42 protein-coding genes (1 of these 42 running past the window's edge) are annotated in these 57,671 nt (G+C 29.3%); 32 read left to right on the forward strand and 10 right to left on the reverse strand.

Features of this window, described 5'->3' with window-relative positions; all coding sequences use genetic code 11:
• Nucleotides 1-131: 131 nt before the first annotated feature.
• Nucleotides 132-1,073 carry an FkbM family methyltransferase gene (locus tag J2Z76_RS05615; protein ID WP_209511043.1) on the reverse strand — a complete coding sequence of 314 codons (942 nt, stop codon included), beginning with the start codon at nt 1,071-1,073 and terminating at the stop codon, nt 132-134.
• A 244-nt stretch (nt 1,074-1,317) separates the two neighbouring features.
• On the opposite strand from J2Z76_RS05615, the gene J2Z76_RS05620 reads away from it, so the two are divergent.
• From J2Z76_RS05620 to J2Z76_RS05770, 31 genes are all read left to right on the forward strand, one after another.
• On the forward strand, nt 1,318-1,782 hold the full coding sequence (locus tag J2Z76_RS05620) for a ribosome maturation factor RimP (RefSeq protein ID WP_209511044.1): 465 nt from the start codon (nt 1,318-1,320) through the stop codon (nt 1,780-1,782).
• A 13-nt stretch (nt 1,783-1,795) separates the two neighbouring features.
• Nucleotides 1,796-2,854, forward strand: a complete 1,059-nt coding sequence (gene nusA / locus J2Z76_RS05625) for a transcription termination factor NusA (protein WP_209511045.1) — start codon at nt 1,796-1,798, stop codon at nt 2,852-2,854.
• Nucleotides 2,854-3,123: an RNase P modulator RnpM gene (gene rnpM / locus J2Z76_RS05630; RefSeq protein ID WP_209511046.1), complete on the forward strand. Its 270-nt coding sequence runs from the start codon at nt 2,854-2,856 to the stop codon at nt 3,121-3,123. The genes nusA and rnpM overlap by 1 nt, the downstream gene beginning before the upstream one ends.
• Nucleotides 3,116-3,409, forward strand: coding sequence for a L7Ae/L30e/S12e/Gadd45 family ribosomal protein (locus J2Z76_RS05635; RefSeq protein WP_209511047.1), 294 nt, complete (start codon nt 3,116-3,118; stop codon nt 3,407-3,409). Before rnpM ends, J2Z76_RS05635 begins: the two co-directional genes overlap by 8 nt.
• Before the next feature lie 15 nt (nt 3,410-3,424).
• Nucleotides 3,425-5,704 (forward strand): translation initiation factor IF-2, encoded by a 2,280-nt coding sequence (gene infB, locus J2Z76_RS05640; protein WP_209511048.1) that lies wholly within the window; start codon nt 3,425-3,427, stop codon nt 5,702-5,704.
• Nucleotides 5,705-5,732: 28 nt separating this feature from the next.
• A complete protein-coding gene (gene rbfA, locus J2Z76_RS05645; RefSeq protein WP_209511049.1) occupies nt 5,733-6,110 on the forward strand; it encodes a 30S ribosome-binding factor RbfA in 378 nt (125 codons plus the stop codon).
• Nucleotides 6,091-7,068, forward strand: a complete 978-nt coding sequence (locus J2Z76_RS05650; protein ID WP_209511050.1) for a DHH family phosphoesterase — start codon at nt 6,091-6,093, stop codon at nt 7,066-7,068. The genes rbfA and J2Z76_RS05650 overlap by 20 nt, the downstream gene beginning before the upstream one ends.
• Entirely contained in the window at nt 7,068-7,976 is a 909-nt protein-coding gene (gene truB, locus J2Z76_RS05655; RefSeq protein ID WP_245210353.1) for a tRNA pseudouridine(55) synthase TruB, read from the forward strand. Before J2Z76_RS05650 ends, truB begins: the two co-directional genes overlap by 1 nt.
• Before the next feature lie 14 nt (nt 7,977-7,990).
• Nucleotides 7,991-8,740 carry an FAD synthetase family protein gene (locus J2Z76_RS05660; protein WP_209511051.1) on the forward strand — a complete coding sequence of 250 codons (750 nt, stop codon included), beginning with the start codon at nt 7,991-7,993 and terminating at the stop codon, nt 8,738-8,740.
• A gap of 157 nt (nt 8,741-8,897) precedes the next feature.
• Nucleotides 8,898-9,167: a 30S ribosomal protein S15 gene (gene rpsO, locus J2Z76_RS05665; protein ID WP_209511052.1), complete on the forward strand. Its 270-nt coding sequence runs from the start codon at nt 8,898-8,900 to the stop codon at nt 9,165-9,167.
• 60 nt (nt 9,168-9,227) lie between these two features.
• A complete protein-coding gene (locus J2Z76_RS05670) occupies nt 9,228-11,321 on the forward strand; it encodes a polyribonucleotide nucleotidyltransferase (protein ID WP_209511053.1) in 2,094 nt (697 codons plus the stop codon).
• Nucleotides 11,322-11,496: 175 nt separating this feature from the next.
• Nucleotides 11,497-12,231 carry a polysaccharide deacetylase family protein gene (locus J2Z76_RS05675; protein ID WP_209511054.1) on the forward strand — a complete coding sequence of 245 codons (735 nt, stop codon included), beginning with the start codon at nt 11,497-11,499 and terminating at the stop codon, nt 12,229-12,231.
• 40 nt (nt 12,232-12,271) lie between these two features.
• Nucleotides 12,272-13,552: a M16 family metallopeptidase gene (locus J2Z76_RS05680; RefSeq protein ID WP_209511055.1), complete on the forward strand. Its 1,281-nt coding sequence runs from the start codon at nt 12,272-12,274 to the stop codon at nt 13,550-13,552.
• Nucleotides 13,542-13,973 (forward strand): dUTP diphosphatase, encoded by a 432-nt coding sequence (dut, locus tag J2Z76_RS05685; protein WP_209511056.1) that lies wholly within the window; start codon nt 13,542-13,544, stop codon nt 13,971-13,973. The genes J2Z76_RS05680 and dut overlap by 11 nt, the downstream gene beginning before the upstream one ends.
• Before the next feature lie 19 nt (nt 13,974-13,992).
• On the forward strand, nt 13,993-14,226 hold the full coding sequence (locus J2Z76_RS05690) for a YlmC/YmxH family sporulation protein (protein WP_209511057.1): 234 nt from the start codon (nt 13,993-13,995) through the stop codon (nt 14,224-14,226).
• Nucleotides 14,227-14,355: 129 nt separating this feature from the next.
• Nucleotides 14,356-15,213, forward strand: a complete 858-nt coding sequence (locus tag J2Z76_RS05695; RefSeq protein WP_425347558.1) for a ClpP family protease — start codon at nt 14,356-14,358, stop codon at nt 15,211-15,213.
• Nucleotides 15,214-15,333: 120 nt separating this feature from the next.
• A complete protein-coding gene (locus J2Z76_RS05700; protein WP_209511058.1) occupies nt 15,334-17,805 on the forward strand; it encodes an FtsK/SpoIIIE family DNA translocase in 2,472 nt (823 codons plus the stop codon).
• Nucleotides 17,805-19,133: a 30S ribosomal protein S12 methylthiotransferase RimO gene (gene rimO / locus J2Z76_RS05705; RefSeq protein WP_209511059.1), complete on the forward strand. Its 1,329-nt coding sequence runs from the start codon at nt 17,805-17,807 to the stop codon at nt 19,131-19,133. Before J2Z76_RS05700 ends, rimO begins: the two co-directional genes overlap by 1 nt.
• The gene (gene pgsA / locus J2Z76_RS05710; RefSeq protein ID WP_245210354.1) at nt 19,130-19,681 is read left to right on the forward strand and encodes a CDP-diacylglycerol--glycerol-3-phosphate 3-phosphatidyltransferase; all 552 of its coding nucleotides are present in this window, start codon (nt 19,130-19,132) and stop codon (nt 19,679-19,681) included. The genes rimO and pgsA overlap by 4 nt, the downstream gene beginning before the upstream one ends.
• A gap of 88 nt (nt 19,682-19,769) precedes the next feature.
• Nucleotides 19,770-20,837 (forward strand): recombinase RecA, encoded by a 1,068-nt coding sequence (gene recA / locus J2Z76_RS05715; protein ID WP_209511060.1) that lies wholly within the window; start codon nt 19,770-19,772, stop codon nt 20,835-20,837.
• A gap of 424 nt (nt 20,838-21,261) precedes the next feature.
• Nucleotides 21,262-22,797 (forward strand): ribonuclease Y, encoded by a 1,536-nt coding sequence (gene rny / locus J2Z76_RS05720; protein WP_209511061.1) that lies wholly within the window; start codon nt 21,262-21,264, stop codon nt 22,795-22,797.
• A gap of 214 nt (nt 22,798-23,011) precedes the next feature.
• Entirely contained in the window at nt 23,012-24,445 is a 1,434-nt protein-coding gene (purB, locus tag J2Z76_RS05725) for an adenylosuccinate lyase (protein ID WP_209511062.1), read from the forward strand.
• A gap of 168 nt (nt 24,446-24,613) precedes the next feature.
• The gene (locus J2Z76_RS05730) at nt 24,614-26,053 is read left to right on the forward strand and encodes a hypothetical protein (RefSeq protein ID WP_209511063.1); all 1,440 of its coding nucleotides are present in this window, start codon (nt 24,614-24,616) and stop codon (nt 26,051-26,053) included.
• A gap of 102 nt (nt 26,054-26,155) precedes the next feature.
• Complete coding sequence (locus tag J2Z76_RS05735) at nt 26,156-27,859, forward strand: S-layer homology domain-containing protein (protein WP_209511064.1); 1,704 nt, start codon at nt 26,156-26,158, stop codon at nt 27,857-27,859.
• Between the two features lie 43 nt (nt 27,860-27,902).
• A complete protein-coding gene (locus tag J2Z76_RS05740) occupies nt 27,903-29,960 on the forward strand; it encodes a type 2 periplasmic-binding domain-containing protein (protein ID WP_209511065.1) in 2,058 nt (685 codons plus the stop codon).
• A complete protein-coding gene (locus tag J2Z76_RS05745) occupies nt 29,921-30,538 on the forward strand; it encodes an EAL domain-containing protein (RefSeq protein ID WP_209511066.1) in 618 nt (205 codons plus the stop codon). The genes J2Z76_RS05740 and J2Z76_RS05745 overlap by 40 nt, the downstream gene beginning before the upstream one ends.
• Nucleotides 30,519-31,187, forward strand: coding sequence for a response regulator transcription factor (locus J2Z76_RS05750; protein ID WP_209511067.1), 669 nt, complete (start codon nt 30,519-30,521; stop codon nt 31,185-31,187). Before J2Z76_RS05745 ends, J2Z76_RS05750 begins: the two co-directional genes overlap by 20 nt.
• Nucleotides 31,184-32,770 carry a sensor histidine kinase gene (locus J2Z76_RS16960; protein WP_209511068.1) on the forward strand — a complete coding sequence of 529 codons (1,587 nt, stop codon included), beginning with the start codon at nt 31,184-31,186 and terminating at the stop codon, nt 32,768-32,770. Before J2Z76_RS05750 ends, J2Z76_RS16960 begins: the two co-directional genes overlap by 4 nt.
• Before the next feature lie 443 nt (nt 32,771-33,213).
• Nucleotides 33,214-33,771 carry a GNAT family N-acetyltransferase gene (locus J2Z76_RS05760; protein ID WP_209511069.1) on the forward strand — a complete coding sequence of 186 codons (558 nt, stop codon included), beginning with the start codon at nt 33,214-33,216 and terminating at the stop codon, nt 33,769-33,771.
• Nucleotides 33,761-34,315: a GNAT family N-acetyltransferase gene (locus J2Z76_RS05765; RefSeq protein WP_209511070.1), complete on the forward strand. Its 555-nt coding sequence runs from the start codon at nt 33,761-33,763 to the stop codon at nt 34,313-34,315. The genes J2Z76_RS05760 and J2Z76_RS05765 overlap by 11 nt, the downstream gene beginning before the upstream one ends.
• 1,110 nt (nt 34,316-35,425) lie before the next feature.
• Entirely contained in the window at nt 35,426-36,403 is a 978-nt protein-coding gene (locus tag J2Z76_RS05770; protein ID WP_209511071.1) for a tyrosine recombinase XerC, read from the forward strand.
• A gap of 45 nt (nt 36,404-36,448) precedes the next feature.
• On the opposite strand, the gene J2Z76_RS05775 is transcribed toward J2Z76_RS05770, so the two are convergent.
• Together J2Z76_RS05775 and yneA are read right to left on the reverse strand one after the other, a co-directional pair.
• Entirely contained in the window at nt 36,449-38,347 is a 1,899-nt protein-coding gene (locus tag J2Z76_RS05775; RefSeq protein WP_209511072.1) for an endonuclease MutS2, read from the reverse strand.
• 391 nt (nt 38,348-38,738) lie between these two features.
• Nucleotides 38,739-39,053 (reverse strand): cell division suppressor protein YneA, encoded by a 315-nt coding sequence (yneA, locus tag J2Z76_RS05780; RefSeq protein WP_209511073.1) that lies wholly within the window; start codon nt 39,051-39,053, stop codon nt 38,739-38,741.
• A gap of 141 nt (nt 39,054-39,194) precedes the next feature.
• Here yneA and lexA point away from each other — a divergent pair, with 141 nt between their 5' ends.
• Nucleotides 39,195-39,818, forward strand: a complete 624-nt coding sequence (lexA, locus tag J2Z76_RS05785) for a transcriptional repressor LexA (RefSeq protein ID WP_209511074.1) — start codon at nt 39,195-39,197, stop codon at nt 39,816-39,818.
• An 89-nt stretch (nt 39,819-39,907) separates the two neighbouring features.
• Here lexA and J2Z76_RS05790 read toward each other — a convergent pair whose 3' ends face one another.
• From J2Z76_RS05790 to mutL, 7 genes are all read right to left on the reverse strand, one after another.
• Nucleotides 39,908-46,138, reverse strand: coding sequence for an S-layer homology domain-containing protein (locus J2Z76_RS05790; RefSeq protein ID WP_209511075.1), 6,231 nt, complete (start codon nt 46,136-46,138; stop codon nt 39,908-39,910).
• A gap of 68 nt (nt 46,139-46,206) precedes the next feature.
• Nucleotides 46,207-52,230 (reverse strand): DUF5011 domain-containing protein, encoded by a 6,024-nt coding sequence (locus J2Z76_RS05795; RefSeq protein WP_209511076.1) that lies wholly within the window; start codon nt 52,228-52,230, stop codon nt 46,207-46,209.
• 30 nt (nt 52,231-52,260) lie between these two features.
• Complete coding sequence (locus tag J2Z76_RS17060; RefSeq protein WP_209511077.1) at nt 52,261-52,509, reverse strand: DUF2442 domain-containing protein; 249 nt, start codon at nt 52,507-52,509, stop codon at nt 52,261-52,263.
• Nucleotides 52,510-52,589: 80 nt separating this feature from the next.
• On the reverse strand, nt 52,590-55,046 hold the full coding sequence (locus J2Z76_RS05805; RefSeq protein ID WP_209511078.1) for a LuxR C-terminal-related transcriptional regulator: 2,457 nt from the start codon (nt 55,044-55,046) through the stop codon (nt 52,590-52,592).
• 156 nt (nt 55,047-55,202) lie between these two features.
• On the reverse strand, nt 55,203-56,498 hold the full coding sequence (locus tag J2Z76_RS05810) for a methionine gamma-lyase family protein (protein ID WP_209511079.1): 1,296 nt from the start codon (nt 56,496-56,498) through the stop codon (nt 55,203-55,205).
• 70 nt (nt 56,499-56,568) lie between these two features.
• Nucleotides 56,569-57,501 carry a tRNA (adenosine(37)-N6)-dimethylallyltransferase MiaA gene (miaA, locus tag J2Z76_RS05815; RefSeq protein ID WP_209511080.1) on the reverse strand — a complete coding sequence of 311 codons (933 nt, stop codon included), beginning with the start codon at nt 57,499-57,501 and terminating at the stop codon, nt 56,569-56,571.
• A 20-nt stretch (nt 57,502-57,521) separates the two neighbouring features.
• A protein-coding gene (gene mutL, locus J2Z76_RS05820) for a DNA mismatch repair endonuclease MutL (protein ID WP_209511081.1) crosses the window boundary here: on the reverse strand, nt 57,522-57,671 show its end. Its footprint extends 1,872 nt past the window's final position; the window shows 150 of its 2,022 coding nt (coding positions 1,873-2,022); its start codon lies beyond the right edge, outside the window; its stop codon occupies nt 57,522-57,524.

Below are 57,671 nucleotides of genomic sequence, written 5' to 3' on the forward strand. Positions count from 1 at the left end.
CAAAAAGAACCGTCCCCTGAGTTAACAAAAAGAACCGTCCCCTGAGTTAACAAAAAGAACCGTCCCCTGAGTTAACAAAAAGAACCGTCCCCTGAGTTAACAAAAAGAACCGTCCCCTGAACTGCGTATATTTAGACTCCGTAAAGCAGATACTCAGTTGGAAGTAATTCATTACCGTAATATCGTAGATAGAATTTGTAAGTTGGGTCTATTTCATCAATTATACGTGCTAGTTTCCATATATCCTCATGATTGTGATAGACGCTGAGAGCAAGCTTTGGGTGATTTTTTAGAATTTTTTTTCTTAATCCAATCAGTGCCTGCTCTTCTGCACCTTCGATATCCATTTTAATAAAAGTAACTTTTTCACTTATATCATCATCAATTGCCACAGTTTGAATTTTAATTTTTCCGCTTTCTGAGAGCTTGCCAGTTGAGGAAAATGTATCGTCTGTTAAAAATAGAGAACTGCTTTTATTGCTTGCGCCCTTTGATTTTACGATTACATTTTTTAAGTTTAATAATTCAATGTTTTTTTCAATGTAATCAATGTTTGAAGGCATAATCTCATAGCAATAGATTCTTTTATAGCATTCCTTGCCGAAAGTATTTATATAACTAACTAATGTATCTCCAATATAAGCCCCGATATCTAAAAAAACCTCATTTTTGTCACATTTAATTATATCCAGATCAAAATATTGATGGAATAAATTATCTTGTATTTGTTTTATTTTGTTGAAATCTGATAAAAGCCAGTAATAGAGGATATTAACCAGTATTTTTTTAGAGCGGTAGTCACATAGATGGCTATAAAGCCATTCAAAGTCTTGTATATGCTCTACAAGTGCACGAGCTCGATTGTCTGAAAGTTCAAAGATTCCTTTTTCAGGGTAAAAAGAACCCCATAGCTTATATTTGTTGTAGTAGTTTATTGTAGCAGTGTAATTAGGATAGTCCTTATTTCTAAAATATAGAAGGTTTGTTTTAATATCGTCATTGATTTGTGAAACATTTCTTTCTTTTATAAAATCTATTAAGCGTTTAAATTCTATATCAACTTCATTCATCATTGCTTTATTCACCTCAATAATTATTTTATTATATTATACAAGCAATGTTTTTGTTCTTATTTAATGTAAATAAAAATAAATTAATTTTAGTGTTTGATTTTAATAAGAATATGTGATATAATACCACAAAGAAGTTTTTTGACAGAAAGAGTGGGGTTTTTTCCCACTCTTTCTGATTGTAGACAATTGTAATAAAATATGGTTGTTCATCAACTTGCTTGATAATTAAAAAAAAGGAGATAATATGAGTAAAAATTCTATTGAATCATCTGTTTATAAAATTATGCAAGATATTATAGTATCTACAGCGTATGAAATAGTAGATGTAGAATATGTAAAAGAGGGGCCATTTAAATACTTAAAGGTATATATAGACAAACCAGAGGGTATAACAGTTGATGATTGTTCGGAAATAAGTCACATTTTAAGCAAAAAACTTGATGAGTTAGATTTTATAAGTGAACAGTACTTTTTAGAAGTTTCTTCACCTGGACTTGAGAGACCTTTCAAAACAGAGTCCGATTATATGGAAAACATCAATGAAAAGGTTGAAGTAAAGTTGTATAAACCTTTAGATGGTAAAAAAGTTATCACAGGTATATTGTTAGAAAAACAAGAAAATAATATAATGATTGATTCGGAAAATCAAATTATTACTATAGAATTAAAAGATATATCTAAAATAAATAGAACTATTGAGGACTTTTAGTGGAGGTTGAGAAATGAATAAGGATATATTAAGTGCATTAAGTGAACTTGAAAAAGAAAAGGGAATTCATCAGGACGTTGTATTAGAGGCAATTAGAGCTGCTTTAGAATCAGGATATAAAAAAAACTTTAGCAAATCAAATAATTTTTCTATTGATATAGATGAAAAAAATGGAGAATATAAATTATTTGCGGATAAAATAGTAGTTGAAAATGTTGAGAACAAAAATCAAGAAATAACTTTGCCGGAAGCTAGAGATATTAATCCTAATTATGAACTGGGTGACATAGTAAAAATTGAAATTAAACCAAAAAAAGATTTTGGCAGAATAGCAGCACAAACTGCTAGGCAGGTAATACTTCAAAAAATTCGTGAAGCTGAAAGAGAATCTATATATAGTGAATATTATGGAAGAGAATCAGATATATTGACTGGAGTTATACAAAGAGTTAACAAAGGAAATGTATATGTTGATCTTGGAAAAATTGAGGGTGTTTTAACACAAACAGAACAAATACCTAACGAGATTTATAATCAGGGTGATAGAATAAAAACAGTTATTGTAGAAGTTAAAAACACTGGAAAAGGTGCTAGTATAGTGCTTTCTAGGAGTCATCCAAATCTTGTAAAGAGATTATTTGAACTTGAAGTGCCTGAAATTCATGATGGCACAATTGAGATACATGCTATATCTAGAGAGGCTGGCTCAAGAACTAAAATTGCTGTATCAACAAATGATTCAAATGTGGATCCAGTTGGATCGTGTGTAGGTAATAAAGGATCTAGGGTAAAAAATATTATAGATGAAATATGTCAAGAAAAAATTGATATAATAATATTTGATAAAGATCCTGCTAAATTTATAGCAAATAGTCTCGGACCTGCTAAAATTTTAAAGGTTACGGTAAGTGAAAAAGAAAAAAGTGCTGTTGCAGTTGTACCTGACAATCAACTATCTCTTGCAATAGGTAAAGAAGGTCAAAATGCGAGACTTGCAGCAAAATTGACAGGTTGGAAAATTGACATTATAAGTGAGTTGCAGGAAGTACAGAGAAATTCAGAGGTGGAATAATGAAAACAAAAAAAATACCTATGAGAAAATGCATCGGTTGCATGGAAAGTTTCCCTAAGAAAGAATTGTGCAGGATTGTAAAAAATAAGGAAAATGAAGTAAAATTAGATTTAACAGGAAAAGTAAACGGTAGAGGAATTTATATCTGCAAAAATGCAGATTGCTTTGAGAAAGCAATAAAAACTAAGCGTTTAGCAAAATCCTTGGAAATGGAAATTCCTGAAAATATATATGAAGAGATTAAACAGGAGATATCAAAATATGAATAAAATATATTCAATGATTGGAATTGCTAGAAAAGGTGGCAAAATTTCAATAGGTTTTGATGTAACTTGTTTAGAAGTTCAAAAAAATAAAAGTAAATTAGTTATGATTGCAGTTGATGCATCAGAGAAAACTAAAAAAAATATTCAATTTGTTTGCGATAAGTATAATTGTGAATATATTGAATATGGAGAAAAGGAACTCCTTGGACAATGTCTGGGGAAAAAAATGGTGAGCGTATTGTCAATAAATGATGAAAACATAGTATCGTACGTATTATCAAACATATAATCCGGAGGTGGCTACATGAGAATATATGAACTAGCAAAAGAATTAAAAATGAATAGTAAAGATTTAGTAGTTGTGGCAGAAAAAGAGTTAGGGGTTAAAATTAAAAACCATATGAGCTCTATTTCTGATTTGGAGACTTTAAGAGTTAAAAAAGCTTTAAATGCAATTAACAATGGAAAAAGAACAAAGGTGGATAAATTAAGTAAAAATACTATTATAGATGAGGACCAATTGGTAGACGAAAAAATAGATATAAACGATGCTAAAATTAAAAAAATTGACAAAAAATTAATTACTCCTATGAGTAAACCTGCCCAATCAAAAACAGTTACATCAAAACCTGGCCAAAACAAGCAATCAGGCGGAAATAGTAACAATAACAATAACAATAATAATAACAATAAAAGCAAAAATAACAACAATACTAATAATAAAAACAATAATTATAAAGGTAAGAATAAAAATAAAAATTATAATAATAACAATTCTAACAAACCTGTTGAAGAAACAGAAAAAAAAGTTCAGCAAATTAAGGTTAAAAATATAGAAATTGAAGAACCTATAGTTGTAAGAGACTTAGCTGATAAAATAGGCGTTCCAGCAAACACATTAATATCAAAGCTTATATTGTTAGGTGTTATGGTAAACATGAATCAAGAAATTGATTTTGATACAGCATTACTAATATGTGAAGAACTTCATGTAAACTTAACTAAAAAAGAAGTTGTTGACGAATTACAAGTTATTGAAGCTTCAATTGAGCAGGATGATATTGATGACGAAAAAGATTTAGTTCCTAGATCACCTATAGTAACTGTTATGGGACACGTTGACCACGGTAAAACTTCACTCCTTGATGCAATGAGGAATACTGCTGTAACAAGTCAAGAGGCAGGCGGAATCACTCAACATATAGGAGCATCACAAATAGAAATAAATGGTAAGAAAATCACTTTTTTAGATACACCAGGGCATGAGGCTTTCACTTCAATGAGAGCAAGAGGAGCTAAAGTTACAGATATGGCAATTCTTGTAGTTGCTGCTGATGATGGTGTTATGCCACAGACAGTAGAAGCTATAAACCATGCAAAAGCGGCAGGAGTTCCAATTATAGTTGCTGTTAATAAAATTGACAAAGAAGCTGCAAATATTGATAGAGTTAAACAAGAACTTTCAGAACATGGAGTAATTTCTGAGGATTGGGGTGGAGACACAATATTTGTTCCTGTTTCAGCAAAAAATCGTATAGGAATTGAAGATTTATTGGAAATGATTTTACTTGTTGCAGAAGTTCAAGAATTAAAAGCTAATCCAAATAGAAGTGCAAAAGGTACAATAATCGAAGCTAAGCTTGATAAAAGAAGAGGTTCAGTAGCGACTGTTTTGATACAGAAAGGAACATTGAAAAAAGGTGATTTTGTTCTTGTTGGAAGTGCTTATGGTAAAGTTAGAGCAATGTTTAACAGTAAAGGAAAAAGAATTATTCAGGCAGGACCATCAGTTCCAGTAGAAATACTTGGACTTTCACAAACACCTTTGGCAGGGGACTCTTTAATAGTAATGAAATCTGAAAAGGATGCTAAAAATATAGCTGAAAAGCGTAAAGATAGAAGGCATATCGAAAATATGAATACTACTTCTAAGGTATCATTAGAAGATTTATATGATAGAATTCAAAAAGGTGAAGTTAAAGACCTTAATATAATAATTAAGGCAGATGTTAGTGGTTCAATAGAGGCTGTAAAACAGTCACTTCAAAAACAAAGTTTAGATGAAGTTAAGGTTAATCCAATACATGGTGGTGTTGGTGGAATCAATGAAAATGATGTTATGTTAGCATCTGCTTCAAATGCTATAATAATTGGATTTAATGTAAGACCATCTGTATCAGCTATGGAAGTTGCAAAAAGAGAAAATGTAGATATTCGTACCTACAATATAATCTATAATGCTATAGAGGATATTAAGTCTGCTGTTAAAGGTATGCTTGCACCTATATATAAAGAAGTTATAATGGGGAGAGCAGAAGTTAGAGCTACGTTTAAGGTGCCAAATGTAGGTATAGTAGCAGGAGTATATGTAACAAGCGGTAAGGTTACTAGAAAATCTAAAATAAGATTATTGAGAAACGATATAGTTATACATGATGGAGTGATCACATCACTTAAGAGATTTAAAGATGACGCTTCAGAGCTTAACACTAGCTTTGAGGGTGGAATAGGCTTAGAGAAGTATAATGATATCAAAGAAGGCGACGTAATGGAAGCCTATGTTATGGAAGAAATAAAAAGATAAATAATATATGGCAGAAAGAAGGTATGACATGTCAAAAAATAGAAATAATAGACTATCAGGGGAAATGAAGCGAGTAATAGCTGATATAATAAGAAAAGAAGTAAAGGATCCCCGCATATCTGATTTAATGAGTGTAACAGATGTAAATGTTACAGAAGATTTAAAATTTGCAAAAGTATATATTTCTGTATACGGTGATAGTGAGCCTACTTTAGAAGCATTGCAGAGTGCAAAAGGATTCATAAGAAGAGAAGTAGGAAGAAATATAAAAATGAGAATAACTCCTGAATTAATATTTGTTAAGGATGATTCCATTGAAAAAGGTATATATATGAGCAGTTTAATTGATAAAGTAATAAATAAAGAAGCGGGTAAAAGGGATGACAATGAAACTGAATCAGAATGATGTCAAAGAAATTTTTGAAATCATAGATAAATCAAATGATATCTGCATAGCGGGGCACAAAGGTCCTGACGGTGACTGTATAGGGTCTGTAATGGCCCTATATGAGCTTCTTAAGCCTACGAAAAAAAAAATTACTGTTTGTTTTGATGGTTCAATTCCATACAATTATAAATCGTTTGTAGATGAAGACATTTTAGCAAAAGAATATGATGGTTCGAAATATGACGTTGTAATAGTTCTTGATTGTAGCGATGTGGAAAGACTTGGAAAATATAAAGATATTTTAATTAATACTAAAAAGACTATATGTATAGACCATCATAAAACAAATATGAAATTTGCAGATATAAATATTATAAATGCTGATATTAGTTCAACGGGTGAATTGCTTTATAATATAATATTGTCAGCCGGTAAAGATAAAGATATAACAAAGAAAATAGCTGAATTTATTTACATAGCTATTTTAACAGATACTGGTAAATTTAGTTATTCTAGCACAAGTTCAAACACACATAAAGTGGCTTCGAATTTAATGGAAAAGGGTATAAATGTATCTGAAATAGATAATATAATTTTTAATTCTAAACCTTCTAATGTTGTGAAAGCATATATAGATTGTATATCGGGAATTAATTTATTTTTTGAGAGTAAGCTTGGCATTGCTTCTATAACTCAAAAAACAATAATTGAAAATAGTGTTGAAATGGGAGATGTAGCCGGTGTCGTTGAATTTATAAGAGAAATAAAAGAAGTTGAAGTATCTTGTGTGTTAAAAGAACACAAAAATTCTACGAAAGTTAGCCTTCGCTCAAAAAATAATATAGATGTTTCTGAAGTGTCTCTTAAGTATTCAGGTGGTGGTCATGCTAAGGCAGCAGGCTTTGAAATAAGTAAGGATGTTGAAACTACTAAGGAAATAATAATAAATGAATTTAGAAAATATTTTGGTGAGTAATGAATAATTTAAACAATGCTAGAAATGTAAATAATATAAATGGTATATTAAATATATTGAAACCAACAGGAATGACATCACATGATGTAGTGAGTCAGGTTAGAAAAATTTTAAATACAAAACATGTTGGACATGCAGGAACTCTAGATCCAAATGTGTCTGGAGTACTGGTTATTTGTGTTGGCAAAGGAACTAAATTTAGTGAAATACTGATGAATGGTGACAAAGAATACATATGTGAATTAATCTTGGGTAAAAAGACAGATACCCAAGATAGCTATGGTAAAATAGTTGAAGAACATAGTATACCTAGTTTCAATGAACAGTATATTTGTGATGTACTTAAATCATTTGAAGGAGAACAACTTCAAATTCCTCCTGCATACTCGGCAGTAAAGCTTAACGGAAAAAAATTGTATGAATATGCTAGAGAAAATATAGAGGTAAAAAAACCGGGCAAACCTGTAAATATAAAAGAGATTAAGCTTATAAAATTTAACCAGGATAGAGTACTTATGAAAGTAAAATGTACTAAAGGCACATATATGAGAACTCTTTGTAATGACATAGGTGAACATCTTGGAACCTTAGGGTATATGGGTGTTTTGGTTAGGACGGATGCAAAGGGTTTGAAAATAGAGGATTCAGTGTCTCTTGATGAACTTAAATTTCTATATAATAATAATAGGCTTAGTGAATGTCTTATACCGATTGATGAAATTTTTAAAATGGATAAAATATTTGTGGAAGATGAATATTATGATAAGCTTATTAATGGAAATGAAATAAAGTTTGATACAACTATATTAGATAGTAATGAATTTTTCATATATTGTAAGGATATGCTTATTGGTTTAGGGCATAAAACTAAAAATAATGAAGTTAAAATAAACAAAATGTTAATGTAAATTAGGTGGATAAGATGGTTGAGAAGTTTGATGCAGCATGTGTAGCCATAGGTAATTTTGATGGCATACATATAGGACATGACAAATTAATAACAAGAATGATAGAGCTAAGCAGGGAAAAAAAACAAAATAGTATTATTATTACTTTTAAATATATTAAAAAAGATTTGAAAAAATCAACAAAAAACTTAAAATATATAAATAGTTTTAATACTAAAATATTGTTGTTAAAGTCATATGATGTAACTGACATAGTTGAAATTGAACTAGATGAGCACATATCTAAATATTCACCAGAACAATTTATTAAAACTATTCTAATTGACAGATTTAATGCCAAAAATATTGTTGTGGGCTACAATTTTACTTTTGGATACAAAGCTATGGGAAATATAAATACTCTTAAGCAATTTGAGTGTGTTTATGACTATAAAGTTGAAGAAATTCCCCCTGTAAAGTTTAATGGTATTGCAGTTAGTAGTACGCTTGTTCGAAATTTGATTCAAGAGGGTAAAATACATGATGCTAATAAACTTTTAATTAATAATTACACAATTTTTTCAAAAGATATTGACATAAATTATAATAAAAATATCGGTTTTGTAGATAATAATAGCAGCATAATAATACCATCTGATGGTAGGTATAAAGTAAATATAGGGCAAGATATTGTATTTTTAACTATATGCACAAATAAGGAAGGTAGTGTTTTTACTTTCAATAAAGAAATTGAAAAAAATAAAGATATTATATTTTTATGTTAGAAAAATGTATTTTTTATTGAAATATTCCTAAAATTGTATTTACAAAAATATAAAAATGTGTTAGAATTTATTGTATTTCCTTAATCTATGTTTTATGATTCCTCAACGTAATACTTGGGTTAAGGTGAAAAAAATAATAATATGGAGGTACATAACAATGGTTATGACAAAGGAAGAAAAACAACAAATAATTGAGCAGTACAGATTAAATGAAAAGGACACAGGATCTCCTGAGGTACAAATAGCTGTATTGACTTATAGAATCAATAATTTAACTGAGCATTTAAAGTCAAATAAAAAAGATCACCACTCAAGAAGAGGTCTTTTACAAATGGTTGGTCAAAGAAGAGGTTTTCTTAACTATTTAAAAAATACTGAGATTGAAAGATATAGAAGTATTATTGCAAGATTAGGATTAAGAAGATAGTAAAAACTGGAGCGGGGGATTATTCCCGCTCCGTTGTTTATAAAAAATAAGGAGGTACTAATGGAGAAAATATTTAAATACATGCTTGCTGGAAAAGAATTGAAAGTAACTACTGGTAAAATAGCAGAACTTACAAATGGTTCATGTATAGTTCAGTATGGTGATACAGTTATAATGGCAAATACGGCTGCATCTAAGGAGCCAAGACAAGGTATAGATTTCTTTCCTTTGAGTGTTGACTATGAGGAAAAACTTTACTCTGTAGGCAAGATTCCAGGAGGTTTTATTAAAAGGGAAGGAAGACCAAGTGAAAAGGCAATACTTACATCACGCCTTATAGACAGACCACTTCGTCCTTTATTTCCAAAAGGATATAGAAATGATGTAACAGTTATAGTAACAGTATTATCTGTTGATCAAGATTGCTCACCTGAAATTGCTGGTATGATAGGATCATCTATAGCTTTAACTATATCTGATATACCGTTTGATGGCCCTACAGGAGCTGTAAATGTTGGATTACTTAATGGTGAATTAATTTTAAATCCAAATAGCAAACAAAGAGAAACAACAGATTTAGACTTAACAGTAGCAGGAACAAAAGATGCAGTAATGATGGTTGAAGCAGGAGCTAATGAAATTTCAGAAGCTAAAATGCTTGAAGCTATATTATATGCACACGATGAAATCAAAAAAATATGTGATTTCATTGAAGAAATCAAAGCTGAAGTTGGAAAAGAAAAAGGTACTTATGTTGCATATGTATGTGACGAAAATATTGAAAAAGAAATCAGAGAATATGCTTCTCCTTTAATCAATGAAGCTATAATTGTTGAAGATAAACTTGAAAGACAAACAAAAATTGATGCTTTTAAAGCAGATGCTAAAGTAATATTTTTAGAAAAATATCCTGAAAATAGTGTTGACATCGATGATGCTTTATACAAAATAGTAAAAGAAAAAGTTAGAGAAAATATTCTTGTTAGAGGTATACGACCAGATAACAGAACAATAGATGAAATTAGAAAAATATCATGTGAAGTTGGTTTGCTTCCTAGAACTCATGGTTCAGGACTTTTCACTAGAGGACAGACACAGGTATTAACTGTTGCAACACTTGGTGTTTCAAGTGATGAACAAACTATAGATGGTATTTCTGAAGAAACTTCAAAAAGATATATGCATCATTATAATTTCCCATCATATTCAGTTGGTGAAACTAGACCATCACGTGGTCCTGGAAGAAGAGAAATCGGTCATGGAGCATTGGCAGAAAGAGCATTAGTCCCTGTTATACCAAGCATTGATGATTTCCCATACACGATAAGATTAGTATCAGAAGTATTAAGCTCAAATGGTTCAACATCACAAGCAAGCGTATGTGGAAGTACTTTATCACTTATGGATGCAGGTGTGCCTATTAAAGCTCCAGTAGCAGGTGTTGCTATGGGTCTTGTAAAAGAAGGCGACAATGTTGTAGTCCTTACTGACATTCAAGGTATGGAAGATTTCTTAGGTGATATGGACTTTAAAGTTGCAGGAACTGCCGAAGGTATAACTGCGATACAAATGGATATGAAAGTACATGGTATAGATAAACAAGTATTAACAAATGCTTTAGATAAAGCACATGTTGGAAGAATGTTTATTCTTGGAAAAATGCTTGCATGTATTGATAAACCAAGAGAAGAAGTTTGCCAGTATGCACCTAAAATAATCAAAATGTCTATTAAACCTGATAAAATTAGAGATGTTATCGGTGCTGGTGGCAAGGTAATTAATAAAATTATCGAAGAGACTGGAGTTAAAATCGATATTGAAGATGATGGTTCAGTTTTAATAGCTGCTGAAAATGTTGAAAGCGCTTATAAAGCTAAAAAAATTATTGAAGATATTATAAAAGAAATTGAAGTAGGCGAAATAATATTAGGTAAAGTAGTAAGAATAACTACATTTGGTGCATTTGTTGCCCTTACTGATAATAAAGATGGATTGCTTCATATATCACAAATTTCTGATAAGAGAATAAATAAAGTTGAAGATGTATTGAACATTGGAGATGAAATTCTAGTAAAGGTAACTGAAATTGATCAGCAAGGAAAGATTAAACTTTCTAGAAAAGATGCTCTTAAAGAAAAAGAAGAAAATAAATAGTCTAAATAATTATTAAACATAAGATAACAAATATCATTTAATGTATATGAAATTTGTTATTTTTTATTGTAATTTATGTAAAAATTTGCTATTATAAAATAACTATGTTATAAAAAATATTATATATCATAAATAAACTCTATTAATAATACATATAATTAAAAGGGGGATTTTTATGAGATTTTTTTGTAATGGTATAGTATTTATAAGAAGGATTATTATAATAGTTTTTATAATCATAATTATTATTTTGCTTATAATTGGAAGAATAAACTCAAAGAAAATGAGGGTATTCAACGAAGATGTAAATGATGGATTTGTTATTCAAAGAGGAACTAGTGATGATAAAATAGTATCATTTGCATGCAATGTTGATTGGGGCAATGAGTATATAGATTCAATACTTAACATGCTTGATAAATATGATGTTAAAATTACATTTTTTATTACTGGAAGGTGGGCTTATGAATATCCAGGTATAGCTCAAAAAATTGCTTCCCGTGGTCATGAAATAGGTAATAATGGATATTATAATAAATCATACGGGAACTTATCATATGATGATGCACTTTTAGATATAAAAAAATCAGATGAATTACTTAGGGAATTGACAGAATATGATATTAAGCTTTTTTCACCGCCGTCTAGTTCTTATAATGATAATGTAATAAAAGCAGCTATTAATTTAGGATACCCAGGAATAGTAATAGCATCTATTGATACAATGGATTGGAAAAAAAATATTACAGCAGATGATGTTTATAAAAATATTCTAAATAAAATTAATGGTGGAGATATAATTTTGATACATCCTACTAAAAGTACTTCAGATTCTCTAAGTAATATAATTGGAGAATTACTAATACAACATTATAAAATTTTACCTATAAGCGAAATGTTAAAAAAATAATAATAAGATTAATACACTAGAATTTACATACGGAGGAAATATGATAAACAAATATACACTAGATAATGGATTGAGAATAGTTGCAGAAAAAATAGATTATGTAAAATCAGCTTCTATTGGAATATGGGTTAAGGTTGGTTCTAATAATGAGGATAATGATACGAATGGATTATCTCATTTTATCGAGCATATGCTTTTTAAAGGAACAGAAAATAGGAAAGCTAATAAAATAGCAGAAGATATAGATAATATAGGTGGTCAAATAAATGCATTTACTAGCAAAGAATACACTTGCTTTTATGTTAAAGTATTAGATGAAAATATAAATGATGCGGTTGATGTATTATCTGATATGTTTTTTAACTCTTTATTTCAACAAGAAGAAATAGAAAAAGAAATTTCAGTTGTAATAGAAGAAATAAAGATGTATGAAGATTCACCAGAGGATGTGGTTCATGATAAAATAACTGAAATTGTTTTTGATAAAAGTCCAATGGCATATAGTATCCTTGGTACAGAAAAGAACTTAAGAACATTTAATACAAAAAAAGTTATAGATTTTATGAGAAAGAATTATTCTCCATACAATACAGTAATGGCAATTGCAGGGAATTTTGATGAAGAAAACTTTATAGAATTAATAAAAGATAAATTTGAGCATTGGCAGAATGAAAATGCTTCTTTAATTTATATGGACGGTGAATATGAAAGAAAAATTATAGGGGTTAATAAAGAATTAGAACAGCTTCATATGTGTATAGGAAATAAAACTATTGGAAGACATGATCCTTATTACTATCCATTATTAGTTTTAAACAATATATTTGGCGGTACTATGAGTTCGCGAATTTTTCAAGAAGTTAGAGAAAAAAAGGGACTTGTTTATTCAATTTATTCTTTTGTTTCTAATTATACAAATAGTGGGATTTTTAGTATCTATGCAGGAATGTCCTATGACCAAGTAGAAGATGCTTTAAGAACAATTTTTAAAGAAATGACAAGCATGAAAAATGGAAATATTACTTTAGAGGAATTTAATCGTGCTAAACAACAGATAAAAGGAAATTATATCTTAGGTCTTGAAAGTACATCGAGTAGGATGTCTTCTATTGGTAGAAGAGAACTTATATACGATGAGGTTGTATATCCTGAAGATATAATAAAAAGTATTAATGATGTAAAGTATGAAGATGTATTAAAAATAACTAATGATTTGTTTGATATTAATAAATTGAGTATTACTTACACTGGAAATTTAAATAAACATAAAGATTTAGATGATAAAATTAATAAAATACTAGGAGAAGATTATGAAAGTTAAGATTGTAAAGAAAAACCAGTTTAAACTGCCAGAGTATGAAACAAAGGGTTCAGCAGGAGTTGACCTACAAGCAAATGTTGATTGTGCTGTAATATTAAAACCTATGGAAAGAAAGTTGATACCAACAGGATTGTTTGCTGAGATACCAGAAGGTTATGAAGCTCAAGTAAGGGCAAGAAGTGGTCTTGCAATAAAACATGGAATAAGCTTAGTAAATGGTATTGGTACTATAGATTCTGACTATAGGGGTGAAATAAAAGTTATTTTAATAAATCTTGGAAATGAAGATTTTACTATTAATAGTGGTGATAGAATAGCACAGATGGTTTTTATAAAGCATGAACAGGCAGATTTTGAATTAGTAGAAGAACTGAATGACACTGAAAGAGGTTCAGGAGGATTTGGACATACAGGAGTATAAAAATATTAGGGGGATTTTTATGAAGCTGAGTGAATTGTATAATAAGGAAATAATAAATATTGATACCGGAGAAAACTTGGGAATATTTGGTGATTGCGATTTGATTATTGACGAAAAGACTGGAGAAATAATAAATTTTGTTTCAGGACAATCAACTGGATTTGGATTTTTTAAGGAACAAAAGAGAAAAGAAGTAATGTGGAAAAGCATAAAAAAAATAGGTAGTGATATGATAATAATTGAAAATGAATAAAATATTAATTAATTAGAGAAATAATATATATTTAGCTTAATATATATTATTTTTATTATGTATAAAATAAATAAAATTCCAAAGAATAATCATGAAGGAATAACCTGATTATTTAATTTGGAGGATATAATGGCAAACAATAATATTGAGCAATCTATATACAACAAAATTAGTAAAGAATTAAATAGTACAAATCAACAAATGTTCAATAATCAAATGCAAAATACTAGCAAACAGCCAAAATTTAATGCTAGACAGGAAAGTTTAAATAATAATCAAATTTTTAATAAGCAAAAAGGAGATAATAACAATAATGATTCTGATGAATCAATTGAAAATGTTAAACAATTAGGAAGTGTAACTGATGTAAATCCAGTTAAAGATATTTGTTTTATAAGTATTATAGGTGAAATAGAGGGACACACTTCTTTACCACCACAAAGCAAAACTACAAAGTATGAGCATATTATACCAATGATAATAGGTGCAGAGATGGACCCTGAAATTAAAGGAATTCTACTTTTGATAAATACAGTAGGTGGTGATGTGGAAGCCGGTCTAGCTATTTCAGAGTTAGTTTCAAGCATATCAAAACCAACTGTGTCATTAGTGTTAGGTGGTGGACACAGCATTGGAACAGCCCTTGCTGTATCAGCGAAATACTCTATGATTGTACCAACAGGAACTATGACAATACATCCAATTAGAACAAATGGATTTGTAATTGGAGTACCTCAAACATTTAGATACTTCCAAAAGATGCAAGAACGTATAACTAACTTTATTGTAAATAATTCGAATGTAAATAGAGATGCCTTATTGCAATATATGTATGATACTGATGAAATCGCAAATGATGTTGGAACAGTTTTAAATGGAGATGAAGTAGTTGATATTGGTCTTATTAATGAAATAGGTGGATTTAGTGCTGCAATGAGTGTATTGCGTAATTTAATAGACAATAATGAACAACAACAAAATAATTAAATAGTAGAATATATATAACTGAATACTATTAAATAATAATTGCGAATTAGCAATATTGTATGATATAATCATAATATAAAAGAAATATTTAGGGGGACAATATTTTTAAAGGTGGATGAAATGGCTAAAGCACAAAACAATGAAACAAAACAAAAAAGTGCTGTTAAAAAAACAGCACAAAAAAGAAGTACAAGCACGACTAAAAAAACTAGTGATGCAAAGCTTCAACTTTTAAAAAAAGAAATTTCAGGTATATTTATTATTGCGTTTGCAGTGTTTTTAATTTTTATTACACATAAGGAATCTCAAACAGGAATAATAGGAAAAACAATTAATGTATTTATAATATCTTTATTAGGAAAAGGAGCAAATGTACTTCCATATGCAATATTATTAATAGGAGTTATGAGACTTTTAAATATTGTTATATTGGATGATAAAAATCAAATTATAGCAGTATTTGGTTTTTTTGTTTGTTATATAATGTATACTGCATTAATGGATACCAGAATATATACAATGCTTGTTGGAGTTGTTAATTTTAAAGAAATGATCACTAGTTCAATTTTCTTTGGAAAAAGTAATTTAGGTGGGGGAATTCTTGGTAATATACTTACATACATATGTGTTAAGCTTCTTGGAAAAAATGGAACCATAATAATATTAGGGACCATGATATTTACATTTACCATACTCATTACAAATCAAAGTATTATTGGTGGGGCAACAAAAATAATAAATTGTATAAAGAAAATATTAAAAACTATATATAACTTTATATTTATTGAATTTGATTATGATGATAGTGATGAAAAATTAAATAAAAAAGTTAAAAAGTATAAAAATAGTAATAAAATTATAGAAAATAACGTTGATTCTGATGAAAATATTCGAGTTTTTGACTATTCAAATAATCAAAAATTAAATAGCGAAATTACTCAATTAAAAATAGATGGATTGAAAAAAGCAGATATAATTAAAGATTCTTTTGGTGTTAATGATGAAAATAAAGTTGATTGTCCAATCGAACAATCTGAAAGTGAAATTAAAAAAGAAATCCCATCTAAAGATGGATCAAAAAAAACTGTTAAGGATAATAAGTTTGTTGAAAAAGAAATTACAGATGATATTATTAATATCGCTGGCAATCCATCAGAAAATTTAATAAAATACAAGCTTCCATCACCAACATTATTAGACCCTACTCCAGGACATGTGAAGGGAGATAAAGAGGATCTTCGAAAAGAGGCTGAAAAGCTTATTGAAACATTATCTAACTTCAATATACAATGCAATATATTACAAATAAACAAAGGACCTACTATAACAAGATATGAACTTCAACCTGCACCTGGAATTAAAGTTAGTAGAATAACTAGTCTAACAAATGATTTAGCTTTAAGCTTAGCTACATCAGAAATAAGAATTGAAGCACCAATACCAGGTAAATCAGCTATAGGTATTGAAGTTCCGAATAAAGTTAAAACAAGTGTATTCTTGAGAAATCTTATTGAATCTAAAGATTATAAATCAGTAAATACTAATATACCATTTGCACTTGGAAAAGACATAGCAGGCAAAAATATAATAGCAAGTATAGAAAAAATGCCACATCTTCTCATTGCAGGTGCTACGGGTTCAGGAAAAAGTGTGTGTATAAATTCATTAATAATGAGTATTCTTTATCGTGCTAAACCAGATGAAGTTAAACTTATATTAATTGATCCAAAGGTTGTTGAACTTAGCATTTATAATGGAATACCACATTTGTTAATACCAGTTGTTACAGACCCACGAAAAGCTTCAAATGCTTTAAATTGGGCGGTTTCAGAGATGACAAATAGATATAAGTTGTTTGCACAAAATAGCGTGAGAGATATTTTATCATATAATGATAAAATGGTTAAAGACGGATTTGATAAAATGCCTCAAATTGTTATTGTTATAGATGAACTTGCGGATTTAATGGCAGTTGCTTCTTCAGAAGTTGAGGAATGTATAACAAGAATCGCTCAGCTTGCTAGAGCATGCGGTATACATTTGGTTATAGCCACTCAGAGGCCTTCTGTGGATGTTATAACAGGTGTTATCAAAGCAAATATACCATCAAGAATTGCTTTTGCTGTGTCTTCATATATTGATTCTAGGACCATTCTAGATACAAGTGGAGCAGAAAAACTCCTTGGTAAAGGTGATATGCTATATCATCCAATGGGAATGGCAAAACCAATTAGAATACAAGGTACTTTTATATCGGATGATGAAATAAAGCGTGTCGTAGATAATATAAGAGAACAACAAATAGAAATTAAAACACAAAAATCTAATGAAATAATTGAAGAAATAGAAAAGACACCAACTCCAAAAGAAAAAGTTGATGAGTTTTTAGAACAAGCAGTTGAAATGGTAGTAAACGAAGGTCAAGCATCTGCATCTTATATTCAAAGAAAATTTAAAGTTGGATATTCAAGAGCTGCTAGGATTATAGACCAGTTAGAAGAAAGAGGTATCGTAGGTGGACATGAAGGAAGTAAACCTAGGAAAGTATTAATTACAAAAGAGGAATTAGAAGAAATGAAAGGAAACCAATAATGAAAAAAATATATGTTGAGTCACTTGGTTGTTCAAAAAATCTTGTGGATTCAGAAAATATAATAGGGATTTTGTCAAATAAGGGGTATGAAGTTACCGAATACGCTGATAAAGCAGACTATATAATAATAAATACTTGTTCGTTTATAAACGATGCAAAAGAAGAGTCAATTAATTCCATAATAAGTGCAGTGCAAATAAAAAGCGAAGAAAAGAAAAAAATATCAATAATAGTTACAGGCTGCTTATCTCAGCGCTACGGTGAAGATCTAAAAAAAGAGATTCCTGAAATAGATATTATTATAGGAACAACTGGATTCCAGAACATTGACGAGTTCATTGAAAAATATGAAAAAGAAAAAAATATAATATGTGATGTAACTATTGATTATGAAATAAAAGAAGATTTGCCAAGAAATATGTTAACACCAAATTATTACGCATATCTTAAAATATCTGAGGGATGCGATAATCATTGCACGTATTGTGTTATCCCTAAATTAAGGGGTAAATATAGAAGTAGAAAAATTGAAAATATTGTAAATGAAGCAAAAATACTCGCAGAACAAGGTGTAAAAGAAATAATTCTTATAGCACAGGATACAAGTAAATATGGTGTTGATTTATATAAAGAGAAAAAACTACATGAATTAATTAAGCAATTATCCGATATAAAAGGTATAGAGTGGATTAGAATTCATTATTTATATCCTGAAGATATTTATGATGAATTGATAAACGAATTTAAAAATAATGATAAACTTCTTAACTATTTTGATATACCACTTCAACATGTGAATGATGATATTTTAAAGAGAATGAATAGAAAAACAAATAAACAGCAGATAGTTGACCTTATTACGAAAATAAAAAAAGAAGTGGATGGTGCAGTAATTAGAACTTCTCTTATAACTGGATTTCCAGGTGAAACAGAAGAGAATCATGAGGAATTAAAAACATTTTTAGAAGAGTATAAATTAGATAGGGTAGGTATATTTAAATATTCAAGAGAAGAAAATACACCAGCTTATAAGTTTCCAAATCAAATAAGTGAAGAAACGATGGAAATAAGACATGGTGAATTAATGGAACTGCAACAAAGTATTTCATATGAAAAGAACTTTAATAAAGTAGGGAATGTTTACGATGTTTTAATTGAGGAACATGATATTGAAAAAATATATATAGGTAGAACATATATGGATTCAGTTGATATTGATGGTTGTGTATATGTAACATCAGATAAAAAGTTAACTATAGGCAACATGTATAAAGTTAAAATAAATGATGCCTTAGAATATGATTTAATAGGAGATGTGATTCTATGAACTATTTAAAAACAATGAATTTACCTAACAAGCTGACATTATTAAGAATACTGCTCATTCCTTTGTTCCTTTTTTTCCTTTTTATTAGTGGAGGTGTATTTAGATTTTTGCCACTTTTGATTTTTATAGGTGCAGCGGTTACAGATGCTATAGATGGACATATTGCAAGAAGGGACAATTTAATAACTGATTTTGGTAAATTCATGGATCCGTTAGCAGATAAATTGCTCACTGCTTCTGCTTTCATAGCATTTGTTGAAATTGGTTACTTGAGTTCTTGGATTGTTGTCCTGATTATTTCTAGAGAATTTCTTATATCAGGATTTAGAACATTAGCAGCATCAAAAGGTGTTACTATTGCAGCTAATAATTGGGGTAAGGTTAAAACTATATTTCAAATGCTTTTAATAATAATTCTTTTAATGGATTATACTGGGTATATAGGATTTGTTAGTCCTTCAATAACACCACTTATTATAATAACTGTTTTATTGACTATTATATCTGGAGCAACATATATTTATGATAATTTAAATGTAATTAAGTAATTTTAAACATAAAGAAGTTGTTGACAAAAAGCAATGTATTATATATAATAATATCAATGAACAAATGTTCTAGAAAAGGAGTTGCGGCATGGAAAAAGATAAGGATAAAGTAAAAGATAAAGATAAAGATAAAGCTCTTGAGGTTGCTATAGCTCAAATTGAAAAGCAATTTGGAAAAGGTTCAATAATGAAGCTAGGCGAAAATGCTAAAATGAATGTTGAATCAATATCCACTGGATCACTTCCGCTTGATATAGCAACAGGAATTGGTGGAGTACCTAAGGGAAGGATTGTTGAAATATATGGTCCTGAATCATCTGGTAAAACTACCTTAACACTACATATTGTTGCTGAAGCACAAAAGAAGGGTGGAATAGCAGCGTTTATAGATGCAGAACATGCATTAGATCCAGCGTATGCTAGAAATCTTGGCGTAAAAATAGATGATTTAATTATATCACAGCCTGATACTGGTGAACAAGCACTTGAAATAACTGAAGCACTAGTAAGAAGTGGAGCAATTGATATAGTTGTTGTAGACTCCGTTGCAGCCTTGGTACCAAAAGCTGAAATAGATGGAGAAATGGGAGATTCCCACATAGGTTTGCAAGCAAGGCTTATGTCACAAGCCCTTAGAAAACTTGCAGGAGCAATTAGTAAATCTAATTGTGTTGTAGTATTTATAAATCAGTTGCGTGAAAAGGTTGGTATAATGTTTGGAAGTCCTGAAACAACAACTGGAGGAAGAGCATTAAAGTTTTATGCATCTATGAGATTTGATATTAGAAAAATAGAAACATTAAAAAAGGGTGACGATGTTTTCGGAAGTAGGACAAGAGTTAAAGTTGTAAAAAATAAAATGGCACCTCCTTTTAAACAAGCAGAATTTGATATAATTTATGGAAAAGGTATATCCATAGAAGGTTGTATTCTTGACATGGGGGTAGAAGCAGGAATAGTAAACAAGTCAGGTGCATGGTATTCATATGAGGGAAATAGATTAGGACAAGGTAGAGATAATTCAAAAGACTATATGAAAGATAATCCAGAGCTACTGGAAGAAATAGAAAAAAAAATAAGAGAAAAATATGCACTCGATCAGGTTTCTGTAAAAGTAGATCCAACAGAAGATAAAGAAAAATTAGATGATAAATAATAAATCATAAAATTAAAATTTATAAAATAAAAAAAGATATCACTTTTGATTTGTGTAAAATAAAGTGGTATCTTTTTTATTTAAAGTACAAATTAAGTTACTGATAAAAAATTATGTAAACAATAATATGTTTAAAGTATGATTTTAATTGATATTAAATGTTTTTTAGTCTAGAAGATACATTTTTAATAAAAAATTAATAAAATGTTAATAAAAACCTTAGCGTTTATACATTATTTCTTGACATTATAGCAAAAAAAATATAAAATATATGTAGTATTCAAGTAAAAAGAAATAACTTTTACTATTTTTTAATATATCTTAAAAGATAACATTTTATATCGTTTCAAGGTTAATATTTATGAAATGTAAGATAAATGTATATATTTCGTAGCTTGAAAATTTAATAATAGGAGGTGCTGAATTGTTCACTAATATAGTAGTAGGTATTATCTCTGCAATAATAGGTATATTAATAGGCGTTTTAATACGTAAAAATATAGCTGAAAAACTAATAGGTAGTGCTGAAGAAGAAGCTAAGAAGTTAATAGAGGAAGCAAAAAGAGATGCTGAAGCGAAGAAAAGAGAAGTGCTTGTAGAAGCAAAAGATGAAGCACACAGAATAAGAAATGAATACGAAAGAGAAAACAAAGAAAGAAGAAATGAATTACAAAGATCAGAAAAGAGATTAATTAAAAAAGAAGAAATGCTAGATTCAAAAAGTTTAATGGTTGAAAGAAAAGAAGAAACACTTCAAAAGAAATTAAAAGATATTGAAACTAAGCAAATCAAGTTATCTGCTATTCATGAAAAACAAAACGAAGAATTAGAAAGAATTTCTGGATTGTCTACAGAAGAAGCAAAACATATGTTAATCAACAATATTAAAAAAGAAGCTGAGCAAGAAGCTTCAATTGCGGTTAAAGACATTGAAAGAGGAGCCAAAGAAACTGCTGAACGAAAAGCACGTGAGATAATTACATATGCTATTCAAAAATGTTCTGCAGATCATGTAGCGGAAACAACTGTATCTGTTGTTGACTTACCTAATGATGAAATGAAGGGTAGGATAATAGGTAGAGAAGGCAGAAATATTAGGGCACTTGAACAATTAACAGGTATAGATATAATAATAGATGATACACCAGAAGCGGTAGTAATATCTGGATTTGACCCTATTAGAAGAGAAATTGCTAGATTAGCACTCGAAAAATTAATAGCTGATGGAAGAATTCATCCAGCTAGAATTGAAGAAATGGTTGAAAAATCTAAAAAAGAAATAGAGCAGCAAATAAAAGATGAAGGTGAACAAGCAACATTTGATACAGGTGTTCACGGACTCCATCCTGAACTTATAAGATTACTAGGTAGACTGAAATTTAGAACAAGCTATGGTCAAAATGTTTTGAAACATTCTATAGAAGTATCTCATCTAGCAGGAATAATGGCTGCTGAATTAGGCGCAGACGTTAAAATTGCTAAAAGAGCAGGACTATTACATGATATCGGTAAGGCTGTTGACCACGAAGTAGAAGGTCCTCACGTAACAATAGGTGAAGATTTAGCAAGAAAATATAAAGAAAATAAAGCAATATTGCATGCTATAGGTGCACATCACGGAGATGTAGAGCCTCAAACTGTAGAAGCAGTTTTAGTTCAAGCGGCAGATGCAATATCTGCAGCAAGACCAGGAGCAAGAAGGGAAACTCTTGAAACATATATAAAACGTTTAGAAAAATTAGAAGAAATTTCGAATTCATTTGAAGGTGTTGAGAAATCATTCGCAATACAAGCAGGAAGAGAAATTCGTATAATGGTAAAACCAGAAGTTACAAATGATACAAGTATTATACTTATCGCAAAAGATATAGTTAAGAAAATTGAAGCTGAAATGGAATATCCAGGACAAATTAAAGTAAATGTAATTAGAGAATCAAGGGCAATTGAATACGCAAAATAGAAAGATATGGAAGTAAACGAAGTATTTGTTTACTTCTTTTTAATTTAGATATAAAATAAAGATGCCATAACCCTATTTTTTAGAGTTTTTTTTCTAAAAAATAGCGGTAGGTCATTCGCAACGAATTCCAAAAATATACGACCAAAGGGAGTAAATATTTTTGTGAATGAGACTGCGGAACTCACTGAATTTAAAGATAAGAAAGAGGTATAAAATGACGAGATCAACATATGAAAACCCATTAATAACAAGATATGCAAGTAAAGAAATGGGATATATTTTTTCCGATGACAATAGATTTTCAACATGGAGAAAATTATGGTTAGCATTAGCAGAAGCTGAAAAGGAGCTTGGACTAAATATTACTGATGAGCAAATAAGCGAGATGAAGGAAAATATATATAACATTGATTATGAACTCGCAGCAAAAAAAGAAAAAGAATTTCGACATGATGTTATGGCTCATGTACATACATTTGGAACAGTGTGCCCAAAAGCAATGCCTATAATTCATTTAGGAGCAACTAGTATGTATGTAGTTGATAACACCGATGCAATTTTAATGAAAGAAGCGTTGCTACTAATTAAGAAAAAGATTGTTAGTCTTATTAGTGTTTTATCTGAATTTTGCTTGAAATATAAAGATATGCCAGCCTTAGGTTATACCCATTACCAACCTGCACAACTAACTACTGTTGGAAAGAGGGCAAGTCTTTGGTTGCAGGATTTATACATTGACTATGAACAAATAGTACATGTAATAGATATGGTTAAATTAAGAGGAGTTAAAGGTACAACAGGAACACAAGCAAGCTTTATGAGTTTGTTTGATAATGATAGTGAAAAAGTAAAAAGACTAGAAGCAATTGTAGTTGAAAAAATGGGATTTAAAGATTCTTTTAAATTAACAGGTCAAACATATACTAGAAAGGTTGATTTTTCAGTTTTATCAACTTTAAGTGGTATAGCTCAAAGCTTGCATAAGGCAACAAATGATATCAGAATATTACAAAGTCAAAAAGAAATAGAAGAGCCATTTGAAAAAAATCAAATAGGGTCATCTGCAATGGCTTACAAAAGAAATCCAATGAGAAGTGAAAGAATTGCATCATTGGCTAGATTCATAATATCAAATGAAGCAAATATGGCAAATACAGTTACAACTCAGTGGTTAGAGAGAACACTTGATGACTCGGCGATTAAAAGACTTAGTATTCCACAAGGATTTTTAGCAACAGATGCTATATTAGGAATTGCAATAAATGTATTTACAGGTATGGTTGTAAATGATAAAGTAATTGAAAAACATATAAATGAGGAATTACCATTTATGGCAACTGAAAACATAATTATGGAAGCTGTAAAAAGAGGTGGAAATAGACAAGAACTTCATGAAGAAATTAGAGTATTATCAATGGAAGCTGCTGAACAAGTCAAGAAATTTGGTAAACATAACGACTTAATAGAACGAATGTACAATAGTAAAATAATAAATATGACAAAAGAAGAAATAGATGAAACTATAAATCCTAAAAACTACATAGGAAGAGCACCTCAGCAAGTCGAGGAATTTTATAATGAGACCATAAAATTTCTATTAGATAAAAACAAGGAATTGCTTGGAGTTAATGTTGAATTGAATGTTTAAAAATTACATATTATTAATCCCGATCAACAATACCGTATTTTTTTACATTTGTTTTCGATTCTGACAAATTGGTAAGAGTTTAAGATTTCCTAATATAATTGAACTATAATGATATAGTTATAGTAATACTAAAACAGCTTTTGAGCTAATAAATATAAGGAGGATATCATGAAACATATATCATACGCCATATTTATACTATGCGTCACTTTGTTAGTAGGATGCATAGATAATACATTGAAAAAAGAGGAAGAATTAAAGGCTGCAATATTGTCAGAATTTGATGTTAATTCAGAGAAGATTGAGAAAGAAAAAAATGAGATTAAAAATGAATTAGAAACTAAAAATGAATTAATTAAAGATGTCAATAGAGTGATTGACTTTGTAAATGATACTGATACAAATAGGATGACTGATCAAAAGGGAAAGCCATTGAAAATTTTTGAAAATTATGAACTACATTATTTTGATTTTACTGGTGAAGGCCATGATGATGTAGCTATTGTAACCTGGGAAGATGATAATGTTTATCTACCAGTGATTTTTGTAACAACTGATACAACAGAGAATACATATAGCTTGATTAATAGTGATTTTCGTGCCAATGAGGGTGATCAATTTTTCAGTGAAGGTAATTATATTATAAAAGATGATAAAATAAATAAGTCCTACGACATTGCCTATAATATAGAAAACGAATTTATTCAGATGGCTACTAGGTATGTGAGCTATAGTGATGAAGAACAGGTTCTTCAACCTAAGATAAATATTAAATATATTATTGATCATAAACTGGAGAAAGTGGATAGCTTTAATCAGTTTAATGTTTATAGTACATATAAATACTATGACGAATTGGGAGAAGAGTATTTATATGACGATAGGACTAAAGCATATTTCTTTAACGAATCAACCCATGAATATGATATCATTGAGACACATAATATGGATACAATTTCATTAGAAAAACTTGTTGCACAAAATTTTATTATTGGAACAGATAATTCACTTAAGACTTTTGAAATGATATATAATGAAAGTGATTTAATGACAGCAATTAACTACTATTATGAAAAACGACAACAATTTAGTAAACGGATAAGAGTAAAATATATAGAAGACTGCCAGAATTTAATAACTTCTTCTATAGGTGATTTTTGTTTTGATATAAATGCTAGGGATGAAGTTATAACAGATGGTGTTATTTCTACTGTTACTGTTGATGTTTCACCTATACCAGAGAAAGTAAATTCTGTATTTTCAATTGTTAAAGAATTTTATATACAAGATGGCTCAATTATGACTAATCATATTATTGAAGATGGTTGGTATACGATTACATGTATTCAAAAAGATATGACTGAAAAAATTAATCTAATGTATTATGATCATGAAGTTCTTATTAATGATGAACATAGTTATCAAAGAATGGTTGATGGCTACGTTAATACTGAGTTTGTAACTCAGGAACAAATGTTAGAGGATATAAAACATATTACATACCCTACTGTTTTAATAGATAATCTTTCTCAGCTTGATGAATTTACATCTAAGGATATATGGAAGACAAGTGTAGTGATTATTCCAAAAAGTATTAATTTCAAATAGACATATAAAGTGATATTTTACAATTCATACCATTTAGTAAGGTTTCAAGAATAAATATAAAAATATGTTATAATTACTATATTAAATGAAGGAGGAAATAATATGAAGAAAGTATTAGTAATTTTAGTAACATTAATTTTTATAACGTCTACTACTGTAAGTGCAGGTGGGTGGGATTTTAGTAACTCTAGCGATTGGGCAATAGAAGAACTGGAAAACGCAATGATAAATGGTATTGCACCTATGGAATATGATAATTATCAAAGAAATATAACAAGAGCTGAATTTGCAGAACTTGTTATGAATCTGTTTTATCAAACAACGGGAGCTTACTCTGAACCTGCAAGCTATTCAACTTTTACAGATACAGAAGACAATAATATACTGATGGCATTTAAGTTAGGTATTATTAAGGGGAAAGGTAATGGTATGTTTGCCCCAAATGATGCTGTGACGAGACAAGAGATGGCTATTATGATGAAAAGAGCTATTGATAGTATGGGTATTACTTATACGGCTGCCGATGGCGTACTTACTGTATCAGATAAGGCTAATGTAGCTTCATGGGCAGTAGATGGTGTTGATTTTGCTTTTGATAAAGGTTTTATGAAAGGTGATGGAATAAACTTTAATCCTCTTGATACTACTCCAATAGAGCAAGGAGTTATAATAATTAATAGAGTGTATGAAGAATATAGAAATAAAGTGTCCAATGAACCAAATGATTATACTAAAGGCTATACATTAAAGGTGACTACTGAAGGCTTACAAGTTACATATAATAACAATAATAAAAGCGAGATCATTATAAGTAATACTCTAGCAACGCCTTTAAAAGGCGGCGGAGCAATGTATTTTGAACAATTTAAAGATATAAAAACAATTGATCTAAATTTATCTAAGGTATACTTTTTAGATGGTATGAATAGATTGTTTACTTATGATTTTAAAGACGGTACTTGTTATCAATATACTTCCTCATACGGTGGTGCGTTAAATGTACAGCAGTATAAGGTTGTTAGCTCTGGTGATTTTTATGGTTTTGTAGCAGTTGAGACTTTAGGATATGGTAAAACCAAAAGTGATATGTATGCTTTTGACAGAGATGGAAAATACATAGGTAATCTTGAAATGATGACTGATTTGAATTATCAAATTGGTGAAATTTATACACAAATAGATGAAGAAAAAAATAAGTTTACTATCGATGTTACAAATGCAATTAATTTTCCTGGTGAAATTAATGTAGAAGAAGAAGGTATGCATTTCTTTAGTAGTGCTAATCACTATACATATGTCGAAGATGGTACAGGTTATTTAAGGATGTATCCTTATTCATATGATAATAATGATTATAATGGTCCTATAGGAAGAGCTGGAGTAGGAACAGATATGCAAATTGGTTTTAATGGTTATGGTGGTTTCTATGAAGTAGATATGCAGTTTAATACTGAAAAAGGAAACGGTGGTATTGTATTCAATCTAAAAAATGCTTCAAATGGAAATGATAACTACACGGGTTATTATGTTGGATTATCTCCAGAAAATGATATTGTAATGATTGGGAGATCCCAGTGGAAATGGACAAATCTTAAGGAAGCTTCTCTAGGATACGATCTTGGTACAGATGATACTGTAACGCTTAAAGTCGTAAAAAACGGTTCTGATATTACAGTTTACGTTGATGGTCGTCAATATATTAGTATTTCAGATAATACATATATGGATGATGGCGGTTTTGGTGTAAGGACATGGAACAGCGATGTAACGTATAGTAATTTTACAATTAATCCACTTCCATATTAATTATAATTGATCTTAGCATGTCACAATAAGAATTGGAGGCGTTATGAAAAAAACAATTTTAATAATATCTATTGCTTCTCTAATGCTTATTGTGATATTTTTAATATTTTCTAGTATAAAAAAGGAAGAACCTGTGAATCTTCAACTTACACAAGACGAAAAACAATTTATTGATAATAATAAAGATAATATTTTTTTTATGGGTTATTATAATACACCGTCAGAAGAATTCATCATCAGAAAACTATGCTCCAAGTTATCTCAAGATACAGGATTGAACATATTTCCTTTTAAAGAAATATGGGATAATAATTTAAAATTACTTCAGAGTGGTCAGTTAGCTATGGTTGCTAATATGAATGTTACTGATGATAGATTAAAATATGCACAGTTTACAAGTTCTTTTGCATCCCATAATATTGGAATCTATTCTAACTATGATAATAAAATTAATCAATATTCAGATTTGATAGGAAAAAAAATTGGTATAGAAAAAAGTGTATACATAATGGATGACTTTAAAATCAAGTACCCAGAAATACAGTTTGATAAAATTTATTATAATAATCTTGATGAACTGAAGATGGCATTAACTAAGGGAGAAATTGATGGGTTTATGTCATCTAAGAGTTATTGTGAAAATTTAAACTTTTTCTATTTTAATATTAATAGTCTTTCGATGGATAATAATCATATTGGTATTAGCAAAGATTATCCAGTCCTTTATAACATTATGAAAAAAGAAGTCAATTATCTTATTAATATTGGATGGGATAACGAAGTGAAAGATTTATTAGATTTTCATATTGAAACAAAGTTAATAAATCTGACAGATCGAGAAAAAAATTTAATAAAAGACAATGGTACAATAACGGTAGGGTTACCTAAAGACTACAGTTATTATGCTTATGGAGATGATTATCCAAATGGAATCATACCAGCACTTTTTACGAAAATTGAATTCTTAACTGGTTTAGATTTTATTTATTATTATGATAGTTATGAAAATCTTATTGTTCGAGATGATGTCGATATTGTCGTAAGTTCTGACAGCTTACCTTTTTCCTCCACTGTACCTATTTTCTCAAACAATCTTATTGCTGTATCAAACGGGAATTGGAATAGTATAAAAGAGATATATGAACTTGAACCTTATATAATAGGCATGGTAAATGATGCAGTTTTTATTAATGAAATAAAATCAATCATGCCCTATTTGGACATTAGGTTATATGCCAATTACAAAGATTTATATAAGGCATTAGAGAAGAAAAATATTGATTATGCTGTTTTACCAAATGACTTGTTTGGTAAAAAACAATCAAGATCTGGCTTAGTAAATAATGGAGTTATTAATTCGAAATTTCACTATATATACTGCAAGGACAAAGATACGTTGATTGGAATTATTAACAAATGTCTATTAATGATCAATATGGACTCAATTGTTAATGAAGAGGTATCTCAGTTGATTGATGAAGAAGAAAAATTGAGTATGAATACGATTTCGTTAATTGTATTACTTATCTTAATACTATACTTTTTTATAAAATATATCATCAAACTAAAAGATAATGTTAATAGGCTGCTTTATTATGATCAAGAAACAATGTTTCATAACGAGTTATGGTTAAGAACAAAGCTGAAAATTAACTATAATAACTATATATACTTTTTAGTTAATCCTCAAAACTTGACTTTAATATTTGAAAGATACGGTGAAAATGCATATAAAAAAGCACAAAAAAATATGATAACTACAATTAATGAACACATGGGAAACCAAGAATATGTAATTAAACTATTAAACAATAATTACTTATTGATAAAAAAAACTATGGAGGAAACAAGTAGAATTATTTTTCTGAATCAGTTAAAATATCTTTTCCATAAAAGGTTTACAATATTTGATATAAATTATAATTACCAAATGAATGTTGTCAGCTTAAAACCAGAGGATGATTATTATAATTTTGATAAATTAATAAAAGAATTAAAGATTGGTTTACAGTATGCCAAACATACTAGAGATGTTGTAGATTATACGTTTGCACTAAAAATGTGTTATATGGATTTGATGTTTTTTGTAGTTGCCATCTAGATGAACTTGGGGAAGTATCCTTTATCAATTTGAAAAGAAATGTAACACGATTAGGCTTAGAAATAATTTTTGATAAAATAATCTTAAAAAAATTATTTGATATTATGTATGAAGAGCCTGATATGAATGTGAACTATTTTATTGAAATTAGTAAAAAAACCTTATATTCTGAAAACTTCTTTAATTGGCTTGAAGAAAGAATGATTTTACTAAAGAAATCCAAATTATTTCTCAAGGTTGATATAGACACATATGAAAAGCTAATAGAAATTTTGAGGTATTCAAAAAATAGTCAAATAGATTTTTCGCTTATTGATTTTGATAATAATCTTGTTGATGGTTCTGTAATAAAAGATTACGACATTAATCTAGTAGAGATAAATGCCAGTCTATTTGCTGATATAGAGCGAAATAATGAAGTTATTGATTTTATTATTTATTTTTGCCGAAAATATAATAAGACTATAATAGTCAGTGCAATAAGTACATCAAATCAATTTCAATCAATAAAAGATTATAATATAGACTATTACATTAATAATTTTAGGAGTAATGATCATGAAGATATTAATCGTTGAGGATGATAAAAATCTTGCTCAAACAACTAAAACTGCATTAGAAAAAGATTTTATAGTATATACTGCACTAGATGGAAAGACAGCACTTAGATTAGTCAATGAGTATGAGCCTGATGTCATTCTTCTTGATATTATGCTTCCGGATTCAAATGGATATAACCTTATTCCGTTTTTTAAAAAGCAATATGAACCTATTGTAATTATGGTTTCTGCTTTAGAGGAAGAAACTACAAGGCTTACAGCTTATAAAAAGGGTGCTGACGATTATATGATTAAACCAATTACACTTTTTGAGATTAGATATAAACTAAAAGCTTTAAAGAAACGTGTTCTTAAAGATGATAAGGTGATTACTGTTGGTGATATTGTTCTTAATACAGAGACTAATGAACTGTTTTGTCAAAATAATAGTATATTATTTACTTACAGCCAAACAGCACTTTTTAAACTTCTATATAAGAAATATAAAAATAAAGAAGTATTATCAAAAGAGGAAATCCTTGAATATGAGGATGCTAGCAAAACCATGAGTGTTAGGGTACATACAGCTATTTCTAGAATTAGAAAAAATCTTAATAGCATAGGCTGTGAAAGTGTATTTATTGAAAATATATATGGTGAAGGTTATAGGATGGTGGTGTTGAAGTGAAAAAAAAAATTATATGTATGATTATTATACTTGTAATCTTCCATATTGGGATAACTAAGACCTTCGATTATTTTAACTTTCGTTTAGTAGAGCATAAAGACATAGGAAGTTATATTAATGTTGATGAGTTAGAGGATAACAGACTTACTATGTTGCATTTTTATTCTAATGAGATAACTGTACATTCAGATAGCAAAAAATCCATTTCCTTTGTAAAATTTGGCTTAAAAACACCACTGAATATGTACATTAATAAATCCATTGCCGTTCAAAATCATATGGAAAACTATGATAAGTATTCGAATCAAAATTATGTAAAATATACTATTGAGAATAGTGATTATATGGAAAATGAAGCCATTACATACTTAGATATTGTACCGAGTGATAAGAATCAATATACAACTTTTTTCGCAGGTGATGATATTTTAATCAATCAACTGATTATATTAAATAATACAGTTTCTATTACTATTTACTTATTATTATTCGTGAGCATAATATTTGGAATAATTGCTAATTACAAAAACAAGTGGTTTGTTATTTTTATATGCTCATTCTTAATTATGTTAATTGATTTTGAAGCTAGTTTAATCGTATTAATTACACTGATGTACTTCGAAAATGGCAGTATCTTAAAAAGGAAATACCATTGGATCATACTATTTTTTATGATACTCTTTAGCATTTTCATCTTTGGTAGTGTAGTATTTATTGCAATAGTATTGCTTTTGCTATTATATAGACTAAATAAAACTTTTACATATAAAACTGCAGTCACGTTAATAACGATAAGTATATTATTATCTGTGCATATTTATGATTATGAGTTTGATTATTTTACTATGTTTTATAAAGAAATTCAGTTGATTCCTTTTATTCTATTCGTAATTTTAATAAGTTATAAGAAAAAAAATCAGATCGATGATAGAATGGATATTAATTTATTAAGAGGCATAAATCACGATTTCAAAATACCCTTATCAGTTTTGAAGCTAAATAATGAAATGCTTCATAGTGATAGTTTTAAAACTGAAGCAAAAAGAAATAATCTATTAAATTCATCATCCGATGCTATCAAAACCTTGGAGAATATGCTAAGTTCAATTAATGCCTTTTTGTCAAATAACCATTATGTTTCTAAGCAATATAACACAAGCATTCTAACCTGCATAGAAAAGGCACAAGATATATTTAGTCGACAAGAGAAACTAGTCGAGTTTTTAGTACAATGTGATACAGAGGATTCAATATTACATATTGATCCAATATGGCTAGATAGACTTCTGTTTAACCTTCTTGATAACGCTTTTAAGTATACGGATAAGTATGGAACGGTCACCCTAACCTACAAGAAAAATAAACATAATACACTGTTAATTATTCAGGATACTGGAATAGGTATGACGAAAGAAAATATTCAAAAAGTTACGGTACCTTTTTATAGAGCAGATGAATCAAGAAGTGTATCTGGACTCGGGTTGGGATTATCAATTGTAAAAAATATTGTAGATCAACTCAAAGGAGAACTTATTATTAATTCAACGCTTGGTGAAGGTACATCAATTACAGTTAAAATTTAGAAGAATGGAATAAAATTTATTCGCTTATTCGATCACGCAAAATTCATCTTGGATTAAGCGCGAGAACTGTATACAGTACAGGAATAAATTCCTAGTTTTTAGAACAGAGCAATGCAATTTTGCAATACAAATTTGCTGGGAAACTAATTTACATTGTGACGATTCAATCTTTTAAAGGTGCAAAAATTATATTTACGCCATATATTATTTTATGGGAAATAGTGAAGATTTGACATTTTTCGTACACCTTTTCCTCGTGGATTAAAAAAGTTCTGTAAAGCAATCCACTAATCGGCTTGCACTTATGATATAATAAATACAACTAATGAAACAAAGACATAAGTCTTTGTCTTGATGTATTTATTGAATCGTTGTGATGCAAGCCGTTTTCTGGCTTGCTTTATGATATAATAAATAAATTAATTATGAATTGGGGGTGCAGTATGAAGTATTCTAAAAAAATGATTGGAAAAAGGGTTTATTTATCGCCTATGAGTATTGAAGATGCAGAGATTTATGTTAAGTGGTTAAATGATTTTAATGTAACAGATGGTTTAGGAACTTCTAATAATATTATATCAGTAGAAAGTGAAAAAGAGTGGATATCTCAAAATACTAGCAAATATCAACTTGCAATAATCAGATTAGAAGATGATATGTTAATAGGAAACTGTGGGTTACAGGAAATAGATCACATAAGACAATGCGGTGTTGTTGGTTTGTTTTTTGGAGAAGAAGAAAATAGAAGCAAAGGGTATGGTCAAGAGGTTCTTAATTTATTGCTAAATTATGGCTTCGAGTATTTAAATTTAAATAATATTATGTTAAAAGTATTTTCTTTTAATGAAAGAGCAATAAATTGCTATACCAAAGTTGGCTTTAAGGAAATAGGGAGAAGACGTCAATCTTATTACCTTAAAGGTAGATATTGGGATGAAGTTTATATGGATATTTTAAAACAAGAATTCATGACGAAAGGAACTATTCATAATGATATTTAACGAAAAGCAAATTATATTAAAAAATGGTGAAGTGTGTACTTTGAGAAGTCCTGACACAACAGATTCAGAAGAGCTAATTGAATATTTAAGAAAGACATCATATGAAACAAATTTTATGTTGCGATATCCGGAAGAAGTAACGATGACTATTGAAGAGGAAAAGAAATTTATAAATTCAATAAGAGAAAATCCTAATGGCATAATGATTTCAGCATTTTTAGGGGATAGGCTTGTTGGTAATGCAAGTTTAAATAGTGTTGGAAATTTTATTAAAACGTCACATAGGGCAAATTTTGGTATAGCAATTGTCGAAGATGCATGGCACTTAGGAATTGGAAAAGCTTTAATAACAGAAATATTAAAGTTTGCATCCGATTCTAGATTTGAACAGGTGGAATTAGAAGTTGTAAGTATAAATAGTAATGCAATTAATCTTTACGAGCAATTTGGTTTTGAAATTTATGGTAAAAGAGATAATGGATTTAAGTTTAAGGATGGAACGTATGTTGCAGAGTATTTAATGATGAAAAAGCTATTTCGATAGTAATTTGATGAATTGAATTGTGTTAATATTAAAATGTCTAATTTAGGAATTGAAATTATGTATTTAGAAAAGAAATTTCGCCTTGATTGATTAATGATAAATTAAATTTACAAATATAAATATACGAGCTGCTGAAATTGAATTATTTCTTTTGTTAAATTTGAGTTGAATAATATTAAAAAAGTTTTTTCATTAGGATGAAAATTATATATAAAAATTTAAATGTATTAAATTATCTACTATAATAAACGAAAACCAGGGTTATTTTAGAAAAATCAGAATATAGGTTGTAAAAAAATATAATAGTATATAAATTATTTCATAAGCAATAGTGGAGATTTGACAATTTTCGTAAATTTCCACTTGTTTTATACTTGATTTTATGTCGCAAAATAGATATTTTGCGACATAATGCTTTGCAAATTGAGAGGATAGGGCTTGTTTTGGCTCAAATTACAACGTTTATGACTCTTGAACCTTTTTAGCTAAATTAACGTTTGCGTAAGCTATTTACTTGCTTATATGTAAAATTTAAATAAATTATTTAATTTTGAGTTTTGTATTTAGTTATAATTTTACTTTATAATAATAATTCTTAATAATTAAATTAATTCATTTTTTGATTTTTACAATAATTGATATTTTATAAATTTGTGTACATTTCAGCTATTTTTTCAAAACTTACTAAATTTTAGCTTCACTTTGATAATTTTCATCAATATGTATTCACCTCTAAAATTCCGAGGCTTTAAATTGCGTTTTAACGAAAGTTATTTTATTAATCGACTATTTACACCTTGAGGTTTTTGAATATATTTACAATATTCAAATTTCGAACATTTTCAATAATCAATCCTTTAAATCAATAAAATCTTATAGAAAATAATTATATCAATAAATTGTAACTAGCTCTAGCTGATTCAACAAGATAAAAATAAATGAGGCTATAAAATGCATTTTAACAAAAGTTAATTTAATTCTTATATTAAGTATCATTTATAATTGTATTTTATAAAAAAATAGTATATAAAGCTTGTCTTTTGTTCTATTATTATATATAATTTACATATAAAGATTTTGCGACATTTCTTGGTTCAACGGAGGAAAATTATGTATGTAAATTATAGTGCCCTGTGCCCTGCCCCTATGAGCGACTTTTTAGAATATATGTTATCTATCAGAGGTAGATCCACAAAGACAGTAAGTGAATACTTTCTTGATTTGAGAACTTTTTATAGATTCCTTGTAATAAGATATAAATTGAGCTCTAAAATTGATGAATTTGATGATATTGATATTAACCTAGTTACTTTGGATATTTTAAAGAAAGTTAAAATTATGGACCTTCATGCTTTTATAGGTTTCATAGACAGAGAAAGAAATAATTCTAACAGGACAAAGGCGCGTAAAATTGCTTGTTTACGCTCCTTTTACAAATATTTGTATTCTATTGTCAGGTTAGTTCCAGAAAATCCTGCAATTGACTTAGAAACTCCAAAGAAAAACAGCCGGTTACCTGTAGCTTTGACTTTAGATGAATCGAAAAATTTTCTTTCTTCAATTAATGGTTCTAATGAAAAACGTGATTATGCAATAATTACTTTGTTTTTAAATTGTGGCTTACGATTATCAGAGCTAATAAGCATCAACATAGATAAAATTAAAGGTGATACATTGACTGTTGTGGGTAAAGGAAACAAAGAACGAACAATTTATTTAAATGATATTTGTGTAAAAGCTATTGAAGATTATTTGGCTGAAAGACCTGAAGCAAAACCTGGCCATGAAAATGCATTGTTTGTAAGCAACCGCAAAACAAGATTCACTCAAAGAGGCGTGCAACACATGGTAGACAAATATTTAAATGAATCTGGTTTGGCAGGAAATCACTTCTCTCCTCACAAGCTTCGCCACACTGCTGCAACCTTGATGTATCAGTATGGCCATGTAGATATTCGTGCTTTGCAGGAACTACTTGGACATGAAAGTGTATCTACAACACAAATTTACACTCATATAAATAAAGAACAGCTAAGAGATGCCGTTAAATTAAATCCGTTAAATGATATAATAGAGTCTGACATATAAAAAATCAGTAGATTCCATGAATTTATGAAATCTACTGATTTTAAATTATTGTCTTTCTTTTCTCATTTTCTGCAATTTTTTAAGAGCTTTTTTTGATCCTCGAATAATATCTTTTTCTAGCTTCCTTTCTGCAAAGCTTGTGAATAAAGAATCTAAATCATAACCTTCAGGATACAGTTCAGCAGCTTTAAATTCCAACTTGATTTGCCTCACATTTATTTCAATAAATTTATTATCATATAATACAGTAACATTATTGAACTTGTTTTTTGGCTTATAAATTAAACCACTTTCTTTGTATTCTGTTAAATAAACTTTATCTCCAATTTCATAATTATAATTTTCAAATGGAATATTTTCCGAATTTGATTGTTCAGATCTTATTTTATTATTACTTACAAAGTTATAATTATAATCTTTATTTTTAATATAATTTTCTGCTCTTTGTACAACATCTTTATTAATTCCCATTTTTTTTGAAATCCATAATGCATTGCTTTTGCCTGATTGACCAATTGATAATTTATACAATGGCTCTAAAGTTTCACTGTTAAAAAGCATAGCAGCATTCTCAAAATCATTATGGTTTAATGAGAAATTTTTAATTTCGCCATAATGTGTAGTAGCAATAGTTATAGCACCTCGGTGATATACTTCTTCTAAAATAGATATAGCTAATGCAGCACCTTCGTTAGGTTCAGTTCCGCTTCCGATTTCATCAAAAAGTAAAAGGGTAGATTTATTTGTCTCATTAATAATTTCTGCAATGTTTTTTATGTGAGAAGAAAATGTACTTAATGCATTTTCAATGCTTTGATCATCTCCTATATCTGCAAAAATATTTTCAAATACTGAAATAATACTTCCTTTTTCACAAGGTATATGAAAACCTGATTGAACTGCTAATGTCAATAGTCCTACAGCTTTTAATACAACTGTTTTACCTCCAGCATTAGGACCTGTAATAATAAGTGTTCTGTAATCCTTACCTACTGAAAAGTTTAAAGGTACAACTTTTCCTTTTAACAAAGGATGACGTCCATTTATTATTTTTATATAACCATAATCATTTATATCTGGAGAAATACCTCCTATTGATATACTGTATTTCGCTTTAGCAAAAATCATATCATATAAACCGATTACTTCTACATTTGTTTTTATTTCATTAATATATTCACGTACTAAACCTGTTAAATAAGATAAAATCTGATATTCTTCATTTGATTCATCTTCCTTAAGCTTCATAAGTTCCGATGTAAATTTACTTACTATAGCTGGTTCAATAAAAACCGTTGAACCAGTAGATGAAGAATCAATTAAAGTACCATCAACTTGATTTTTGTAGGATGATTTAATTGGTATTGTAAATCTACCATTTCTCTTTGTTATAAAAAAATCTTGAATTAAAATTTTATTAACTGATGATTTCAAAAATCCTTCTAATTTATCTTCTATTTTAATTTCTGTATTTTCAATTAGCCTTCTAATCCTTTTTAATTCTTTAGTTGCACTTGAATCAATAATATTATTATTAATTGATTTATTAATTTCTTCTTCAATATTTTCAAGTTCTTTTATAGAATAACTGTAACTCATTAGTGTTGGAGCATAAAATTCTTTATCCTTCATATAAACCTTGATTTTTCTGCATCCTCTTAAAAAGTCAGAAACATTTCTTAATGCTTCTGGGCTTAGAATTACATCTTTTTCTACATTTATTATAATGTTGTCGATATTAACTATACCTTGCAATGGAACAGTGCTACTTTCTAGCAATGTTTTACCTTCTGATGTTTCAATAAGCCTATTTTTTACAGTTTTAACATTTGAAGAAGGCATGAGCTTATCAACCATTGTTTTGCCAAGACTGCTTACACAAAAATCCTTTATAATATTTTTTAATTCTTCATATTGTAATTTTGTCAATGTTGTATTCTTCATTTTAGTTCCTTTCTTATTTAAAAATAAGCTATGAAAGTACAAAGTAGGTAGATTCATATAATATAAGCACAAAAAAAGCTGCGGATATTATCTCCACAGCTATATATTCTCTAATTTTTCTTAATTAAGAACATAAACATTATAAAATAATTATAATGTACAATAGTTTTGTGTGATTGTATCTTCCATAGACAATGATAATAAGCATAATCAAATAAGCGTGACATATTGTCAGCACTTGACTGCTTATTACATATTAATTTAATCTATTGGTTAGATACACTCTCTGACATACAAAATCTCCTAATTAATAATTAAAATCTACCTTATTTCATTATATTCATTACAATTGTCATTGTCAACAAAAATATTTAGCTGTTTAAATGTTTTATTATTCTAGATTCATAGGTATTTTAATTACATCACCAGGATATATGGAAGCATTATATATATTGTTTTCATTAGAAATTACATAAACAAGTTCCCTTATTTCCATATCGCTTTTATCTAAATAGTTTGATGCAATAGACCATATCGTGTCGCCTTCTTCTACTGTTATATAATTATATTGTGGTATATCTTTAGAATAAACCTTTATTGTAAACAATAATGTAAATAATACTATACTTATCAATAATACAGAAATAAAAATAAATCTTTTAAATTTATTCATATCTACTACTTTGTATCTATTTAATATTATCATTTCACACACCTCGAACATATATTTGCTTTCATTCTAACAGAACAATAGTTCGATGTCAATACATATTTCGATTTTCTCAAACAAATGTTTGATTTTTTCAAAAAAACATGTTAAAATATAAAAAACATGAGAGGTGAAATGATGAATTACAAAGATTTAAGCGATAAACAAGTTAAAATACTTGAATATATAAAAAATGAATTATCTTTGAGAGGTTATCCTCCTTCTATACGTGAAATTTGCCAAGCTGTAGGACTTAGCTCTACTTCCTCTGTGCATGCTCATTTGAATACTTTAGAGGAAAAAGGTTATATAAAAAAAGGAACAAATAAAAGAAGAGCTATAGAAATAATAGATGCAGATGATATTTGCTCAAATATGCCTAGAAAAGAAATCGTAAATGTTCCCATAATTGGAACGGTAGCAGCTGGTGCTCCAATTTTAGCAGTTGAAAATATAGATGACACCCTCCCTATATCAATTGATTTTGTTGGAAATAAGGAATCATATGTTTTAAAGGTTAAAGGTGAAAGTATGATTGATGCTGGAATATTAAGCGGTGATTTCGTAATAGTAAATTCACAAAATAGTGCTGAAAATGGAGATATAGTAGTTGCTTTAATAGAAGATGAAGCAACTGTTAAGACTTTTTATAAGGAAAAAGATCATATTAGATTACAGCCTCAAAATAAGTCCATGGATCCTATCTTAGTAAAAGAAGCATATATATTAGGAGTTGTAAAAGCAGTAGTAAGAAAATACTAAGAATACAAAAATATAGCAATATTATATAATACTATTAAAAAGTTGCTGTAACTTCTAACTTTAAAATTAGAATGTTACAGCTACTTTTTTTATTTAAATTGTTTTAGATATTTATAAATCATAACTGCAGATTCTGTCCTTGTAGCATTGTTTTTTGGTTTAAATGTATTGTCTTCATAGCCAGAAATTATGCCAAGTTCTATTAATTTCATAATTTCTTCCATAGACCAACTGCTTATATCACCTTGATCGTTAAATACCCTGCCGCTCTTTTGATTTGAATTTAATGACCTTCCAATCATTGCAGCCATTTCTTCTCTGGTAATGTTATCCGAAGAAGCAAAATAGTTTTTGTTGTCAATATTTTTACCATTGACTATTCCTTTCATAACGGCAGCTTTAATATATGGAACTGCCCACTCTGGTATTTTGTCGTTGTCTGCAAATTTTAGTTCAATACCGTCAGAATCACTTAAGCTTATATCATAAGTTGAAACTAATAGTTTAATAAATTCAGCTCTTGTAATTTTTGCATTTGGCTTAAAGGTGATTTGACCATTTGCATTGTATCCATTAATTATATTTAGATAATTAAGCCCATAAATATAATCATATTCCCAGTAATCAGATGCAATATCTGCAAATATATTTTGATTGGAATAATACAATGCAATATATGTTCCTGGTTTTGTTATATTTGCTGTTACCGCTGATTTATCAGAAGACATTTTACCTCCCTTGTAAATTAAAGCTCCTATTTCTTCATCATAATAATAAATATAAGCTTGGCCACTATTATTTACATTATTAATAGGAAGTGTAAGTTGTGCTGCTTTTGTAAAATCAGTGAGCAAACTAATATAATATGGTTGACTTGCTGTAGAAACCCCAATTGGCAAGTTCATTTGTTCAATGAAACTTTGAATATCATTGTAACCATATATATCAATATTATCTTGATAATATGGCAAAGCTCCATTTGGAATATTAAGAATTACTCCGTCACTTGTTTTAATAATTCCACCCATTGTTGACATGCTTCCGCCTGATAACCAAGTCATTATTTCTTTTGAATAAACGGGTGGATAATATTTTAAACTGTTAGGTTTGTCATCACCTGATATTTCTATTACCATGCTGTCACTTAATGAAACGCTGTCCATTACATAAAAGTCAGCTTTTACAATTATAGTCCCAGTATATATGCTTGTCAAAACGCCTTTGCTGTCTACTGATGCTATGTCACTACCTTTTGTTATGTTGTATTTTACTAAGGTGTTCGGTAGTTGTTCACCAAGTATATCATTTTCTGAAACGTAAGTTGAAAGATTTTGTTTCATTCCTGTAGTTGTTATTTTATATTCAGGAACAAGAGTAATATCATTAATTTTTGCTAAATCATTTAATACACTTACTTCTTTTATTGTTAAATTTCCTGCAATATCTCTAACTTCAATTGTTAAAACAGCTAAGAAAGATGTTCCAAAATCAATTTCAGCAGTGAAATTACCATCTAAATCAGAATTATAATTTACATTGTTTATTGAAACTAAAGCAAATGGTTCGGTTACACCTGACACTGTTAATTTACCGTTCTCTGAAACTGCGCCTTCTTTAGGATTTGTAATAATTAATGATGGAGATTTGTTATCAAGTTCAACGATGTAATCTTCTACTATAGTATCTCCCCTTTGGTTTTCATAGGTAATGATGAAATAATTTATTCCATCTTTCAATGTTATGTTTTCATTGAAGCTTGTTACAAATCCTGTATCTGAGCTTGTTAATTCTCCCCCGTTTTGTGTAATTTTATATTTAACTGGATTTTCAGAGTCGAAACTTATTGTTGCTTTTTCAGATTTAGTTATGTACCTGTAATATAGTTGTTCGATTCCATCATTGTCTTTTTCTACATATGGCTGTCTAAAAATTTTATCATTTTGAGATTTAATTTCAGTATATACAATAATTTCCTCTGGAACTCCTAAGTTTACTGAACCAGAAGATGGCTGACCTATAGTTTCATTTGAATATGAATTTACATAATTTAATGATGATAAAAGAACAGGTATTTTAGTTCCTACTGCTCTTACATCAAAATAGTAGGTTTTAGATTTATTATTTTCAGTATCAAGTTCATCTCCTTCTATTATTATTTCAAATCTATTTAAATTTTGTTTTAATTTGTCAACTTTGTATACAGCATACGGTGATCCTATATCATATTTTTCATCAGCACTGCTTTTTTTATAAATGAAATATTGGCTCATATTGTAATCTGCATCCCACGATATGCTGATTAAATTGTTTCCCAAATCCTTTATTTCAAGTCTAGTAGGTGAATCTGGAGTTGCAGGATTGTTTATTTCTATTTTGCTTGTACGGTATGCTGAAACGGTATTTTCTTTATCTGCTTTAGCATAAACATAATAGTTTCCGGTTGGAAGATTAAGTTTTTCAGAAGTAAATGTTCCTTCTTCCCCATCTTTAGTTGGTGCTATATAAGTTATGCTATCTTCTATCTGCATAATTCCACCTGTCTCAGGATTTGTGTAATCTTTTGTTGAAGTATTTTGACCATAAAGCAAATTTCCTGTTCCCCATAATTTTGCTGGATTGTTTAATGCTTCATCGGTAACATTGTCTTCATTTATAATATACAATCTGAATTTATCAGGTTCTCCATTTAAAACCCAATTAGCAGTTATTGTACCATCTTCATTGTATGATGATGATAAACTATTTATTTCTGGATTTTTCATTGAGGAGTAAGGTAATACTTCCATGGAACCATCAGTTATAATAGTCCATTGCCCATTTTCAGGTGATGGCATAGGTATTGAAACCATGTATTCATTTGGAAGATTTACACTTGACTTATCAATAATTTGTTTAACAGCAATAATTTCATTTGCTTGAACTGTTTGTTCTTTGATTGTACCATCAGAATTCAGTAGTTCTTTATTGTCAATATATTTAACGTTTAGTATCCCTCCTGATTCTGGCTTTATAATTTTAATGCTGTCTTCACTAAGATTATTAAATTGAACTTCATCCATTCTCATTACAAGCATAGTATTGCTGTTATTTGTTAGATTTAACTCAGTAATGTACTTTGAGTTTTCATCAGCATATTGTGTTGATTGTATAGGTATAAAATTGTACCCATATTCTGCAATAAAACCATCACAATATTCTAAAGCCATTCCATTGCTTGATTTTTCAAGTTCCTCTTTAAGCTCAAGAAACTCAACTTTGTCAGTATAGAAATAATATCTTATTCCAACATCTATATCCAATACTTCAACAGAACCTGCTATGCTGTATTCGGAAATTTCAACTCCTACACCAGCAACGACTAAACCTCCAATTACAGGTACAATATCTGGAACTATTACATTTAAATTGCCTTTCCCAAGAAAACCTTCACCTTCAAAATAAGAAACATAAATTTTTCCTTGGAACACATAGTATAAAATAGTACCATCAATTTTGATTCCTCTTTTTTCTATATTGGGGTCCATTGTCCACCAAACGTATCTTTGATTAACTTCGGCTAAATCCATCATATAAACAGATGCTGATGCATTGCTTTGATAATGAAAAGCAGATACTTCAGCTTCTCCTTCTACTGACAGCAAGTTATAACTTTGAAAATCAAGTCCGGTAGTATCTGAAAGAGATAATCCTAATACAATAGTAGCTGGAAATGCTCCTTTAAATGATAAATTATTTAATCCGCCAGAAACCCCAGCTAAACCAAATGGAATAGGTGGTGCAAGTGGAATAGCTTCAGGGAAAGATTCGCTTATATATAATTCATCTATTCTGCCGCGTCTAAATCCTACACGAGCTACCGAACCAGCTGATACTGGCAGCATATTACCTATACTAACACCAATTTCAACGACAATATGTTCCTCTTTTGTCTTAATTTCTAGCACAGCATCTGTACCTGAAATTAAAGATAAAGCAAAGGGCATTACAAATGCAAATCTGCCGTCAATGTTCATACCATCTTGATCCAATGATACATTTCCCATTTCAGCTTGGAAATAGCCAAATCCTCCTAGTTCACCTATTAGTTTATCTACATCTTCATTTGGAGGCACAGAATTTGTCATGTATGTAAGAGGGTTTAGTATACCCATGGAACCATTGATATCGATACCGGTTTGAGTAATTATTACTTTGTGAATTGTTATTGGCATATTTTTGTATGATACATCAGTTGTTGAGTTTGTGCCAGAACTTTCTAAATCATATACCATTCTTACTTTAGTATCCTCATCTCCCATTGTTCCAGAAGCTTCAAACTTAAATCCTGACTTTGCAATTATAGTTTGCGTAACTGATCTTTTGTTTTGATCAATTATTTCACACCAAAGCATCCCGTTATTAGAAATTAACGAAGCTTCTAAAGGATTTGTATTTATGGATAATGTACCGCCAGAATAACAAAGTGTTCTGTTTATTATTACTGGGTCTTTGCTAGTTGCACCTAAAGAGGTATATGTTCCATTTTTATTATCAATAAATAAACCATGGATTGTTATTGTTTCTTCAGGAGTATTATTTCCATCTTCTTTCATAATAATTGGGAATTCAACTGTCTTTACAAGATTATGAGAATATTCTATGTTATCAGATATATTTACAGCATTTTTAAAAGTTTTCGTATCATTTTTATTACCTGTTGCTTCTGCCACTGAAACCATTAAATCATAGTTTCCAAGTGGAATGCCATCAGGAAGTGTAACACTGAATACAGTATCTGAACTTTTTATGAAAGAGCTTGAATCAATTGTATATGTTTGACTTCCTTTAATGAGTTTTGCTTCCATTACTTGACCGATAGCGTTACCAAAAACATTAAAGCCGCTGCCGTTAATTGATACAGTTCTCAACTGATCATGAATATATAAAGGTGTTTTTGGTGCATAATCAAGAAAAGTCATCTCAGGCAATGTGCCAGTTGAACCTTCCATAATAAGTATTTTAGTAATTCTTTGTGTAACTTTTCCTTCAGCTCTAAATAATATTGAATAAGCTGATACGGTATAATTTTCTTGGACTTTAGGCTTTATTTTCCAAATACTTCGATAATATTTACCTTTTGCTAAAATGCTAATAACTGTCTTTTTATCTCCTTCAACAAGTTCTAAATCATCAGGTAGTTCTAGTTCTACTTGAGCATTTACTAAGTTTGTTGAAGTATCAAAATTATTGTCAATATTAAATTCTGCATTTACAAAATCTGTTGTGTAACCTGATTTATCTTGTTTCATGTTTAATTTATCAGTTCCTTGAAGGCTGATTCTATAACTTGGCATGTCATCGCTAGCTGAAGCATCACCAATGCCATAGGCTGTATCTATAGTTTTAGTTTCTCCACTTATAAGTTCAGTAGGTTCCCAGTACATAACTGCACAACTGTCTTTTGCGGCATAGTCAACTGTTGAATTATCAGGATATGTTCCATTAGGACCGTCGTATAATACCCCATTTACAGTAACTTGTATTATTGCTTTGTCAGGGTTTATACTATAGTTGTATTTTGTTTGAGAAACATCACCCCATGCTGCAAATTGAAGCTTATCAGGTTTTGAAAGACCTTCTCCAGACACCATACCCATAGCAATTATTTGAGGTGTAACATATTTATCATATGCATACCATACAGTTGGTATTTCATCACCTGTAAACTCTGATTCTTTGTAAATAAATCCATGCCCAGGTATAGTAAGAGCAGGAGAATCTACTAATCCAATTTTTGTATCAAGAAGCATTCTTATGCCAACATTTTTTGGAACAGATCCTTTGTTGATAATTTCATAAGATACATATACATTTCCAATGCTTGGAAGCTTGGGGTTGTTCATTAAAGTTAGATTTTGTTTAACTACGATATCGTTAATTGCCCATTCACTTACTATGCTATTAGTTTCATAGTCTATATATGGAGCAGTCGTATAATGGCCTTCCAATCCAAGAAATCCGTAAGAATTACCGAATATATAATTTTCTCCATCTATTCTAACTGATGTGTAAGAAGTTTCAGGTCCTAGAAACCTATTGCCATACAATAAATCTTTATTGTCATCGGAATTTTTATTTGGTACACCGCTTAAAGTTTCAGCAATAAAGCGACCTGTTTGTTTATCCGCAGTTACTCTTATAACATTATTATTAATTTGAACAACAGGCTCTGCCCAGTTTTCATTTAGAGTTTGGGCATAAGTAATTGACGGTGCTCCTAAAGAGATAACCATAGAGATGCACAACATAAAAGAAATTATTTTTTTAAATAACTTGTTCATATTTCCACTCTCCTTTCTTGTATAGTAAACAGTTGCGGCACAACAATCTGTGCCGCAACTGCACAATGTTATTTCATGAAATTTAGTTTAATTATGCGTGTGTTTCTTTCTTGATCTTGCACAAACAATGTGTATATGCCTTGTTCTGCTGTAAATGTTCCGGCCTTTGACAAAAAATTTCCATTTCTTTTGAAATATGCATTGTCATAACTGTCACTTTCGCCTTTTTTAAACTTTGCGGTATAACTGCCTTCGATTCCAACAAATTCAATATGTGTAATGCCAGAAACTGACAATTCCACATTAGTTGTAACAAGACTTGTTAAGTCAATTACATTGTTTTCTACAATTGCTACAGCTGAATCTATGTCTAGAACATGAACTCTTCTAGTTTTTATGCTTGTATTTCCTGCACTGTCAGTCACCGTGTAGGTTACATTATAAAAATTAGTATTTGTTGCTACCGATGTATTTACATTGTTAACGGTTGATATACCATTAGTAATGTCAAAATCTCTATTGTCATATGCTGTTGCCCCTTTGTCATAATAAACGTCTCCCAATTTAATATATACATCTTCTTTGCCTGTAATATTAATTTCCGGAAATATTGTATCAATATTAGTAATTGGAACTATAATAGTACCTGTATTGCCATACTTGTTGCTTACTTCTATATTGTATTTGCCGTTAGCATTTACTATCAAAGAGCCAACTAAATCTTTTCCTGAAGCTGTCAAATTAATTTGAGCAGTTCCATATCTAAGTTTTGCACTTTCATCTACTCCATTAACAATAGTAAAATTAATTTCAACGGGTTTGTTTGTAACAATATTAGAATATTCAACAGTTACTTTAGGAACATTTTTATCTATCCAAGTAACATTTGCTTTTAAAGTTCCTTCTTCGCCTTCACCATCTACAACATTTATTTGACTGTAGCTAAAATCCTTGTAACCATTTGATTTAAACACATAAGTTGGCGATGCATCTCTTTCTATTTCTGATATTGTTCCATTTACATCAATAACATCAACTTTTTCAAATCTCTTAATTGCCCTGTTCGACAACATAGAAACTATAACATCTCTATTTGTATAATTTGTGGTGCTGTAATTTAGTTGAGTTAACAATTCAGTTTTATTAATTTCATCAATTATTAGGCTGTAATTCATAACATTTCCCAAAGTATCTGTAAATGTTAAATTTTGAATCGAAATTGGTTCTAGTCCCTCTGAAATTTCAGGTTTATAAGCCATAACATATTTGTATGCATAACTCGTGTTTGATTCTAAAATATCTTCAGCCTTAAAGTTTAAAGAGCCACTCAACTTAACAGGTCTTGACATTAAATTATCATGATGGAATGTTATTTCAACTATAATATTTTGTTTAGTTTGATAACCTTCTGGAATTTTAATGCCTTTTTCTCCCATGTCCGTATCAATTATTCCATCATCATTAAAGTCATACCACACATATTTTGCAATGGTTGGTTCAGGACATTTCTTGTTAATCCAATCGACTGATGATACATATTCATTTATATTTCCAAAAGCATCCTTAGCAATAAAACTGTATTTGCCATTTTTATTAAATAAATAATTATTTGAATTATTATTGTTTAATACAATCAACATTGTATTTAAATTTGCATCAACATCATCTTTTGTGAGAGAAGGTCCTTCTTTGTTATATGTTATTGCTGTTGATGAGGTAGAAGTTGCAATAGTTGGTGTATAAACTTCATCAATAAAATCAATTTTTAATATATAATCAATACTTTGGTCATTTGCAAATGTTACATTAAATACATATGTTCCGTTCATATTAATTGTTGCTGATGCAGATACATTATTATTTGCATCTTGAACTACAGAATCAATAACATGATATTTATCGTTTATTACTGCTCCAGGAGGCATTGTTATTGTAGTTTTTAAAGGACTTGCTACTTTACCAACTGTTGGCTTAATAGGATTAAATGATGTATTTATATCTTCTGCGACATACTCTATATCATTAACGGTGATTTTATCAGCAAAGAAATTGTTGTTGTAATTATATACCAACAAATAATCTCCATTGTCATAAATTTCCGTTTTACCTGAATTATCAAAAATGTGTGGTTTTCCATTTTCTTTATATAAAGTATATTTAGAATAGTCATCAATGTTATTTAATGTAATTATTCTGTTGGTTCTTGAATAGTTCATATCAGAAATTGTGTTGCCTTTGAAGTAAGAAGTTATCATACCCGAATCTGCACCATTTACATTAACAGTGCATTTAATTGCTCCAGAACTTGTAACAAGGCTTGGTATCAATCCTGCTATTTCATGGTCTGATAATTTAAACATTTTATCTAACTTTATCGCAGTTGAAGAAGTTGTGGTGTTAAACATATCATAAACTTCTACAGTTGCTATTTTATTTATATCTTCTGGTTTTGTAGTAATTTTAATTGGAACATAACTCTTAATTCCATTTTCAAGACCGTAATAACCGTCATTTGTTTCACCAATATTTACTACAGTATCATTTACAACTTCAAGAGTATCAACACTGGTTAAATTTATTTTTTCTGATCTGTATATATTATCCCATGCTTTTACGAGAAGATATATGTTGTGATTAAATATGCTTTTCTTTTGGTTTGAAAATATATCTGTACCAGTAGTGCCAATATTTGCTGTAGACCAATTTTCTGGCAAGTCAATAATATTTTCTGTCCACCTGTAAGATATATCAATATTGTTTTGATTTATAACAACTTTTGTTCCGGTTTTATCTGTAATTTTATTGATTTCTACAGAATACTTCAAAAGAGTTTGAACTATATTAAAAGGTACAATTGACTTAAATACTATTGTATTATTTGAGGAATTGTATATTTCAATTTTTTCTAGTTCATAAATTCCACTTACCCCATTTGTATCAATTAACTCAGGATATGGAATATTTAACGCTTCAACATTGGTGTTTTCACCATTTTCATTAATGAAACTAATATCATATTCCTTAACAACAGTATTCTCTGCATTCGATTGTTCTTTCCATGAAACTTTCATCTTGTCAGCCTTAGTTAATTCTTCAATGTTATATAACTTATCGTCAATAGCTACAAATAGGCTTTTATTGTTATAAACCTTGTCAGTTGCCGTAATACAAAATCTTTTTTCATTTATTTCTTCATTTAATACATTATATGGCCCGAAGAATTTTTCTGCATACTTACCATTTGAATTTATTGCATAAACTGCAAGGTAATATGTTTTTAATAAATCATTTCCTGTAACTAAATCTTTATTCATTGAAGCGGAAAAATCAATTTCATTTGAAGTAATATCGACATTTGTACCGCTAATTGCACCTTTAGTTGTAATTAAGGATGTGTTAAGGCTTTCCATCCAGCCATATTTAACTTTTTTAAGAGATACTATTGGTTCTTCAATATGAACAGATATACCATCACTGTTGTATTGTGTAACAGTTTTATATGTATTAACTGTTCCATTAGAAAGGGTTACACTAGGAGGTATATTTGATTTTTTTATAACGGCTATATTGTTATTAAATACTTCAACATTATTTCTAGTAACATATTTCATGTGTATTCTTTTCTCTCCCGAATGAGCAACAAACGAGTCTCCAGCTCTTTCCATATTAGTCAAGGATGCCCTAAAATCAGCTTTTAATAATCTTGGATCACTTGTAGCTTCAAATTCCGTTCGTATGAAGACTTTATCACCAAAATTGCTATCCCATAAATCCTTGTTTAACACGCTCATTTCTGAAACTGCATAAATACTTCCATTTTCAGCTAGTATATTTTCTTGAAATTCTACTATATTTTTATTAGATAACTCAAGAAGTACATCTTTTAGTTCTGCTGAATTTTTATTGTAGGTAACAGTAAAGTCAAGATTTTGAGTTGATTGATTATATAAAATGTTGCTTATTCCTATAAGGGGACTTTCTATTTTTACATTAATTTTCTTAACTGTTACATCTCCAGATTTAGAATACAGTGATACAGTGACAGTGTAATTACCAGTTGTATTTTTAATTGCTGATATAGGAATATCATATTGGTTATCATTAATTTTTGTAATAGAGTATAGACTTTCAAGTATAGTGTTTGAACCAGTAGGGCTGATAAAATATTCTATTTTATCAAAATTAGCTTGATTTACAGTTACATTAAATCCTATGTCTTTTATGTGATTGCTTATAGTCCCGTAGTGGGATTCAACTGTTTCATTTGAATTTTGATTTGAACATTCACAACCTCTATTTATAAATTCTCCATCAACTGGGCTGCTTTTAATCAAATTTAGTAGTGTTCCTTCATCTTTTTCTATATCATTTTGGTCACTGCTTTTTGATACAAAGATACCAGTTCTAAATACTGGGTATATAGAAATATCATCACCTATGCTTGGAATAACATACAAATATCCATTTTTAAATTGAGGTTTCAAATATTCTGTAAAACCATCAGAATAATAACTAACAGGTATTTTTAATTTTTCAGTTTCATTGCTGCTTGGCTTGAACAAAACACTTTGCCATGTTTTAACATCTCCTGTTGGTATGGAAGAATTACTGTTTACCCATTTGTAATATATTTTAGCACCATTAAGCCGGTTTGCAGGAACTATTGATTCATCTGTTTTTAATGTCATCGTTGTAAGAGCATGTAGCTGTGCACCATCTACAACATTTGTAGGCAAAATATCAAACTTTGCTCCGCTGTTTTGCAAAGATAGTTTAACAGGGTCATTATTTGATATAAAGAACATCTTATACCGATAAAAAGCAGTTTTGTTTTTAGCTAAATCTAAGCTTTCAGCATATAAATTGTAAAGTCCAGTCTTTTCTGGTTCTGCTATTTCAAATAGTTGTTCTTTTTTTGCTGTTGAAATTTTTTGATTTTCCAAATCGTCTAAATTCCAAACTGAAAATGTATTTGAAATACCTTCATGTGTTAAATTATAACTAACGCTTGATAGACCATATTGATCTCCAAATCTTGTTGCATTGGAAGATGGATGAGAAGTATAGGGAGCTCTTAAGTCGATAATTTTATTTATTTGTGCTACTTCTGTAATTGATTGAGAAATTTGATTGCCAAATGTATCTATTGCATTTAAATTAGATAACTTAACTTTATCCCAATGATGACCTTTAACTTGAGATAGATCAATTCTAAATTTGTATGTTACATTTCCATTGGTATAATCTATATTATTTTCTCCTACATAAATTAAGTTTGCTGATCTTTCAATACTTTCTGGATAAAATCCATCAATTGCTCTAACCAAAGAAACTCTGTTTCCAGTTCCAAATGTACAATTTTCACTCATTGTAACATAAAGCAATGGTTCATTTTTGTCTGCATTTTGCTGGATGTATTCATTTTGGGATGCTATACTAATTACATATGGGGCAGTTTTATCAGTTATTTTTGCATACAAGGAACGTACATCAAAATTTAAACCTTTATTTAATACTCCACCAAATCTTTCGCCATAACCTCCGAATAATACATATTTTGCATCCTTTCTTATATTTGCTGTAGCCGTCATGCTGTTCCAATTATTGTTAGAGTCAAGGGGTGCGCTGAAATTATCATTTAGCCAGCTACCATTGCTGCTATATGGAGTTATAAAAGCCTTGCCTATATCTCCATCATAGTCATAATTTCTAAATGTCACAGTGCTTTCTGCAGATAGCTGACCCTTTATTGCTGCTCCAATCATTTTGGATTCTTCCAAGTTTAAGCAAAATGCAAAAGAACCAGTACCTCTTTCGCCTGGACTTATGAAATTATATGTGCCATCACTTTTTCTCGTCCAAGTTGAAATATCCGTAAAATAAATGTCATCATAAAGAGGTCCTTTAGTTTTTTCAGGAATAGGAGTATTAGTATTGTTAAAATCATATAATATATCTTTATATTGATATCCGTCGTTCAATTTTGGACATATCATATTTGTTACTCCTACACTGGCATATGCATTATTAAGAGGAATCATTAATAGGACCATCATTATTGCAAGACATATTGCAATTGTTTTTTTAAACATTTTTTCCCTCCTTTCTTTTATTTGAAATCTTCAAAAATTGCGAACTATTTCTTCAATGTTAAGGTTCACCTGAAAAGTTCCCATGTTCCATTCTAGGTGAGTGGGAAATAATTCCACACGCTTCCATACATTTAAGTCACGAAGTGGGCTGAAACGAAACTGTTTTAATAGATGTATCATGGGGAATCTTATTTCATAATAATTATCAAAAACTATACTTAAAGTGTAATCATTATTTGGTGTTACGCTGTTAAAATAAAGTATAAAAATCACCTCCACATAAAAAATATTCCCCTATATTTTACATTATAAGGGAATATTTTTTATTTAGTATCCATCAAAAAGACGTATTTATATAACTATATTATATTAAACTGAGAAGCTTTACTTAGTGCATCACTTTTTTTATTTACTTCAAGTTTTATGTATATGTTTTGTATGTGAGTTCTTACTGTTGCTGTAGATATAAACAACTTTTTAGAAATTTCACTTCGGCTCATACCTTTTGCTATTAACTTTAAAATTTCAGTCTCTCTTGAAGTTAATAAATTGTTATGAAATGATGGCTTTGAAATAATGTCAGAATAATTAGTGCATAACAAAGTGAGTTTAGAAATATACTCCATATCTATTTCATCACACTTATTAAAATATTTAAGTATTGGCAATAAGTTACAGCCATTTTCTGCAAATGGCATTACTATATTATCTGCTTGACCAATAAAAAGAGCTTTCTTTAACCATATTATTGATTTTTCAATGTTACCTCTTTTAAAAACTGCAATGGATAAATGTATATAATTATGTAAGAAACCAAGCTGATTGTTAAATATACTAAAATAAGAGTTGAAGGTTTCACACAAAGCTTCAGATTTTGACCATTTTTTGGACAATATAAGAGCTTTGCCATACACAACGTAAGAAAATACTGCGCCTTGCATCAAAAGAGAATTCATTGACATATCACCTTTTTTAATCCAACTTGGAATTTTCTCATAATCACCGGTACATGCATATATATAACCCAAACATAAATCGTATGTATTTAGAAGTATGGATTCAATATTTGATGATACTTCATCATTTAAATCATTAAGCATTTGAAGTGCTTCTTGATATTTATTTTGATATAAATAAAGTCTAGCAATAGTAAATGTAGCACATACAACCATAGATGTTTGATTTTTAGGTCGCGCTTGATAAATTGTTCTAAGTGCATTTACTTCAACTTGATTAAAATCGCCTGTCTCTAAAGCATATTCAGCAGAACATAGAGCTTCAGAACCTAAACCTGCTCCTCCTGATGCCTTTGCATATTTTTCTAATGGCATTTCTGCTATTTTTTTGAAAGATCCTGATTCTTTATAATAAATATATGTTAAATGAGGACTACCAAAAGAAAACGGACCTTGATGACTGGAGATTATTGAAGCATTGCCTTTAAGTAAATTAAGAACTGAATCAGTATGTTGAAGCATCAGTTCTAAATTGTTAAATGAAAGAAAAACTTTAATTAAATGGATTGCAGCTCTTATTTCTAATTCTTCCTGCTCCTTATAGTTTTTATATGGCATTTCATTTTCAAACTGCTTTAATAGTTCAATACCAAGTTTTTTATCACCAGTTATAATAAACATTAGAATAAATTTTAAGTAAGCAATTGGGTGATTATCCTTATCAGTTTTAGGTATTGAATTAAAATAATAAAACATCATAGGTCTGTCATTTGCTTTAATGTACAAAGATGGTCTTTCAAGTTCTTTAAGCATTGAAATATAATCTTCTCCTAAAAAAAGATAATAAAAAGCTTGATCAATATCATGCTTTTGTAAATACCAATTACCTGCATTGCGACATATTTCTTTAATGTCAATTCCTACTTTATTAGCTTCATTTTTTAAAAAACTGCGAAATACATTATGGATTGTATATGTATTTGTTCTTAAATCAAGTTGTATAAAGGCATTCTCCCTGCACAGATCATCAATGATATCTCTAATTGATTCTATACCTGTAGAATAGACTGCTAGCTCTATTGTAAAGTTATTAATTACAGACAACGCACATAGAGCTTTTTTTGTTTCACTATTATAATGTTCATATAATGCATTTTTAAGCAAATCTTGAATTGCAGTAATATTTTCTAAAGGTATTCCATCATATAAACCTCTATAAATAAGATAAAGCGCTGCAACCCAGCCATCAGCTATATTTTGAATTTGGTTAATTTTTTCTTTATTAATTGATATAGACATGTTTGAAAAATATTGTTGTACATCTTTATCATTAAATCTAAATGTATTTTGATCAATTTTATATACGAGATTCTTTACAATAAGTTCAGTCAAATCTATTTTAAGTAAGTACCGGCTTATAATTACTAAATGTAAATTTGGTATAGATTGTTTTGCTAACATTTCTAACAAACCGTTCAAGTTATCGTTTTCCGAGAATTGATAATCATCCAGCACTAATATAAAATCTTTGTCAGGAGAATATGAAATTAACGTATCCATTATTCTAGTTTTTTGCATGCTATCTTGAGGAAATCCAAGTCCATCTAAAATGTTTCCAAGCTTTTTATTAACTTCTGATATCCTATTTATTAATAAAGACCAGAAGTATCCTGTATTTTTTGCAGATTCATTAAGCGGTATCCAAATATGTTCAATTTTATTTAGTGATAAAAATTCTCTAACAGCTGTTGACTTTCCATAACCCATAGGTGCAGTTGCTATTGTAAGGGGATAATTCATAATTTCTTTCAACTCATTATTAACATTATATCTATTAAGTATTTTATGATATTTATACATAATATTCCCTCCCATATTAATAATAGCATAATTGTTAAAAAATACAATAATTTTTATTTAGAACGGCTTTAAATTAACTATAATTAGTATTATGATATTTTTAATTTAAACGAATAAAAATACCCATCTTTTCAGATGGGTATAAATTAATTAAATTTATTTTATTTTATTTTCAATGTCATCAAATTCTAAAAGCTTTTGTAGAGATAACATAACACCTAATTTAGCGTGATCATAGAATAAACCACCTTGTATGTATGCTATATATGGTTCTCTCATAGGTGCATCAGCACTTAATTCTATAGATGAACCAGAAACGAATGCTCCTGAAGCCATTATTACTTCATTTGTATATCCTGGCATATCCCATGGAACTGGAGAAACATGAGCATCTACTGGTGAAGCACTTTGTATTGCCTCACATATTTTAACAACCATATCTTTGTTGTTAAACTTTATAGCTTGAACAATGTCACTTCTATCGTCTTCTAACTCAGGTGTTACTTCAAAACCTAGTGATTTATATACTCCTCCAAATAGAAGCGCTCCCTTTAAGGCTTCGCTTACTATGTGAGGAGCAAAAAATAATCCTTGCATTGTATTCCTTGTAGTTCCAAAGGTTAGACCGATTTCTTTTCCTACGCCAGGAGCTGTCAGACGGTTTGCTACTCGATCAATAATAGCTTTTTTACCAGCAACATATCCACCTGAAAGAGAGATTCCACCACCTGGGTTTTTAATCAAGGACCCCACAATTACATCTGCTCCAATATCTGATGGCTCAATTGTATCAATGAATTCTCCATAGCAATTATCTACCATTATATATATATTCGGATATGTTTTGCGTATTCTTTCTATTGCAGTTTTTATTTTAGACATAGTTAATGCTGGACGGAAACTGTAACCGGTAGAACGCTGAATCATCAATAACTTTGTTTTCATTGTCACTGCTTTTATAGCATTTTCCCAGTCTATGTCATTGTTATAAAGAGGAATTTCTTTATATATAACTCCAGCTTCTTTTAAATTACATGGTTCATTACCCTCTTCCCCCAAAACTGTTAAGAGTGTGTCATATGGTTTACCCGAAATTGCAATGACTTCATCACCATACTTTAAAATAGATGATAAGGTTAAATACAATGCATGTGTACCTGATGCAATAGATGGTCTTACAAGTGCATCTTCAGTATTAAATACTGAAGCAAATATTTTTTCAACTTTTTCCCTTCCAATATCATCATATCCATAACCCGTATTCCAATAAAAATTAGTATAGTCAAGTTTGTGTTCCTGCATTGCAGCTATTACTTTATATTGATTGTATTCTCTAGTTTGTTCTATTTTATCGAAGTATTTATTCTTTATTTCTGATTCTATGCTTGTTACATAGTCGAAAACGGACTTATCTATCCCAAATTGTTTACATAATATATTTTCTGTCAGCATTTATTTCTCCTCTGTATTTTCTTTATCAAAAAGACGTATTGATTTTAATGGCAAAATTGATGAAGTTATTTTATTTGTTTAAAATGAAATTGTAAATATCTTCAATTACTAAGTCAATTTCTTTTGGAGTTGAAATTTCAAACCACTTAACGTTAGAATCCTTTAAAAACCAAGTAAATTGTCTCTTTGCAAATCTTCTGGTGTTTCTTTTTAGGATATTTACAGCATCTTCTAAATTTATTTTCCCGTCTATATATTCAATAATTTCTTTATATCCTATTCCTTGCATTGAAACTAAGTTTTTATCGTATCCTTTATTCATTAGTGTTCTAACTTCATCAACTAGTCCGTCAGATATCATTTTTTCTACTCTTCTATTTATTCTATCATATAAAATCTTTCTATCCATGTTTAAGCCAACTAAAATACAATCATATTTTTTACTGTGTTTTCTTATGTCAGTATTGAGTTCGGAAAATTTTTCACCTGTTATTTTATATACTTCCAATGCCCGCATTACTCTTTTTACATTGTTTTTGTGTATTTTTTCTGCTGATTCAGGGTCTACCTTTTTAAGCATTTCATATAAATAATCTTCTCCATGCTCATTGTACAAGGAATTATAGTAATCGCGTATTTTAGCATCTGATTTTGCATTTCCAAAATCAAGGTCATAAATTAATGAATTTACATATAAACCGCTTCCCCCTACTATTATTGGTATTTTATTTTCCAAAAGAATGTTATCAATTATATTTTCAGACATAGATTTAAAATCAGACACTGAAAAAGTCTCGTCAGGATTAATAATATCAATCATATGATGTTTTACACCCTGCTTTTCATCTTCAGTAACTTTAGCTGTACCTATATCCATTTCTTTATAAATTTGCATAGAATCAGCAGATAGTATTTCAGTATTAAATTTTTTAGCTAATTCAACAGAAACATAAGTTTTACCAACAGCAGTAGGTCCTACTATTACTATAATTTTATTATTCATATTTATTTCCTTTATAAAATTTAATTTTGTATTCTTTCAAACATTCTTTCAATTTCATATTTAGTCATTTTTATAATTACTGGTCTACCATGTGGGCAAGTATAAGGGTTGTGTGTATTTTTTAAATCATCTATAAGCCTCTTGACCTCTAACATGTGTAGTTTATCGCC

This window comes from Sedimentibacter acidaminivorans (genome assembly GCF_017873955.1).
Lineage (GTDB): Bacteria > Bacillota > Clostridia > Tissierellales > Sedimentibacteraceae > Sedimentibacter > Sedimentibacter acidaminivorans.

Excerpts from the sequence above, each read along its gene's own strand:
- J2Z76_RS05615 (WP_209511043.1), bottom strand. The coding sequence starts at position 1,073 with ATGATGAATGAAGTTGATATAGAATTTAAACGCTTAATAGATTTTATA.
- J2Z76_RS05620 (WP_209511044.1), top strand. The coding sequence starts at position 1,318 with ATGAGTAAAAATTCTATTGAATCATCTGTTTATAAAATTATGCAAGAT.
- nusA (WP_209511045.1), top strand. The coding sequence starts at position 1,796 with ATGAATAAGGATATATTAAGTGCATTAAGTGAACTTGAAAAAGAAAAG.
- rnpM (WP_209511046.1), top strand. The coding sequence starts at position 2,854 with ATGAAAACAAAAAAAATACCTATGAGAAAATGCATCGGTTGCATGGAA.
- J2Z76_RS05635 (WP_209511047.1), top strand. The coding sequence starts at position 3,116 with ATGAATAAAATATATTCAATGATTGGAATTGCTAGAAAAGGTGGCAAA.
- infB (WP_209511048.1), top strand. The coding sequence starts at position 3,425 with ATGAGAATATATGAACTAGCAAAAGAATTAAAAATGAATAGTAAAGAT.
- rbfA (WP_209511049.1), top strand. The coding sequence starts at position 5,733 with ATGTCAAAAAATAGAAATAATAGACTATCAGGGGAAATGAAGCGAGTA.
- J2Z76_RS05650 (WP_209511050.1), top strand. The coding sequence starts at position 6,091 with ATGAAACTGAATCAGAATGATGTCAAAGAAATTTTTGAAATCATAGAT.
- truB (WP_245210353.1), top strand. The coding sequence starts at position 7,068 with ATGAATAATTTAAACAATGCTAGAAATGTAAATAATATAAATGGTATA.
- J2Z76_RS05660 (WP_209511051.1), top strand. The coding sequence starts at position 7,991 with ATGGTTGAGAAGTTTGATGCAGCATGTGTAGCCATAGGTAATTTTGAT.
- rpsO (WP_209511052.1), top strand. The coding sequence starts at position 8,898 with ATGGTTATGACAAAGGAAGAAAAACAACAAATAATTGAGCAGTACAGA.
- J2Z76_RS05670 (WP_209511053.1), top strand. The coding sequence starts at position 9,228 with ATGGAGAAAATATTTAAATACATGCTTGCTGGAAAAGAATTGAAAGTA.
- J2Z76_RS05675 (WP_209511054.1), top strand. The coding sequence starts at position 11,497 with ATGAGATTTTTTTGTAATGGTATAGTATTTATAAGAAGGATTATTATA.
- J2Z76_RS05680 (WP_209511055.1), top strand. The coding sequence starts at position 12,272 with ATGATAAACAAATATACACTAGATAATGGATTGAGAATAGTTGCAGAA.
- dut (WP_209511056.1), top strand. The coding sequence starts at position 13,542 with ATGAAAGTTAAGATTGTAAAGAAAAACCAGTTTAAACTGCCAGAGTAT.
- J2Z76_RS05690 (WP_209511057.1), top strand. The coding sequence starts at position 13,993 with ATGAAGCTGAGTGAATTGTATAATAAGGAAATAATAAATATTGATACC.
- J2Z76_RS05695 (WP_425347558.1), top strand. The coding sequence starts at position 14,356 with ATGGCAAACAATAATATTGAGCAATCTATATACAACAAAATTAGTAAA.
- J2Z76_RS05700 (WP_209511058.1), top strand. The coding sequence starts at position 15,334 with ATGGCTAAAGCACAAAACAATGAAACAAAACAAAAAAGTGCTGTTAAA.
- rimO (WP_209511059.1), top strand. The coding sequence starts at position 17,805 with ATGAAAAAAATATATGTTGAGTCACTTGGTTGTTCAAAAAATCTTGTG.
- pgsA (WP_245210354.1), top strand. The coding sequence starts at position 19,130 with ATGAACTATTTAAAAACAATGAATTTACCTAACAAGCTGACATTATTA.
- recA (WP_209511060.1), top strand. The coding sequence starts at position 19,770 with ATGGAAAAAGATAAGGATAAAGTAAAAGATAAAGATAAAGATAAAGCT.
- purB (WP_209511062.1), top strand. The coding sequence starts at position 23,012 with ATGACGAGATCAACATATGAAAACCCATTAATAACAAGATATGCAAGT.
- J2Z76_RS05730 (WP_209511063.1), top strand. The coding sequence starts at position 24,614 with ATGAAACATATATCATACGCCATATTTATACTATGCGTCACTTTGTTA.
- J2Z76_RS05735 (WP_209511064.1), top strand. The coding sequence starts at position 26,156 with ATGAAGAAAGTATTAGTAATTTTAGTAACATTAATTTTTATAACGTCT.
- J2Z76_RS05740 (WP_209511065.1), top strand. The coding sequence starts at position 27,903 with ATGAAAAAAACAATTTTAATAATATCTATTGCTTCTCTAATGCTTATT.
- J2Z76_RS05750 (WP_209511067.1), top strand. The coding sequence starts at position 30,519 with ATGAAGATATTAATCGTTGAGGATGATAAAAATCTTGCTCAAACAACT.
- J2Z76_RS05760 (WP_209511069.1), top strand. The coding sequence starts at position 33,214 with ATGAAGTATTCTAAAAAAATGATTGGAAAAAGGGTTTATTTATCGCCT.
- J2Z76_RS05765 (WP_209511070.1), top strand. The coding sequence starts at position 33,761 with ATGATATTTAACGAAAAGCAAATTATATTAAAAAATGGTGAAGTGTGT.
- J2Z76_RS05770 (WP_209511071.1), top strand. The coding sequence starts at position 35,426 with ATGTATGTAAATTATAGTGCCCTGTGCCCTGCCCCTATGAGCGACTTT.
- J2Z76_RS05775 (WP_209511072.1), bottom strand. The coding sequence starts at position 38,347 with ATGAAGAATACAACATTGACAAAATTACAATATGAAGAATTAAAAAAT.
- yneA (WP_209511073.1), bottom strand. The coding sequence starts at position 39,053 with ATGATAATATTAAATAGATACAAAGTAGTAGATATGAATAAATTTAAA.
- lexA (WP_209511074.1), top strand. The coding sequence starts at position 39,195 with ATGAATTACAAAGATTTAAGCGATAAACAAGTTAAAATACTTGAATAT.
- J2Z76_RS05790 (WP_209511075.1), bottom strand. The coding sequence starts at position 46,138 with ATGAACAAGTTATTTAAAAAAATAATTTCTTTTATGTTGTGCATCTCT.
- J2Z76_RS05795 (WP_209511076.1), bottom strand. The coding sequence starts at position 52,230 with ATGTTTAAAAAAACAATTGCAATATGTCTTGCAATAATGATGGTCCTA.
- J2Z76_RS05805 (WP_209511078.1), bottom strand. The coding sequence starts at position 55,046 with ATGTATAAATATCATAAAATACTTAATAGATATAATGTTAATAATGAG.
- J2Z76_RS05810 (WP_209511079.1), bottom strand. The coding sequence starts at position 56,498 with ATGCTGACAGAAAATATATTATGTAAACAATTTGGGATAGATAAGTCC.
- miaA (WP_209511080.1), bottom strand. The coding sequence starts at position 57,501 with ATGAATAATAAAATTATAGTAATAGTAGGACCTACTGCTGTTGGTAAA.